The sequence below is a fragment of the Enterocloster clostridioformis genome (assembly GCF_020297485.1).
Lineage (GTDB): Bacteria > Bacillota > Clostridia > Lachnospirales > Lachnospiraceae > Enterocloster > Enterocloster clostridioformis.
This window is the reverse complement of the sequence record NZ_JAIWZC010000001.1, coordinates 2534162-2591832: the sequence shown is the minus strand read 5'-3', so window position 1 is coordinate 2591832 and position 57671 is coordinate 2534162. Positions and strand designations below refer to the sequence as shown.

Genomic DNA, 57671 nt, shown 5'->3' with positions numbered 1-57671 from the left:
GGCCCGGCGCCGCGGAGGAAGGATGGGAGGCAGAAATCCTCTGTAAAAAGCAGTAATTCCCTATAAAAAACAGACATAAAAGACGTGGGCAGGGCGCATATTTTTGGACCCTGCCCATGTTGTATTCCGGCTTCCTCCCGGCCTGTTTGCACAAAAAAATTTGATTGGTACAAAAAAATTTAGCTTCCAAAGTCATTGCAAATTCATATGAAATACAGTATAATCTTTACAATTTGGGCTGAGGTCACATGGCCCTTAAGCAAACACATAAGAAAGGACAGGTACCCCCATATGAAAGCATACCTCATACTGGAAGATGGAACTGTATTCACCGGGACCAGCATTGGTTCTGAACGTGAAGTCATCAGTGAAATCGTGTTTAACACGTCAATGACCGGTTATCTGGAAGTGCTGACCGATCCGTCCTATGCAGGACAGGCCGTTGTCATGACATATCCCCTTATTGGCAATTATGGAATCTGCCATCAGGACATGGAGTCAGCAAAGCCCTGGCCGGATGGCTATATTGTAAGAGAATTATCAAGAATCCCCAGCAATTTCAGAAGCGAGGATACCATTCAGAACTTCTTAAAAGAACACGACATTCCCGGTATCTGCGGTGTCGATACAAGAGCCCTTACCAAAATATTAAGAGAAAAAGGCACCATGAACGGTATGATTACTACAAAGGAATATACCGATTTTAGCGAGCCCATAAAACGTATGAAGGAGTATGCCGTGACTGGCGTGGTGCTTAAAACCACCACAAAGGAGACCTACGTCCTTCCCGGAAACGGTAAGAAGGTTGCCCTCATGGATTACGGCGCTAAGAGAAACATTGCCCGTTCTCTGAACCAGAGGGGATGCGAGGTAACTGTTTATCCGGCTGACACACCCGCCAGGGAAGTACTGGCAGGAAAACCCGACGGTATCATGCTCAGCAACGGCCCCGGGGATCCGAAGGAAAATGCAGCCATTATCGAGGAAGTGAAAAAGCTTTATGAATCAGATGTGCCTATCTTTGCCATTTGTCTGGGACACCAGCTCATGGCCCTGGCCAACGGCATTGATACCCATAAATTAAAATACGGACACAGAGGCGGAAACCATCCCGTGAAGGATTTGGAGACAGGAAGGGTTTATATTTCTTCCCAGAACCATGGCTATGTGGTGGATACGGACAACCTGGACCCATCGGTGGCCGTACCTGCATTTGTCAATGTAAATGACAGCACCAACGAGGGATTAAAGTATGTGGGCAAGAATATCTTTACGGTGCAGTACCACCCGGAAGCATGCCCCGGACCCCTGGATTCCGGTTACCTCTTTGACCGTTTCCTTAAAATGATGGAGGTGAATGACTGATGCCAAAGAATCCTGATATCAAAAAAGTACTGGTGCTTGGATCCGGACCCATTGTCATCGGACAGGCGGCAGAATTCGATTATGCAGGCACCCAGGCCTGCCGTTCCCTGAAGGAAGAGGGAATTGAGGTTGTGCTTCTCAACTCCAACCCGGCAACCATCATGACAGACAAGGATATCGCGGACCGTGTCTACATTGAGCCCCTTACCGTGGAGGTGGTGGAACAGCTTATTTTAAAAGAGAAACCGGACAGCGTGCTGCCCACACTGGGCGGACAGGCAGGCCTTAACCTGGCCATGGAGCTGGAGGATGCAGGTTTCTTAAAAGAACACAATGTGCGCCTGATTGGCACCACGGCCCTGACCATCAAGAAGGCCGAGGACCGGGAGATGTTCAAGGAAACCATGGAGAAAATCGGCGAGCCTGTGGCTCCCTCTGATATTGTGGAGGATGTAAAGCATGGCCTGGAGATTGCCGAAAAAATCGGTTATCCCGTAGTGCTTCGTCCCGCATACACCCTGGGCGGTTCCGGCGGAGGCATTGCCGGCAATCCGGAGCAGTGCGCTGAAATCCTGGAAAACGGACTGCGTCTTTCCCGTGTGGGACAGGTGCTGGTGGAACGCTGCATCGCCGGATGGAAGGAAATCGAGTACGAGGTGATGCGCGACGGCGCAGGTAATGTAATCACGGTTTGTAATATGGAGAACATTGACCCTGTGGGTGTCCATACAGGAGACAGTATCGTGGTGGCTCCCTCCCAGACACTGGGGGACAAGGAGTACCAGATGCTCCGTACCTCTGCGCTCAACATCATCAGCGAGCTGGGAATCACGGGCGGCTGCAACGTTCAGTACGCCCTGAATCCGGACAGCTTTGAGTACTGTGTTATTGAGGTAAATCCCCGTGTAAGCCGTTCATCGGCCCTGGCAAGCAAGGCAACGGGATATCCCATTGCCAAGGTAGCTGCCAAGATCGCCCTGGGATATACCCTGGACGAAATCAGAAATGCGGTTACAAAGAAAACATATGCAAGCTTTGAGCCCATGCTGGATTACTGCGTGGTAAAGATGCCAAGGCTTCCGTTTGATAAATTCATCAGCGCAAAACGCACACTGGGAACCCAGATGAAGGCCACAGGAGAGGTCATGAGTATCTGCACCAATTTTGAAGGCGCTCTCATGAAGGCCATCCGATCCCTGGAGCAGCATGTAGACTGCCTGCTGTCCTATGATTTTACAGACCTTTCCTACGAAACACTGACAGAGGAATTATACAGGGTGGATGACATGCGCATCTGGAGAATTGCAGAGGCGCTGCGCCGCGGATTCACCTATGAGCAGATACATGACATTACTAAGATTGACTTCTGGTTCATTGACAAGCTGGCTATTCTGGTGGAGATGGAGGATGCCTTAAAGGCAGTGGGCTCAGGAGAAAAGAAGCTGACGGCAGAGCTTCTGGCAGAGGCCAAGAGAATCGAGTATCCCGACAATGTAATAGCAGTGCTTACGGGAACCTCCCGGGAAGAAATCAAGAAGCTGCGCCATGACAACGATATCCGCGCGGTTTACAAGATGGTGGACACCTGCGCGGCCGAGTTTGCGGCCGAGACACCATACTATTATTCCTGCTTCGGCGGTTTCAACGAGGCTGAGCAGACCAGCGGACGAAAGAAGGTGCTCGTTCTGGGGTCCGGCCCAATCCGTATAGGACAGGGAATTGAGTTTGACTTCTGTTCTGTCCACAGTACCTGGGCTTTCAGCAGGGAAGGCTATGAGACCATTATTGTAAACAATAATCCGGAAACCGTCAGCACGGACTTTGATATTGCGGATAAGCTGTATTTTGAACCCCTTACCCCGGAGGATGTGGAGAACATCGTGGATATTGAGAAGCCGGATGGCGCAGTGGTGCAGTTCGGCGGACAGACAGCCATCAAGCTGACAGAGGCCCTGATGAAGATGGGAGTTCCCATTCTGGGTACGGCGGCAGAGGATGTGGACGCGGCAGAGGACAGGGGGCGCTTCGACGCCATCCTGGAGCAGTGCAATATCCCAAGGCCCGCAGGACATACTGTATTTACGGCTGAGGAGGCAAAGGAAGCAGCCAATAAGCTGGGCTATCCTGTGCTGGTGAGGCCATCCTACGTGCTGGGCGGACAGGGGATGCAGATTGCCATAAGCGATGAGGATATCGACGAGTTCATCGGCATCATCAACCAGATAGCCCAGGAGCATCCGATTCTGGTTGACAAGTATATCATGGGCAAGGAAATCGAGGTGGATGCCATCTGTGACGGCACCGACATCCTGATTCCCGGTATCATGCAGCATATTGAGCGTACCGGTATCCACTCCGGCGACAGTATCTCCGTATATCCGGCCCAGGACATTACCCAGCACAATATCGATACCATTGTGGACTACACTGAGAAGCTGGCAAAGGCCCTTCATGTAAAGGGTATGATTAATATTCAGTTTATTGTGGATGGGGACGACGTATATATCATCGAGGTGAATCCCCGTTCCTCACGTACGGTTCCCTATATCAGCAAGGTAACCGGAATCCCCATTGTACCGCTGGCCACCCGGATTATCTGCGGTCATACCATCCGGGAGCTGGGTTATAAACCGGGATTACAGCCGGCTGCAGATTATATTGCCATCAAGATGCCTGTGTTCTCCTTTGAGAAGATTCGGGGCGCTGACATAAGCCTTGGACCTGAGATGAAGTCCACCGGCGAGTGCCTGGGCATTGCAAAGACGTTCAATGAAGCGCTTTATAAAGCGTTTGAGGGGGCGGGAATCCGTCTTCCAAAATACAAGAAAATGATTATGTCCGTTCGCCACAGCGACCAGGAGGAGGCGGTGGATATTGCCCGCAGGTTTGCCGCTGTGGGGTATCAGATATTTGCCACCAGAGGCACTGCGCGGACACTGAACAAGAACGGTGTAAAGGCTTACGAAATCCGCAAGCTGGAGCAGGAATCCCCCAATATCCTGGACCTGGTGCTGGGCCACCAGATTGATCTGATTATCGATATTCCGGCCCAGGGCGCAGAGCGCAGCCATGACGGTTTCATCATCCGCCGCAATGCCATCGAGACAGGCGTCAATGTCCTGACCTCCCTGGATACGGCCAACGCGCTGGCAACCAGTCTGGAGAACCGGGCCAAGGAACTGACGCTGATTGACATTGCCACGGTGAAGAACGCTTAAGAAGCGGGAATCGCGGCCGCAGGCTCAAAAGGAGTATGTACATGAAAAAGAGAGTTATTTTTTTGGCCATGCTGATGGGCGCAGTATTGGCATCCGGTTGTGGGAGTCAGGGAAAACAGGATAATACGCCAGCAAATACCGTTGAAGTGTTGAAAGAAAGCAGCGATGGCCACGAAAATGAAATTACAGGTGTGGTCAAGGAAATTTCGGATTCACAGATAACCCTGATTATTGGAGAAACTGACCGCAGTGGCGGCCGGCCCGGAGATGGCGACGCAGGCAATAGAGTGGATAAGGAAAATGCCGGACGCAGACCAAAGGAGACGGGAAACGGAAGCAAAACCGAGGGCGGGGACAGTAAGGCAGATGAAAGCAGCGGTTCAGATGGAGGAGATGCCAAGGAAGGAGCAGACAGCGGCCCGAACAGAGCGGGCAGAGATTAAAGCCGGAGACGTGGTTTGCGCAAAAACAGATGCCGCCAATTTTGCGCTCAGGATTATTATAAAATCCAGTCTATGAAAGAGGGGATGGGCACTCACCATTGCAGCAGGGACCTGAAAAGGAAAGTGAACTGGTTATTGTATACAAAAAAACAGGTGGCATCATGGTGTATTTTTTACAAAATTTGAGACACCGCCAAAAAACTTCTGACATCGACAACTTTTTAGTGATACAATATAAGTATTATAAAATAAGGGAAGTAGGCGGTAAAATTATGTATCAGAAAGGTCAGTATATCATATACGGTATCAGGGGCGTCTGCGAGGTGATGGATATTATCACAGTAGACAGACCTGACGGTCCTAAGGACCGGCTGTATTATGTACTCCGTCCCTATTATCAGCAAGACAGCAAGATTGTGGCGCCTGTGGATTCGGAGAAAACCATAACCAGGCCGCTTCTTTCCAAAGAAGAGGCCCTTGAACTGATTGACAAAATCTCTGATGTGAAGGAGATGGAGGTGACCAATGATAAACAGCGGGAGGAACGGTATAAGGAAGCCCTTAAGACCTGTGACTGCCGGGTGTGGATCAGCATGATAAAAGCATTATACCTGCGCCGGAAGGACCGCTTGGAGCAGGGAAAGAAGATGACGGATCTGGACGAGCGGTATTTTAAGACTGCGGAGGATAATCTGTATTCCGAGCTGGCCCTGTCTCTGGGGATGCGAAAGGATGAGATGGTCAGCTATATTACGGAGCGGGTACTGACAGAGGTATGATAACATTGTAATGGCTTATAGCTTTGCGCGGCTGCCTGCATATCTGACAGATTAAGATCATATTAAAATGCGTACAAAAAAGAATCCATTAACCGTTTGGGAAATACTGGCGGTTAATGGATTTTTACTGTTATATCTTGGAAAATCAAGGTGCTTATTCAATTACCGTGCCTGCATGGCCTTTCAGGCTGTCCTTTGCCTTATCCAGGGTGGTGATGATGGCCTTCCTGCCTTTTCCGCTCTCCAGGAAATCAATGGAGGCAGATACCTTTGGCAGCATGGAGGCAAATTCAAACTGGCCCTGGCTGATATAATCCCTGGCCTGGTCTATGGTCATGTGGCTGATGGGCTGTTCCTGGGGAGTGCCGTAGTTTAAGGTCACATTATCCACGCTGGTGAGTATCATCATCACATCTGCATCGATCTCCTTGGCCAGCAGTCCGGTGGCAAGGTCCTTCTCAATGATGGCGCTGGCGCCCCTTAAGTTATAGCCCTGTTCCATGACAGGAATGCCTCCGCCTCCGCAGGCAATGACAATCTGGTCCGCGTCCATAAGGGCTTTGATGGCGTCGATCTCCACAATGGCAACAGGATGGGGGGAGGCGACGATTCTGCGGTAACCGCCTTCCACTTCTGTCACATGGTTGCCCTTGGCTTCCTCAATGTCTGCTTCCTCCTTGGTCATCACACGTCCGATGACTTTGACGGGGGTATAGAAGGCCTCATCGTACGGGTCCACTGTCACCTGGGTCAATACAGTGCTTACTGGTTTGTAGATGCCTCTCTTAATGAGTTCAGCCCGGATTCCGTTCTGAAGATCGTATCCAATATAACCCTGGCTCATGGCGGAGCAGACAGACATGGGAGCCTGGCTATAGCCATCATGCTGTTTGCCGAATTCATTCATGGCCGTGTGAATCATGCCTACCTGGGGAGCGTTGCTGTGTACAATGGCTACCTGCCACCCCTCCTGGATGAAATCAGCGATGATTTTGGCGGTTCCCGCCACAGCTGCCTTTTGTTCAGGAAGATTGGTTCCCATATCTTTGTGGCCAATGGCCATTACGATGCGTTTTTTCGCCATAATCCATACCTCGCTTGTCTTAAAATTGTCATATAAATTAAGTTTATTATAGGGTAATATGGGAGAAAATGCAATGGAAAGAGAAAAAAGATGGTGGCAAAACCCGGGGAGCCATGCTATACTGTCAACAGAATAAGACTGGAAGGACAGGAAGTGTATGAGGGATAGAAAACAGGCCCTGCCCCCAGGGTGGCAGAAGCGTATACTGGCGGCAGCGTTGGCGGCGCTGGCAGGCAATCTGCTGGTGAAGGTTATACCATGGCCTGAAAGTCTCCTGTCTTCTTACGAGGAAGCCATGGAGCCTGCCCTATCCCGTGGAGCGGGATTTTTGTGGATGACATTGGTCCTGGCGCCCGTTCTGGAGGAAGGAGCTTTCCGCCTGGTTCTGTACGGATGGCTGAGGCGTTTCATGGCCCTTTTTCCGGCGGCGGTCATATCCTCCCTGGCCTTTGGAATGTATCATGGAAATTGGATTCAAGGCACATACGCATTTTTTTTAGGAATGGTGCTGGCATGGGGCTATGAAGGTAGTGAATACCGTAGATATCCTATGGCAGTATTGATGCATGGGGCCGCCAATCTGGCAGTCCTGGCAGCGTTTGGTTAAATACTCATAACGAGGAGGTAGAAACGTGAAGTTATTGACTGTGGCAATCCCCTGCTACAACTCGGAAAGCTATATGGAGCACTGTATCAACACCCTGCTTACAGGCGGGGAGGAAGTGGAAATCATCATTGTGGATGACGGATCCGCCAAAGACAGGACAGGAGAGATTGCTGACCGGTATGCCCGGGAATATCCCACCATCTGCCGCGCGATTCATCAGGAAAACGGCGGGCATGGAGAAGCCGTGAATACAGGGCTTAAAAATGCCACGGGCATATTCTTCAAGGTGGTGGACAGTGACGACTGGGTCAATGAGGAAGCATATGAGCAGGTTCTTGCAACCCTGAGGCGGTTTGTATATGGGGGAGAGACACTGGACATGCTGGTTACCAACTTTGTCTATGAGAAGGAAGGGGCCAGAAGGAAAAAGGTGATGAAATACCACACGGCATTTCCCAAGGACAAGGTATTCGGATGGAATGATGTGAAGTTTTTCATGACAGGGCAGTATATACTGATGCACTCTGTTATTTACAGGACAGGGCTGCTTATCCGGTGCGGTCTGGAGCTTCCCAAACACACCTTTTATGTGGACAATATTTTTGTGTACCAGCCCCTGCCTCATGTGAAGCATATTTATTACCTGGATGTGAATTTCTACCGCTATTACATCGGAAGGCAGGACCAGTCCGTCAACGAAGAGGTGATGATTGGCCGCATTGACCAGCAGATTCGGGTCACCAAGCTGATGCTGGGGTATTATGACGCCATGAAGATAAGCAGCAGGAAGCTGCGCCACTACATGATACAGTACCTGGAAATCATGATGACCATTTGTTCTGTCCTGGCCATCAAATCCGGGACAGAGGAAAACCTGGAGAAAAAGAAGGAGCTGTGGCAGTATCTGAAAAAACAGAACCTGCCCCTTTTCCTGCGGCTCAGGATGGGCTTTTTGGGACAGGGATGCAACCTCCCCGGCAAGGGTGGAAGGGAGCTTTTGATTCTGGGTTATAAAATAACGCAGAAATTTTACGGTTTTAATTGACATCATTTTAACGAAGTAGTATAGTATAGCCGGTATCAAGAAATTTCCATATGCATGGAGGTCTTAGAAAATGGTAAAAGAATTTCTGAAGTGTAATTCAATCAGGGAGCGGATTCAGTTTCTTGCAGACACAGTTCTTAAGGACTGGGATGCCAGTGAGCTGGATACGGTCATGGACATCATGGGACTATCTAGGGAAGGTATGGAGGCGCCTGAGGACAAAATCAGCGCCATCGAAAAATACCTGGCTGACTATAAGCATGAAGTAGAGATGAGGGGCGGCGTTGACGGCTCCAAGGTGGACAGCATACCTGCCAAGGACCAGGCAAGCACCCTGTTTGAAGGCCCGTCTGAGGCGGAAGTGGTGAGCAAGATGCTGAATCCTTTTTCCAAGGAGCGGTAAGCCCAATCGAATTTTCAAATAATCAGGCTGGTTTTCCAACACATTGCGGCGATGATAGTGGGATGTGTTGCCCCTGCCATCATCATTGCGGGCGTGGCGGGTTTATGCGGGGAAAATAAGGTCATCATTGTCCAGGCGGCTCTTGTGGTATCTGCTTTGGCCACCCTTTTGCGGGTATTCTCTGTCGGATTCAGGAAAGGCAGCCTTCAGTTTGGAGCTGGACTGCCGTTGATTGTCGGGGGTGGATTCATTATCCTGTGTGGTAATTGGGCTGCTGGCCGCCATCAATTCCCTGCAGGCCATGGGGGATGTGACCGCCGCCATGGGCGGGATGGACCGGGAAGCCACGGATAAGGAACTGCGGGGAGGTATCCTGGGATTCGGGTTAAGCAATATCATAGGAGCCTTCTTTGGCGGCCTTCCCAATGTGGCTTTCAGCCAGAATGCGGGAATCGTTACCGCCACCAAAATAGTGAACCGCTGTATGCCGGTAGGTAGTGACTGGCGTACAGCGGTTTTAAATTCCGAACATTTAGTTTCCGTTTGTTTGATTTTTGTCCATCTAACTGAGCGCCTTCTGGGTGACCTTCTTGTCCTCGGCGGACCAGTTGTATCCGTAGACGATTCCGTAAATCACATAAGCCATGATGGCGGCTCCCACCATATCAATGACCGAGTGCTGTTTTAAGAACACGGTAGACAGGCAGATGGAAACCATAAGGATGGCTGAACCGGCCCGCACCCAGGGATATTTCTTAAGGGACTCACTCTTCATGATGGCGATGTGGGTGCCGATGGAGTTGTACACATGGATGCTGGGGAATACATTGGTAGGCGTGTCCGTCTGGTACAGGGCGGCAACCATGCCGGAAAATACGTTCTTACCCGGGTCAATGACCGGTCTGAAATCCGTGCCGTTGTGGAAAAAGGTACAGATAATCAGGCTGATGGTCATACCTGAGAACAGGAAGGTACAAATCCTGTAATAATCTTCCTTATTTCGGAAAAGGAAGAAAACAATGGTTCCCGCCACGTATAAAAACCACATCATGTAGGGAATAATAAAATATTCGTTGAAGGGTATAAAGTCATCCAGTGCAACATGCATTACATGGTAATGACGGGTGACCGTCTTTTCCAGGTAACAGAACCATGGAAGATAAATGAAGCCGTAACACAGCAGCCATGCATGTTTGTACTTGGAAAGAAATGTTTTAATATTTTTCATGATACCAGCCTCTTTCTCACATTTGAAGACCTGATAATATGCGGCTAAATGTAAACAAATTGTTAATAATATGTTAACGTTTAGAGATTATAGCACAGTAAAAAAGGAAAAACAAGGGGAGTAACGAAAAGTTAATAAAGTTTCATAAAGCATTATAATATATGACGAAAAACAGCTTTTATTTTTAAATTTTGTGTGCTATATTTAAAGCATGAAATGAATTTACATGAGACAGGCGGAATATGATATGGGAGAGACACGAAGCGCGTTGGGAGTTATCTGCTCCTCCTATGACGAACTTTTTGAAGCAGAGAAAAAGATAGCGGATTACATGATGGAGCATAAGGCGGAGGTAGTGGATATGACAGTAGGCGAGCTGGCCAGGGCCAGCGGGACCAGTGACGCCACCGTATCCCGTTTTTGCAGGCGGTGCGGCTTCAAAGGGTTCCACAGCCTGAAGCTGGCATTGGCCAGGGAGGTGCTGGAAGAAGAACAAATGGACAGAAATGTGTCCAATGACATTGACCGCGGCGATCTGCGGCAGTCCCTTCAGAATATATTGGCCAACAAGGTGGCCGAGCTGACAGAGACCGTGAACATGATGGACCCGGCTAATCTGGAACATATCCTGGACAAGCTGGAGCATGCCCGAATGGTGCAGCTGGCAGCCGTGGGCAATACCATTCCCGTTGCTCTGGACGGCGCCTTTAAATTCAACCAGCTGGGAATACCGGCTGTGGCGGGGGATATATGGGAAACACAGACAGCCTATACCTTTAACCTGGGACATGAGGATGTGGTTATGGTCATATCCAATTCAGGAAGCTCCAAGCGTCTCCAGACACTGGCGGAGGGGGCAAGGGATAATGGATGCACGGTCATTCTCATTACCAACAATGGAAATTCACCTTTGGCCGGGATTTGCGATTACAAGATTGTCACTGCCACCAGGGAAAAGCTGCTGACAGAGGAGTTCTGGTTTTCCAGGGTGACGGCTACGGCAGTTATGGAGATACTGTATCTTCTGCTGCGGGCCGGTATGGAAGACTCTGTGGAGCATATACGGCGTCATGAAAAAGCCATATCACCGGATAAGAAATGATGAGACAGTAGCTGCAAGGCAGTACTAATGATAAAATAGAAAATAATGCACAAAAAACAGGCGGCTTTTTATGGAAACAGGCCGTCTGTTTGTATATTGTGACGAAAAATATGTGAAATAAATTTTCTTATAAAATACTATTGACGAAAATATGGTATCGTATTATGATAGAGACAAGATAAGAAATAAATTTTCATGGAAAGGCGATGCAGAGATATATGATTTACACAGTAACATTTAATCCGGCACTGGACTATGTGGTGGCAGTAGAACATTTCACATTGGGAAGTGTAAACCGGACCATCCGGGAAAACATCTTCTACGGAGGCAAGGGCATCAATGTTTCGGCGCTTTTGGCAAACCTGGGATACAGGAGCACGGCTCTGGGTTTCATAGCCGGGTTCACGGGCCGGGAGATTGAGCGGGGAGTCAGGAGCCTGGGTTTTGACTCTGATTTCATCCAGGTGGAGAAGGGCATGTCCCGCATCAACGTAAAGCTGAAGTCCGACCAGGAAAGCGAGATTAACGGCATGGGACCGGAAATTACGGCCGGCGATGTGGAGCAGCTTTTTCAGAAGCTTTCCTATTTAAAGGAAGGGGATGTGCTGGTCCTTTCGGGAAGCATACCGGCTGCCATTGACAATGACATCTACCAGAGAATCATGGAACACCTGGACGGCAGGGGAATCCGCATGGCAGTGGATGCGGAGAAGGATTTGCTCCAAAAGGTCTTACAGTACCATCCGTTCCTCATTAAACCTAACAACCATGAATTGGGACAGATGTTCGGTCAGGAACTTAAGACAGAAGAGGAAATCGTTCTCCATGCCAGGAAGCTTAAGGAACAGGGAGCGGTGAATGTGCTGGTATCCATGGCAGGAGACGGAGCCATACTGGTAGCGGAGGACGGCAGTGTACACCGCCAGGGAGTTGCCAGGGGAACCGTCAAGAATTCCGTTGGAGCAGGGGATTCCATGGTGGCAGGATTCATAGCCGGATATCTGGAAAAAGGGGATTATGCATACGCTCTGAAGCTGGGAACAGCCTGCGGCGGCGCTACTGCATTTTCCGACGGCATTGGAACAAAAGATGAAATTATGAGACTATTAAACACACTTTAATCGGTCAGGAGGGGCGCATTTATGCGGATTACAGAGTTATTAAAAAAAGAGAGCATTGAGCTGGGCGTAAAGGTTTCAGATAAGGAGGAGGCCATTGACAGGCTGGTATCCCTGATGGATGCAGGCGGAAGGCTTAAGGACACCGCCGGATACAAGGAGGGCATACTGGCAAGGGAAGCTTTGGGCAGCACGGCCATTGGTGAGGGGATCGCCATTCCCCACGCAAAGGTAGAGGCGGTAAAGGAGCCCGGACTGGCAGCCATGGTGGTTCCTGAGGGCGTTGATTACGACGCCTTTGACGGTTCCCTGGCAAACCTTCTGTTCATGATCGCGGCGCCTGCTGAGGGAGCAGACGTGCACCTGGAGGCATTATCCCGCCTGTCCACCCTGCTTATGAATCCTGGATTCAAGGAAGGGCTTATCGGGGCGGAGGATAAGGATGAATTTTTACGCATCATTGATGAAGCGGAGGTTGAGCGTTTTGGAGCGCCTGAGGGAGAGGCGGGCCAGAATGCAAAGGAGGATGCTGAGACGGGTGCCAAGGCAGGCGCGAAGGCACAGGCGGGTGCCGAAGCAGACACTTCCTCCGGTTACCGGGTTTTGGCTGTTACGGCCTGCCCCACCGGTATTGCCCATACCTATATGGCAGCTGAGAACCTGGAGAATACGGGAAAGAAGCTGGGGATTGCCTTAAAGGCTGAGACCGACGGCTCCGGCGGAGCCCAGAATGTGCTCACAAGGGAAGAAATCGCAGCGGCGGATGCCATTATCATTGCCGCAGACAAGAACGTGGAGATGGCCAGGTTTGACGGAAAGCCTGTTATCATGGTCCCTGTAGCCGACGGTATCCACAAGGCTGAAGAGCTGATCAAACGGGCAGTGGACGGCACGGTGCCGGTGTACCACCATACGGGAGCTGCGGGTGGAGAGTCTGTGCCGGAAGGCAGTGACAGCATTGGGCGGACCATCTATAAGCACCTGATGAACGGCGTATCCCACATGCTTCCCTTTGTTATCGGCGGAGGTATCCTGATTGCCCTGGCGTTCCTGTTTGACGATTATTCCATTAACCCGGCCAACTTCGGAAAGAATACGCCTCTGGCAGCCTATCTTAAGACCGTGGGTGAGCAGGCATTCGGAATGATGCTTCCTATCCTGGCCGGCTTCATCGCCATGAGTATCGCGGACCGTCCCGGCCTGGCAGTGGGCCTGGTGGCAGGACTGATTGCCAAAACGGGAGCCACCTTTGCCAATCCGGCAGGGGGCGATGTGAACGCAGGGTTCCTGGGCGCTCTGTTTGCGGGTTTTGTAGGCGGATATATCGTGGCGGGCTTAAGAAAGCTTTTCTCCAGACTTCCAAAGTCACTGGAGGGCATCAAGCCGGTGCTTCTCTATCCGGTTATCGGTATCTTCCTGGCAGCAGTGGTAACCACATTTGTCAACCCGTATATGGGTATGATTAACGACGGTCTGACCCACTTCCTGAACGGAATGGGCGGCGTCAGCCGGATCGTGCTGGGCATGGTATTAGGCGGCATGATGTCCATTGACATGGGCGGTCCGTTTAACAAGGCAGCTTATGTGTTTGGAACCGCACAGCTGGCGGAAGGCAACTTTGAGGTCATGGCAGCCGTTATGGCAGGCGGTATGGTGCCTCCGATTGCCATTGCCCTGTGCACATCCTTCTTTAAGAAGAAATTCACGGCAAAGGAGCGTCAGTCCGGTATTGTCAACTATGTGATGGGCCTGTCCTTTATCACAGAGGGAGCCATCCCCTTTGCGGCCCAGGACCCGCTGCGCGTGATTCCTTCCTGTATCATCGGTTCCGCTATTGCGGGAGGACTTTCCATGGCGTTTGGCTGTACCCTCAGGGCGCCCCATGGAGGTATCTTCGTCCTTCCCACCATTGGAAATCCCTTTATGTATTTGGCTGCGGTGGTTGTGGGAGCAGCGGCCGGATGCGTGATTCTGGGGATGCTTAAGAAGAACGCGGAGGAATAGAGGAAGATAAGATATGCGGTGCTGCGTCTGACAGGGGAGTATTTGGTTATAAAAATATAAGAGTATGTGAGAGGAATTGGGAAGGGCCGCATTATCTTGGTGTTATCTTGATATGCGGCCCTTTGTCTGAGTGTTAATATAAGAAAGAGTCACCTGGAGAAGTTCTTCTTTTTGTGGTATAATAATCTAGCATAAAAAATAATACCAGAGATTATTATAGCCCAAAGCAGGGGAGATTGCCACTGTTTATTACAGATTTTTTGGATATCTGTGCTCCGGTATTAACATTTGACAGAATCATGGAGGAGATTGGAATAGAAAAGTATCTGCACCCCGAACCTTTTTGTAAGTTCGGACGGCCCGGATATAATCGTGTCAACATATTAAAGACAATTCTGTTCGGCTTTATGGACACAGAGTATGCATCCTTAAGGGAATTAGAAGACCGCTGCAGGACAAATATACGCTACATGTATCTGACGGATTACGAAATACCCAGTTATCGTTCTTTCATTAATTTTAACAATGAAGAACTCCGGGATTCCGTCCAGGATATTTTCAAAGATGTTATGTGACTTACATCGGAGAGAAAGACGGTGTGGATTTCCAGCATCTGTATATCGACGGCTCAAAATTTGAGGCAAACGCGAACAAATACACATGGGTGTGGAAAAGGCGACAGAGAAATCCAGATATCGGCTTTTTGCAAAGATTACAGACCTGTTGACCGATATGAACGAAACCCTGTCATATACAGGGCTGAAAATCGAGACAAACACCGAGTATACGCCAGCCGGTCTGGAGGCCATTTTGTCTAAATACGCCTTCTTCTGCCATATATGAGAAGAAATTCATTTCCGGACGGGGACACAGAAAGAGCCAGGAGCAGCGTTATTATGAGAAACTGAAGGAATACAGCGATAAACTTTTCATTTTGCGTATAGGAAGCCGGTAAAGGGGAACCGGTATGGGCGGCAGGAAGAGTACTACACATGTGAAGACTGCGGAGGTTGTCCATATGCGGAAAAATGTAAAAAGACAGACAAAAACCGGACAGTCAGGATCAATGAGGAATTAAGTTCCATGCATAAAGAGTAACCTTGAGAGCATACAGGGAGCCCTGCTGCGGATGAACCATTCCATCCAGGCGGAGTATAAAAGGAGCGTGAGAAAAGGACTGAACTCGGTGAAATTGGAGCTTTTTCTGGTTTCTATCGGGCATAATCTCTATAAATTTCACAACAAACAGATGAGACTCCAGAAGGCTGCTTAAGAGTGAATAGGTGCAGATTTTATGGGGAAAGAGGTATTATACACGTTTAAGAGTCAGATGCGGGTAAAGTGACGGCATAAACAGGGGGCTGTGGAAAGTGGAGCATTTCAACTCCACTTTTTTCATGGCCCCGTTAACCTTGGTGTAGCTGTCATGATGTAATACCTCCTCTTGTGTGGTTAAATTTTCCAATAAATAATATAGTAATGGATATCTTCGGAAAATGTAAGAGGTGGGGGCACTGTATACAACACTATATAACACGCTATACTTTTTTCAGTAAAGTAGATTATAATGAGAGAAGCAGTAACAGTTCAGGCAGAGGAAAGCAATTAACAAGACCAGGGAGGGAATGACAGGATGAAGGTTTTAGTTGTCGATGATGAAAAAGATATTGTGAAACTCATACGGCGCAGCTTTGAGATGGAAGGATATGATACCATAGGCGCCTACAACGGCACGGAAGCGATTCAAAAAGTGAAGTGCCAGGCCCCGGATATTGTGCTCCTTGATATTATGCTGCCGGATATGGATGGTTACGAGGTATTGCAGGCAGTACAGGAATACGATGAGACGCTGCCGGTTATCTTTATCACGGCCCAGGACAAGACATACAGCAAAATTCTGGGACTGGAGCTGGGGGCAGATGATTTTATTACCAAACCCCTCAATATTAAGGAGCTGGTGCTTAAGGTAAAGGTTTTGTGGAGGCGTATGAATTATATCCAGATGCGTCAGACGGATAACCAAAAGACCCTTTGTTATGGAAACCTGGAGCTTCATCCGGGTATGAGGAAGGTATTCATTGAAGGAGATACCAGGGAACTGACTTACAAAGAATTTGATACAGTATATTTTTTGGCCAGGCATTATGCCCATGTATTTACCAGGGAACAGCTTATCAATGAGATATGGGGGTTTGATTATGTGGGAAATACCAGGGCAGTGGATATACTTATTAAGCGGCTGAGGGCTAAGATAGAGCCCTATGGAAATTACATACATACAATTTACGGAGTAGGTTATAAGTTCGAGGTGCCGGACAGTGGAGAAAAAGAAGATAAAGAGTAAGCTGAAAGTGCGCATGGTGAAGATGAACCTGTGCATCATAATCCCTTTTATTGTTGTGTTTAACATAATATCCCTGATTGTATTGTCCAGGCAGCTGAATGCGTCTGCAGTGGAGCGGCTCACAAGCCGCAGCTATACGGGGCAGGTATATACCATGAAATATTTCCGGGCCTCCACTGAAGATGATCGGCAGGGGTATTTAAAAAAGATAGCATCCCATTTTGCAGGTTATCTCTCGGAGATGGCGGATGTCAGGGTGCAAATCTATTCCCGGGAAGGACTGCTGTCTGATTCAGATGTAAGAGGAGTCAGGGTACTTGCCAGCGCGGATGTGGAAAAGGCGTTCAGCCAGAAAGCATACAGCTTTCTGAAGGTGGATAACCAAAAGGTCTTATCCTTTTCAAGCCCTATTTACGATACCCATACAGATACGGCCACAACAGTGGGGGTGATTCGTTACATATATCCCATGGTACAGGAATACAAGGATATGATGTCCATTGCAGCCATATTGCTGACCATGTCGGGTATTGCGGTGGTGGCGCTTTCATTTCTTCTGTGGTTTCTGTTTGGCAGGCTGGTTGCATCTGTGAATGAACTTCGCCAGAAGGTTTCCTCTATCCAGAAGGGGAACCTGAACCAAAGGGTGGTCCTTAACAGCAATGATGAGATACAGGAGCTGGGAGAGGCGTTTAATCACATGTGCGAGAGGCTGAATGAGTACATAACACGTTTGGACGAACAAAAAGAACAGCTTCATCAGTTTTTTAATAATACCACGCATCAGTTGAAAACGCCTCTGACCTCCATTATCGGGTATTCCCAGATGATTCAGCTGCGCAGTGATAACAATGAGGTTTGCGAGGACGCTTTTATTATAGAGGAGGCAGGAGAGACTCTGTTGCATTCCATTGAGATGATGCTGGAGGAATCCCATATCAAGGCGGATTGGGGACCTCTTCATATCAGCTCCTTTGGTCTGGAAGAAGTGGTAGAGGAATGCGCCAGGCTGCTGAGGCCAAGATTCCACCGGTGGAACATCCGGCTGGAAAACCGGTGCAGCAGCGGGTCTGTACTGAGGACTGATAGACAGATGTGTAAGGAGGTAATCCTCACCATACTGGATAATGCCATAAACCACAGCGGCTGTGATGAGATTTATATATGGGAGGAACGTACTGAAGGAAACATCAGCCTGCACATAAGGGACAATGGCTGCGGCATCAGCCGTGAAAACGCCCAACTTATATTCAAACCTTTTTACCAGGTTCAGGGAGGCACAGGACGTGGAAACGGCCTGGGGCTTGCAGTGTGCGCCTCCATTATGGACCGGCTTAAGGGAAGTATCTGTCTGTGGGATGGGGATGAGTCAGGGGCAGAATTTGTGGTCACTTTTTCAAAGTTACATTTATGAAACAATTAGGGAATTATTATGAATAAATTACAGAATATACTAAAGTCACAACAAAAAAATGTGCAAAAAATGCAAAACAAAAGCGCTGCGCGGGCAGATGTAGTAGCAATATGCTGTATAGCTGTGTCTGTATGCATGTTCTGGGTGTATATGCAGCTTCCATATGGCAAGGTCCATACCATTGATGATGAGAATTATGTATATACCCTGATGAACCGGTCCGTGCCCATATCACTGGACCTAAGCGACGATTTGTGGGGGGCGGTTAAAATTGAGTCCATTGAAGAAATCCTGGAGTATTATGAAATGCTGTACAAGCTTCCTGTTACAACAGAAGCAGGAAAAAAGTCCGGTTCCCCGAGGAGGACCGTAAGCGGGGTCATCCATTTCCTGGAGAGTCCCAGTATTTACTTTACAGCGGATAGTTATATTGTGCGGGATGGAATCATGTACGGCAATGAATTCACGGAGCATCAGGTCTCTTCCATGACAGACAGGATTTGCGACCATTTCTATACCACCGACAATCTGGGTGAACTTATAGGTTCCTACAACAGGGTGGTGCTGCGCAGACAGTCGGAACGGTCCAACCTGACGGTAAATGAAAAAAGCCGGTTAAAAGAGATTGTCATGCAGGGTAAGAAGCTGGAAGGAAGCAAAGACTTTTCCGAAATGGCCCGGAGCAAGGGGGAGGCGGTATGTCAGATTGAGATATATTCCTCCGACATCCAGAAGGATATTCCGCAGATTTACATTGTGGTGTTTGAGAATGGCTTCTGCCAGGTATATGATGTGGACAACACAGTGGGAAGTATCATGTTCTTTGCGGCGGACACGCCGGCATTTTTGGCGGATTTTGCACAGAATCCACAGTAAAAGGAGAGGGTGGCTTATGAAACGGAATCTATTAGCACTTGCGGTATCAGCAGCAATGACGGCATCCCTGTTGGGAGGCTGCGGCGGCAGTAACCAGAAGACGGCGGAAAGCACGGTAAAGCAGGAAGAGACAACAAAGGCCCCGGAGAGCGATGGGAAGTCGGAAGAAGCGGAACCGGCGGAGGCCGGCCAGCTGGACCTGTCCGGTCAGGAAATCAGTATTCTGGGTTCTTACCATGAGGACATGGTAAAAAGACTGGCGGAAATGTTTGAAGAGAGGACCGGATGTAAGGTGTCATATCTGCGTATGCCTACTGGGGAAGCTGTTGCTAAGATGACGGCAGAAAAAGATAATCCATCCGTTAACGTATATCTTGGAGGAACTGTGGACGGTCATGAGAATCTGGTGCAGCAGGGACTTCTGGTACCTTATAAGTCCTCTACAGAGGCAGAAATTCCGTCTGAGTACCTGGACCCCAACGGTGTCTGGAAATCCCAGTACATTGAAACGCTTTCCATTGGCGTTAACACAGAGCGCTGGAAGAAGGAATTCGCAGACAGCGGACTTGAGATGCCGACAACTCTGGAAGAGCTTATAAACCCTGCTTTTAAAGGGGAAATCATCACACCGGACCCGTCCTCTTCCGGAACAGGCTATACCTTTATTTCCTCTGTGCTGGAATACATGGGTGAGGAAAAGGGCTGGGAATACCTGGAACAGTTTAACGAGCAGGTGGGACAGTATACCTCCAGTGGCTATACACCGGCTGAAAAGACCGGTCTGGGAGAGTATCTTATCTGCGTGAACTTTCTTGCCGACCAATTGATAGTAAAGACATCAGGCTATCCTATGTCAAGTACGGTATACGAGGGAGCCGGATGGACAATGGTTCCGGTTTCCATGGTGGCAGGTTCTGAGGATAATCAGGCTGCTCAGGCCTTTGTGGATTTCTGTCTAACAAAGGATGCGCTGGATGCATTGGTAGAGCTGGCCAACTGTGTGGCTGTAAGGGATGACTGTATCGCGCCGGAGGGCGGAAGCAAATTATCAGAACTGAATTTCAACCGGGAGTATGACCCGATTGCGGCGGCGTCTGTAAAGAGTGAGACGGTAGATAAATTTGCAGCTATGATGCCGTAACATAGAACACACCTGTGTACTTGTGTATGGGGGCGCTCCATATTTTCCAGACGGAAAAGGGAGCGCCCCCAAAATATACACCAAATTCAATGAAAGAGGTGATAATGAATGGAAAGTTCACAAAAGGTACGTGAAAAAAAGGGACTGCTGACAGACATGAAGGATATGATAGCAGACCCAGGACTGACACTTTTTGTATTACTTATTTTCCTTGTCTTTATTCTGTTTATTGTATATCCATTCTTAAAGCTGGCATTACTGCCCGGGGCAGAGGACTGGACAAAGGCATTTACCTCATCCAAGGTAATGACTGCCTTCCGGCATACTATGGTTTCTTCTGTACTGGCTACCACGACTGCCATAGTAATCGGGTTTATTTTCGCCTATGCCATGAATTACGCCAGGCTGCCCGGAAGCAGGGTGTTCCGTGTCATAGCCCTTCTGCCCAATATGGCGCCGTCCGTTATGACAGGCCTTGCGTTCCTGCTGCTGTTTGGTCGCCGGGGTGTCATAACATACAGGCTTCTGGGGCTGATCACTGACCCCTATGGGTGGTTCGGTCTGTGGATTGTACAGAGCCTTGCCTTTTTTCCTTTGGCCTATATTACCATTTCCGGCGTGTTAAGGGCCATCAGCCCCAATGTGGAGCTGTCGGCACAGAACCTGGGAGCGTCGGGATTCAGGCTGTTCTGCACGGTGACGGTTCCCCTGGCAACTCCTGGAATAGCCAGCGCATACCTGCTGGTATTCATCAATACACTGGCGGATTTTGGAAATCCCAAACTTATAGGAGGAAACTATAATACATTGGCCACATTGGCCTATACCACAGTGACCGGAAATTATGATATGCCTCTAGCAGCAGCCTTAAGCCTGTTTCTTGTGGTTCCCTCCCTGCTCATGTTTTTTATCCAGAAGTTTTATCTGGACCGGAAATCATATGTAACGGTAACCGGAAAGCCCACAGGAGGCCTTACAAGAGAGTTTGTTTCAATGCCGGTCAAAGTGTTCCTGTTTTCCGTATGCTCCTTTGTGTGCCTGATTATCTGTATCCTGATTGGGGGGGTGGTGGGATTCTCCTTTACGGAAACACTTGGCGTGGACAATACCTTTACATTCAGTCATTTTTACAGCAATGTACTGAATTCAAAGACCATGGCAAACAGCTGGAAATTGTCTGTTGTGGCTGCGATTGCAACTGCCTGCCTGGGCATACTTCTGGGTTATCTGGTCACCAGGAAACGGTTTCCGGGGCGTCAGACCGCTGATTTTCTTGCAATGCTTCCGGCATCCCTGCCGGGAACATTTATCGGTATATCGCTGATTATTGTATTCAATAAGAAGCCGTTGATGCTGACAGGAACCGGCGCAATCATCGTTATAGGTATGGTAATCCGCCAGATACCGGTAGGGTACCGGAATGCTGTGGCCGGATTTAAACAGATTGACAAGTCCATTGAGGAGGCAGCAGCCAATCTGGGCAGTTCCAGTGTAAAAACATTCAGGACCATTGTCATGCCCATGCTTAAGAATCCAATGTCTATCTGCCTTGTATACAGTTTTATGAAATGTATGAACACCCTGAGTACAGTCATATTCCTTGTTTCCGCAAAGTGGAATGTGGCATCCAATACCATTCTGAATCTGGCTGACTGGGGGGCTTATGGAGATGCTGCAGCAACAGCCCTTGGCATGATGCTGATTATTCTGCTGACCTTTGGCATAGCGAAGCTTTTGCTTCGTGATAAAATCAACATATTTGACCTATAGAACAGAGAGGAGACGCATCATGAGTGAAAAGGATGTTTTATTACAAATGAAGGATATAGTAAAGGTGTTTGGGAAAAACGTGATTATTAATCATATTTCCCTGGATATAGAAAGAGGGAAGTTCATCACCTTCCTGGGCCCGTCCGGATGCGGAAAAACCACCCTGTTAAGAATGATTGCCGGTTTCTACCATCTGGATGGGGGTAGCATCATCTTAAACGGGCGGAGCATTGAGAGACTGCCTCCGCAGAAGAGGAACACTCCCATGGTGTTCCAGGAGTATGCGCTGTTCCCGCATATGACAGTGGAGGAAAATGTATCATACGGGCTTAAGAACCAGAAAATCCCCAAAGAGGAAATCAGCCGTAAGGTTAAAGAGGTGCTGGAACTGGTAAATCTTACAGGATTAGAGAAAAGATACCCCAACCAGATGTCCGGGGGACAGCAGCAAAGGGTGGCGATTGCAAGAGCTCTGGTAAACAGCGCTGACCTGCTGCTGCTGGATGAGCCGCTTTCTAATCTGGATGCAAAGTTAAGGGAGTCCGTGCGGGTGGAGCTCCGCCTGATTCAGAGAAAACTGGGGATTACAATGATATATGTTACCCACGACCAGCAGGAGGCGCTGTCCATGTCTGATAAGATACTAGTTCTGGAGCACGGCAATATCCAGCAGTATGGAGAGCCCAGGGAGATTTATTTCAAGCCAAAAACCAAATTCGTGGCAGATTTCATAGGAGTGGCCAATTTCATTGAGGGCATGAACGAGGATACCGGCCATCACGCAGTGCTGACCTACTGCGGACAGAAGATAGAGGCAGATGAAAGCTGCAGGGAAAAACAGAATATCACGGTCAGCATCCGTCCGGAGTCCATCCGTCTTGTCATAAAGCCTGAGAATGAGGGATGCATTTACATAAAGGGCAGGGTGAGGCATTCCATGTTTCTGGGGGAAAAGGTACGCTATTTTATTGTGGACCAGCAGGATAAGGAGTGGGTTGCAGATGCGTTCGACACTGGCATGCAGGTCCATGAAGGGGATATATATATGGAAATACAGCAGGGAAAGCCCCACCTGATATCAGAGTAAAAGCTTTTGGGGGCAGTTGGGAATAAAGGAGAGCAGATGAGCTGTGACATTTATTTTGTAAGGCATGGGGAGACATACTGGAATGTAGAACGGAGAATGCAGGGGCAGGTAAATATTCCGTTAAATGAGCGTGGGAGAGAACAGGCGCGGGCTGCCGCCCGTAAATTAAGGGACGTGCCGCGGGAGGTATGTTATACCAGTCCGCTGGACAGGGCCGTGGAGACGGCCCGGATTATACTGGGACAGAGGCGTATACCAATCATAGATGAATCGCTGCTGATAGAACAGGGGTATGGACTGTCGAAAGGCACTTATCAGGACCATGGATATCACGATTTGGTAGCACCTATCTATAGATATGAGGATGCTCCGGAGACTTACAGGCCGGATATTGGAGCTGAGAGCTTTGAGGATATCATGAACCGGGCAGCCACGGTGGTGGAGAAGTTACTGGTCCCCATGGAAAAGAAGTACCGCAATGTGCTGATTACGGCCCATGGAGCCATTATATGTGGTATTTTGAATACAATGCTTGGCAGGCTGGTCAGAAAGTTTTGGGATACAAAATTGGATAACTGCGGAATAGCGCAGGTGACCTTCCATGGGAGGACTGTGGATATGAATCTTTCGGAATGCATTGGTGTATCAAGGGGGAAGATGGATGGAACATTTAAAGGCATTGTCATTTGAATTAAGAAAAGATGCAGTCAATATGATTATGGAAGCAGGGACCGGACACATTGGCGGAGACATGAGCGTTATGGATATCCTGGTGGCATTATACTTTAAACATATGAATATCAGCCCGGATAACATGGACTCTCCTGAACGGGACCGCTTTGTGCTCAGCAAAGGCCATTCAATGGAAGCCTATTATGCAGTCCTTGCCGCCAAGGGGTTTCTGGATATAAAGGATGTAAGAGCTAATTTCTCGAAATTTGGTTCCAAGTATATCGGACATCCCAATAATAAACTGCCCGGAATTGAGATGAATTCCGGTTCCCTGGGCCACGGACTTCCGGTCTGCGTGGGCATGGCCCTGGCAGGCAGAATGGATGGGAGAAGCTACCGGGTGTATACGGTAATGGGTGACGGGGAACTTGCTGAGGGAAGCGTCTGGGAGGGCGCTATGGCAGCCGGACATTATGGACTGGATAACCTGTGCGCGGTGGTGGACAGAAATCATCTCCAGATTTCCGGGAATACAGAAGTAGTAATGAGACAGGAGTGTCAGAAGGAGCGCTGGGAAAGCTTTGGATGGCATGCCATTCAGGCGGATGGAAATGACATTGACAGTCTGGATCGTGCATTCAGGGAGGCAAAGTCGGTGAAGGGGAAGCCGTCTGTTGTGATTGCAGACACGGTCAAGGGGTATGGTTCAGCGCTCATGGAGAATAAGGCTGAATGGCATCATAAGGTGCCAAGCCGTGAAGAATACGAACAAATTATAAAGGACCTGGAGGAGAGGAAGGAGGAGGCGCTGCATGAATAAAACAGCAAACAGACAGGTTATCTGTGAGGTGCTGATGGAGCAGGCAGAGACAGACAAGGACATTGTGGTATTGTGTAGCGATTCGCGGGGCAGTGCATCCCTGACAAATTTTGCCAGGGAGTATCCGAATCAGTTTGTGGAGACCGGGATAGCTGAGCAGAATCTGGTCAGCATAGCGGCAGGGCTGGCAAAGTGTGGGAAACGGGTATTTGCGGCCTCTCCGGCAAGCTTTATTTCCGCCAGGAGTTATGAGCAGATTAAGGTGGATGTGGCATATTCGGACACAAATGTAACCTTGATTGGTATCAGCGGGGGAATCAGCTATGGCGCCCTGGGAATGAGCCACCATTCTGCACAGGATATAGCCGCTTTATCGGCCATTCCCAACATGAGGGTTTATCTGCCCTGCGACAGGCATGAAACCCGGTGCCTGATGGAGGCGCTGGTAAAGGATGACAGACCGGCTTATCTGAGGGTGGGACGAAATCCGGTGGAGGATGTGTATGAAGATGGAGGGGGCCCCTTTGTCATGGACCAGGCGGTAACTTTGATGGACGGAAGCGATGTACTGCTTGTGGCCTGCGGTGAGATGGTGCGTCCTGTACTGGATGCGGCCCGTATGCTTCGCGGGGATGGGATAGAAGCAGCCGTGCTTGACATGTACTGCCTTAAGCCTATGGACAGAAAAACATTGGTGGAAAAGGCGTCAGGGGTAAAGGCGGTCATGACGGTTGAAGAACACTCGCCCTTCGGGGGGCTGGGAGCCATGGTCAGTCAGGCAATAGGCGAAGAGTGTCCCAGAACAGTGGTGCATCTGGCTCTTCCCGATGAGCCGGTTATCTCAGGCACCTCCGGCCAGGTATTTGAATACTATGGCTTGGATGCGGAAGGAATCAGAAAAAGGGCTGTGGATTTAATGAAGCAGGTTGAATCATGCAGGCAAAATTAGAAATTAAAAGTCCGGAAAAAAGGGGCTGTGAAAAAAGTGGAGTTGAAATGCTCCACTTTCCACAGCCCCCCCTGTTTATGCCGTCACTTTACCTGCATCTGACTCTTAAACGTGTATAATACCTCTTTCCCCATAAAATCTGCACCTTTTCACTCTTAAGCAGCCTTCTGGAGTCTCATCTGTTTGTTGTGAAATTTATAGAGATTATGCCCGATAGAAACCAGAAAAGCTCCAATTTCGCCGAGTTCAGTCCTTTTCTCACGCTCCTTTAATACTCCGCCTGGATGGAATGGTTCATCCGCAGCAGGGCTCCCTGTATGCTCTCAAGGTTACTCTTTATGCATGGAACTTAATTCCTCATTGATCCTGACTGTCCGGTTTTTGTCTGTCTTTTTACATTTTTCCGCATATGGACAACCTCCGCAGTCTTCACATGTGTAGTACTCTTCCTGCCGCCCATACCGGTTCCCCTTTACCGGCTTCCTATACGCAAAATGAAAAGTTTATCGCTGTATTCCTTCAGTTTCTCATAATAACGCTGCTCCTGGCTCTTTCTGTGTCCCCGTCCGGAAATGAATTTCTTCTCATATATGGCAGAAGAAGGCGTATTTAGACAAAATGGCCTCCAGACCGGCTGGCGTATACTCGGTGTTTGTCTCGATTTTCAGCCCTGTATATGACAGGGTTTCGTTCATATCGGTCAACAGGTCTGTAATCTTTGCAAAAAGCCGATATCTGGATTTCTCTGTCGCCTTTTCCACACCCATGTGTATTTGTTCGCGTTTGCCTCAAATTTTGAGCCGTCGATATACAGATGCTGGAAATCCACACCGTCTTTCTCTCCGATGTAAGTCACATAACATCTTTGAAAATATCCTGGACGGAATCCCGGAGTTCTAGGGCATCGCTTATCTGCTTTGAGAGTGTATCCTCAGGTATCCTTTCTGCGATTTTATCAATGACGAATTGTTTGCTCTTTTCCTTATATTTGGCATTTCATTCAGTTCCTGGATATGGGCCAGCTCCGGCAGGACCATGACGATATCCGCTCTGGATTTTCCTATCTGTTTTTCTTCCAGAATACGTATTTTTCCGTACATTTCCTCCAGGAAATCAAAGAGAGGCTCCCGTATGTCCTTATCGCGGAGCATGGATTTACAGCTCCTATTCTTTCAACCGTTTTACAGCTACACTGAATAACAGCATGCCTGCGCAGGGAATGATATTGGAAGCCATTCCGATTTCAATGCCAGCATATTCAGACACCATGCCGATTATCCAGGGCATGATGATGGCGCCGCTGCTGGCAGCCGGAAGCATAATTCCCATGCTGGCCGCGCTGGTCATACGGCCCGCGCTGGCCACGGCAGTGGGATTCATGCCGGCCATGGCAAAGGCAAAGGCGAACAGCAGGAGAATGGCAGTGGTCTGGGTACTGGCCATCATCAGGCCCATGTAGAAGATGATGCAGCCAATGCCCATTTTAATCATGGCGGAATAGCTGTTTTTGATAGGGATTACAAATGCTATGAGCAGGCGGGCAATCAGCGTGGCTCCCCACATCACGGTTACGGTGTAGGGGCTGAGAGATCCTGATATGATGCCGTTTCCCTTAAAATATGTAACCATCCAGCCGGTTACGCTGGTTTCCGCCGCGTTCTGGCAGAACAGAAGACCGGTGAGCATCCAGAATTTTCTGCTTTTAAGGAAGCTTTTATTTATATTCCTGTCCTTTTTCATGGCCTTTGTTTCGGCGGGAGTCACACAGAAGGTCAGCCACAGCAGGAAACCGCAGGCTGCTAACACCAGCATGGGGACGGTATTTCCTGCCTTCATGGCGGCGGCGATGAAGAATGGACACAAAAGCGCGCCCAGGGCGTAGCAGCCGTGCATGATGTTCATGCCCTTTGTACGATCGCCGGAGTTATCGGCCACCAGTATGGTACAGGTATTGATGGTGCTTCCTTTAGCAACGCCGACCATGAAAAATCCCAGCATGAGAACCAGCATCCATCCGGAAAAACCCATGATCAGATATCCGGCCCCATAGCCTGCTGTCAGGAGCACCACTGTTTTCTTGGTGCCGATTTTTGCGGGCAGCATGCCTGAGGCAAAGCCGGCCAGCAGATTGCCTATGCTCATAAGGGACAGCAGTGTCCCTGTCATGCCATATGCAAAGCCGTAGATTTCCTGCAGAATGCTTACGACCACACCGCTGCTGATAGCACATATGCCGCTTAGAAAAAATGCGAAAAATCCCGCGTTTCTCTGAAAAATTTGTTCCTTTTCCATGATGCTCATGTCCTCCCTGACAGATTTCAGACGGGTAAAACGCCCTGGCGGGCAAAACCCGGCGACAAAATAAAAGAAGCTTTGACAATCCAAAGCTTCTCGAGTAGCGGAAGGGAGATTTGAACTCTCGACACCACGGGTATGAACCGTGTGCTCTAGCCAACTGAGCTATTCCGCCATATTAAGTTTGGTAGATAGTGGGGCCTACAGGGCTCGAACCTGTGACCCTCTGCTTGTAAGGCAGATGCTCTCCCAGCTGAGCTAAGACCCCGTACCCTGCCGCCGTTTGTGTCTCACTCGCGACTGCCTGTACAGTATATGATAAATTGTGGTAATTGTCAAGACTTTTTTTACAACTTTTTTTATAGAAATTTTCTTAGTGTTTTATAGGGTATTATGCTATAATTTAAGGCAGAGTAAAATATTAGAAAGGACGACCTGAATCCTTCATGTATAACTTCATTGTAAATCCCAAAGCAGGCTCCGGCAAGGGTCTCAGAATCTGGAAAGCCATAGCCCGTTATATGGACAGTCATAATATTGAATACGAAGTTTTCCTGACAGAAGGCATTGGGGACGCAAGAACCGCGGCAAGGCGGCTGACAGACAGTCATGGTGAGCCCAGATATATCATCGCCGTGGGCGGGGAGGGGACCATGAACGAGGTTCTGGACGGTGTGTCTTTCCATGGGCCTTTAAGTCTGGGTTATATCCCGGCCGGTTCCGGCAGCGACCTGGCCAGGAGTCTCCGCATGCCCGGACGCACCATAAAGTGTCTTAAGAAACAGCTGGCCCCCCGGCATTTCACCATGATTGATTACGGAGTCCTTACCTATGGAAATCAGGAGGTATCCCACCGACGGTTCCTGGTCAGCGCCGGAATCGGATTTGATGCGGCCGTCTGTCAGGATGCCCTGTCTTCCAGATGCCGTCAGCGTTTAAATCGTTTCGGTATGGGGAAACTTTCTTATATACTCATAGGCATACACCAGTTTTTTAAATGTAAATCCAGCAAAGGATATATTTTATTGGACGGGATAAAAAAGGTAGAGTTCAACAACATTCTTTTCATATCCTGTCACATACAGCCCTCAGAGGGCGGCGGCTTCCTCTTTGCCCCCAGGGCAGACGGAAGCGACGGAAAATTAAACATCTGCGTCATGAGCCACAGCACCAGGATAAAGCTGATACCCGTTCTGCTGTCAGCCCTCATAGGAAGGCGGCGGCCCAAAGGTGTCAGAACCTACGAATGCAGGGAAGTATCCATCCACACAGAAGCAGCGCTGCCCGTCCATGCAGACGGCGAGAGCTGCGGCTTCCAGACAGACATACAAGCCAGCTGCATAGCCAGGAAGGTAAGGATGATGATATGACGCAGGCAATGAGCCATGCAAAATAAGACAGAAGGAAATCTTCGTTGTGCTCGCACAAAAGAAGATTTCCTTATGGCTTATTTTATAGGGCGAAGCCCGACACCGTGATGGAGCGCAGCGCAATCACGGTGTGCATGGCGGAGTAATGTAATCACGGTGCACATGGCGGAGTAACATAATCACGGTGTGCATGGCGGGGGTAACGGTATCGCGATGAACACGGAAGGAGACACTATGAGAATCGGACAAGGATACGATGTTCACAAATTAGTACAAGGCCGCGATCTAATCTTAGGCGGCGTCAATATCCCATATGAAAAGGGCCTTCTGGGCCATTCCGACGCGGATGTTCTGGTCCACGCGGTGATGGATGCCCTGTTGGGGGCTGCTGCCCTGGGAGACATCGGACAGCATTTCCCGGACACGGACCCGGCATATAAAGGTATTTCCAGCATAGAACTGTTAAGGAAGGTAGGAGAACTTCTGGACGGGAAAGGCTACGTGGTTGAGAATATAGACGCCACCATCATAGCCCAGCGTCCCAAGCTGGCCCCATACAGGCCCCGGATGGCGGCTAACATAGCAGACGCCCTCCGCCTGGATGTGTCCAGGGTAAGCGTCAAGGCCACTACAGAGGAAGGACTTGGATTTACGGGAACCGGGGAAGGAATCTCTTCTCAGGCAATTACCTTATTGACGGAAACAGCAGATTACTGCTATGATAGTAAGATAATGGAAGGCGGCTGTGGAGGCTGCCCTGGCTGCAGCCGGGCGAATGAAGAATAAAACAGGATAAAACACATTCTGACACAGCTGACCTGGCATGCTCCAGACATGCCGCAGGAGATTCATTTGAGGAGAATAAGAGTATGAAGATATTTAACACACTGAGCAGAAGAAAAGAGGAATTTGTTCCCCTGACCCCGGGAGAGGTCAAGATGTACGTCTGCGGCCCCACGGTGTATAATTTCATCCATATAGGAAACGCCAGGCCCATGATTGTATTTGACACGGTTCGCAGGTATTTTGAGTATAAGGGGTACGACGTGCGCTACGTGTCCAACTTCACGGATGTGGATGACAAAATCATCAAAAAGGCAATCGAGGAGGGTGTGGACGCGGATACAGTGTCACGCCGGTACATTGAGGAGTGCAAAAAGGACATGGCAGCCATGAATGTAAAGCCTGCTACCGTCCATCCCCAGGCAACCCAGGAAATCTGCGGCATGCTGGAGATGATACAGACCCTTATCGACAAAAATCACGCCTATGTGGCAGGGGACGGGACCGTGTACTTCAGGACCGGTTCTTTTAAGGAATACGGAAAGCTGTCCCATAAGAACCTGGATGAGCTTCAGTCCGGGTTCCGTGAAATCAAGGTCACCGGCGAGGAGGGCAAGGAAGACCCCAATGATTTCGTGCTCTGGAAGCCTAAGAAGGAAGGAGAACCTTTCTGGGAGTCGCCGTGGTGCGACGGACGTCCGGGCTGGCATATTGAGTGCTCCGTTATGTCCAAACGCTACCTGGGCGAGCAGATTGATATTCACGCCGGCGGCGAGGATTTGATATTCCCACATCATGAGAACGAGATTGCCCAGAGTGAGTGCGCCAACGACAAGAACTTTGCAACATACTGGATGCACAACGGGTTCCTGAATATTGACAATAAGAAAATGTCCAAATCCCTGGGGAATTTCTTTACAGTAAGGGAAATCAGTGAAAAATACGACTTGCAGGTGCTGCGTTTCTTCATGCTCAGCGCCCATTACCGCAGTCCCCTTAACTTCAGCGCAGACCTGATGGAGGCTTCCAAGAATGGTCTGGAGCGTATACTGACCTGTGTGGAGAAGTTAAGGGACCTGGAGGCAAAGGCATCAGACGGCCCCAGGACAGCCGGGGAGCAGGGAAATATGGAAGAGGCAGATAAGCTTCGGGGCAAGTACGAGGAGGCCATGGACGATGACTTCAACACCGCGGACGCCATTTCAGCCATATTTGAACTGGTGAAGCTGGCTAATACCACGGCAGATGAATCCAGTACCAGGGAATTCGTATCTTATATGGAGACAATGATAGAAGAACTTTGCGATGTACTGGGCATTATCACGGAGAAGAAGGAAGAAGTGCTGGACAGCGAGATCGAAGAGATGATTGAAGCCAGACAGCAGGCCAGGAAAGAGAAGAACTTTGCGCTGGCGGATGAAATCCGCGGAAAGCTTCTGGATATGGGAATTATATTAGAGGATACCAGAGAGGGCGTAAAGTGGAAGAGAGCGTAACCATTCAGGAATTTCTCACATATTATAGACAGTGCATGAGGCTTGAACCAGTGGATGAGAATTCTTACTCGCCACTGGTTCTGGCCTATATTGGAGATTCGGTGTATGAGGTCATCATACGCACCAAGGTGATAAACCGGGGAAGCATGCAGGTAAATAAAATGCACAGGCAGAGCTCGGAGCTTGTAAAGGCCGGTACGCAGGCAGAGCTCATAAAGGCCATTGAGGACATGCTTACCCGGGAGGAGCACGCTGTGTTCAAGCGGGGACGCAACGCAAAATCAGCCACATCAGCCAAGAACGCGTCTGTCATTGATTACCGCATGGCCACAGGGATGGAAGCCCTGGTAGGGTGGCTGTTCCTGAGACAGGAATACAACAGGCTGGTATATCTGATAAGCCAGGGACTTGAGAAGCTGGGCAGGATGCCGGACCCGGAAGGAGATAAGACATGAGATACGAAGAACTGACCATAGAGGGGCGCAATGCCGTGCTGGAGGCATTCCGGTCCGGCAGGACCATCGACAAGCTGTTCGTCCTGGACGGCTGTCAGGACGGTCCGGTGCGCACCATCCTGAGGGAAGCCAGGAAATACGATACCATCATTAACTACGTGCCAAGGGAGAGGCTGGACCAGATATCCGAGACAGGAAAGCATCAGGGTGTTATTGCCTATGCTGCGGCCTATGAGTACGCCGAGGTGGAAGATATGCTGAAGGCGGCAGAGGAAAAGGGAGAGCCGCCCTTCCTCATACTGCTGGACGGCATAGAGGATCCCCACAATCTGGGAGCCATCATCCGTACGGCCAACCTGGCAGGGGCCCATGGCGTCATTATTCCCAAACGCCGCGCCGCGGGGCTGACAGCCACCGTGGCAAAGACATCGGCAGGAGCCTTAAACTACACGCCGGTGGCAAAGGTCACAAATCTGACGGCTACCATGGAAGATTTGAAGAAAAAGGGTATGTGGTTTGTCTGTGCCGACATGGGCGGAGAACTTATGTATAAGATGAACCTGAAAGGTTCCATCGGACTTGTGGTGGGAAATGAAGGGGAGGGGGTCGGAAAGCTTGTGCGCGAGCACTGCGATATGGTTGCTTCCATTCCCATGAAGGGAGATATTGATTCCCTGAACGCATCAGTTGCGGCAGGCGTGCTGGCCTATGAGATTGTAAGGCAGCGCCTGGAGATGTAGTCCTTTTAGAGATAAAGGAGTGATAATGTTATGAAGACAGCATATAAACCTGTTGGAAAGTTTGCGGCGGCAGCGGCAGCGGCTTTTTTTGCCGTCAGCAGCATCCAGGCACCGGCGACGGCCCTGGCTTACACAAAGCCTGCCGGAAGCCATGTACTGACTCCCATTGCTTCCGGGGTCACTGCATACAGCAACGAGAAGGCCACTCTGGATGCATCCAATGTGTCAGAGGGCTATATCATGGTAAAGTATACGGGTAGCGTTGGCAAGATTAAGGTTCAGATTACAAAAAGCGGTTCCGAGACATATACATATGATTTAAGCAGCAGCGGCGTATACGAGGTGTTCCCTCTGTCTGAGGGCAGCGGCAGCTATTCGGTGAAGGTGTTTGAAAATATCCAGGGAAACCAGTATTCCCAGGCGTTCAGCCAGAATGTAAATGCCAGCATAACCAATCAGTTCGGACCCTTCCTTTACCCCAACCAGTATGTGAATTTTAATGCGGCCAGCGCCGCGGTGCAGACAGGCGCGTCCGTGGCTGCCAGCGCAACGGACCAGCTGGGCGTGGTGTCAAATGTTTATAATTATGTAATCAACAACGTTACCTATGATACGGCCAAGGCAAGTTCGGTCCAGTCCGGCTATCTGCCCAATGTGGATGTGGTTTTGGCGCAGAAAAAGGGTATCTGTTTTGACTATGCGGCTCTCATGACAGCCATGCTCAGGTCCCAGGACATTCCCACCAAGCTGGTAGTGGGTTATACGGGGAATCTGTATCACGCGTGGATTAATGTATATCTGGAAGGCCAGGGATGGGTTGATAATATCATCTATTTTGATGGCAACAGCTGGAAGCTGATGGACCCCACGTTTGCGTCCTCCAGCGGACAGAGCCAGGAAATCATGCAGTACATTGGAAACGGCTCTAACTACCGGGCAAAATACAGCTATTAAGGGGAGGCAAAAGAGATGGCGAAAAAGGGAGAGTCTTATTACCGGTATTCCTATGAGGAGCTGTCGGCCTTCTGTCTGCAGATATCCCTGCTGTTGGAAGCGGCTGTTCCGCTGGAGGAAGGGCTGGCCATTATGGCTGAGGACGCGGCCGCGCAGAGCGAGAAGGATATGCTTTTGTACATGGCAGAGGGCGTGGAGCTGGGGGACCCCTTCTTCAAGGTTATGGAGGATACGGGCGTTTTCCCGGCTTATGTGGTGCATATGGCCAAGCTGGGCCAGCAGACAGGAACCATGGACCAGATGATGAAATCGCTGTCCGATTATTATGAGAAGGAATACCGGCTCCTGCGGGCCATAAAGAATGCGGTCACATATCCTGTGATGATGGTGGTAATGCTTTTGGTGGTCCTCTTTGTGCTGTTTTCCAAGGTCATGCCTGTGTTCAACAAGGTATATGAGCAGCTGGGGGCGCGGATGCCTCCTGTGGCAGCCTCGGCCATGAGGCTGGGAGGCTGGTTAAGCGGCGGCGCCCTTATTGTGGGGGCTGTGCTGGCCCTGGTGTTATGCGGGATCTGGACAGCCTCCAAATTCGGCAAACGTTTTGCTTTGGTGGAGCGTTTTGTGAGTTTCGTGAAGGGCCGCAGCAAGATTGCCCTGGCAGTGGCTAACCGCCGGTTTACCTCAGTACTGGCCCTGACCTTAAAGAGCGGTATGGAGCTGGAAAAGGGCATGGACCTGGCAAAGGAGCTGGTTGAGAACGAAAGCGTGGCGGTCCGCATCGGAAAATGCTCGGAGCAGCTTCAGACGGGTGAGAGCTATTACCAGGCCATGAAGGATACCGGCCTGTTTTCCGGTTTTTATGTGCAGATGATTAAAGTAGGAACCAGAAGCGGCCATCTGGACAGCGTTATGGACGAGATATCCCAGGATTATGAGGAGATGGCCGATACCGCCATCGACGATATGATTGCCAGGTTTGAACCGACTATAGTGGCAGTTCTGGCCATATCAGTGGGACTTGTCCTTCTGTCCGTCATGCTTCCACTGGTGGGCGTATTGTCCGCTATCGGATAACAGTTAGGAGGCAGCAGATGAAGGTTAAGTCTCAGAAAAAAGAGAAGAACCAGGCGCTGGGTTACATTCTGTCCCTGGCAGCCATGGCGGCCGTGGTGGCGGTATTTGCGGCGGCTGTGCTGAATTTTTCAGGGAGGACAGGCGCAAGGGAGGAGGAGACTCTCAGGAAGGCAGTGGCAAGGGCTTCGGTCCAGTGCTATGCCATTGAGGGCCGTTATCCTCCCAGCGTGGGATATCTGGAGGAGAATTATGCGATCCAGATTAACAGGAAGAAATACAATGTGTTTTACGATGGTTTTGCATCCAATGTGATGCCGGAAATCACCATCATACCCATAGACGAGTAGGGGGCATACAGTTATGAATCGGAAGACAGACAAGAAGGGAAATGCCGTTAGCGTGCTTTTTACCATGCTGTTATTTCTGGTATTTGTGCTGTGTGCCCTTTTCACAGTGCTGATTGGCAGCCGGGTATATGAAAATATCAATGTGCGCAGCGACGCCAATTATACAGGCAGCACAGCTCTGAGCTACATTGCCAACAAGGTGCGCCAGGGTGACCGGGCCGGGATGGTAAATGTGGTGGATGTGGATGGAACCCAGGTGCTGGAGATGAAACAGGAAATCGGGGAATCAGAATACGTCACATGGATTTACTGGGACGATGGGAGCATCCGGGAATTGTTCACAGACACATCCAGCGGTTTGGGGTTTGCGGACGGTCTGGAGATTCTGGAATGCCGGGGCCTGAAGCTTTCCAGGAAAGGCAGGCTGCTGCATATAGAGACCGTGGGAGAGGGCGGCGGAAGCCTGGAGCTTTCCCTGCGGAGCGGAGGACTTGAGACGGATGAATAGGAAAAGCGGGTCCGGTTCAGGGCCATTTTTAATGGAAATGCTGGTGGTGGTGGGTTTCTTTATCATCTGCGCCAGTATCTGTGTTCTGGTGTTCGTGAAGGCTGACAACATAAGCAGGGATGCCCGGGACATAAATCAGGCGGTGTTAAAGGCGCAGAGCCTGGCAGAAGAGCTGAAGGCGGGGCAGTCTCTTAGGTGGCCGGAGATGCTTCCGGACCGTAATATATGGGAACACCTGGCAGATGCTGACGGGAAAAACCGGGAACAGGCTGAATGGAACCAGGAGCTGGTACAGAGTGAAGGCTACGTAGGTATACATACCATGTACTGGAACAACAGCTGGGAGGAGACCGAACCTGACAATGAACCGTCCTTTTTGGGCGTCATATACACCGGAACTGTGGATAAAATGAAGCGGGCGGACATACTTATCATGCGCTATGCCAGAGGAACTGACAAGGGAAAGCTGCTGTACCGTTTGCAGACAGAGACCTATGCGCAGCCCTAAGAGCATGCAGGCCCCGCTGCGCGCAGTTTTACATGCAGCCGGCGGCAGGGCTTAAGATTCAGGAATATTCAGCCGCCGGCAAGGTTCGGGAAAATGAAACACGGAAAGGAAAGGCAGATGGCAGGAGAGGCATCCAGGAATAAAGTGAATATAGGGGCGTCGTCCCTGATTCTTATTTTCATCGTTCTGTGCATGGCTACCTTTGGACTGCTGTCCTTAAGCAGCGCCCAGGGCGATTTAAAGCTGGCCGGGCGAAACGGGGAGGCGGTCCGGGCATATTATGAGGCGGACAGCAGGGGGCAGCAGTGGCTTAAGGAAGTGGACCAGGTCCTGACAGAGGAAATGGGGGAGGAAAAGGATTCCACCCAGTGCAGCCTGGATATCAAGGACAGGCTGGGAGAGCTTTATGACAGGGAGAGCGGTCTTATTTCCACGGACATCCCCATGGACAGGGGACAGTCCCTGCGCATTGAGCTGGTTCTCATGTGCGGTGAAAAACATTACGATATAAAATCATGGTATGTATATGCCAGTGATGAGTATGAAATAGATAATTCAATGCCTGTGTGGGGCGGAGCAGCCCCATTCCAGGAATAAAACAGAGGCAAAAGGAGCAAAACAGATGAATGTGATGGAATTGCTTACATCGGCCGTGGAGCAGAATGCGGCTGACATATTTCTTATTCCAGGCATGCCCTTCTCCTATAAGATTGGCGGCCGGATTATCTATCAGGGTGATAACCGGATCATGCCCGACGAGATGGATAAGATGATTACCGAGATATACGGCCTGGCAAAGAACCGGGGCATGGATAAGGTCCAGTCCCACGGAGATGATGATTTCTCCTTTGCCATCCCTGGGGTGTCGCGTTTCAGGGCCAGTGTGTTCCGCCAGAGAGGATCCTTGGCGGGAATCATCCGCGTGGTGCGTTTTGAACTGCCGGATGCCGGACAGCTTCATCTGCCGGACAGTATCATCGGCGTATCCAGGCTTACCAAGGGAATGGTACTGGTGACCGGACCGGCAGGCAGCGGCAAAAGCACGACCCTGGCTTGTATTATTGATGAAATCAACAGCACCAGAAATGCCCATGTCATCACACTGGAGGACCCCATTGAATACCTGCACAGGCATAAACAGAGCGTGGTGACCCAGAGAGAGATTGTTACGGATACGGACAGCTACGTTACTGGCCTGAGGGCATCCCTGCGCCAGGCGCCGGATGTCATCCTGTTAGGAGAAATGAGAGATTATGAGACTATCAGCATAGCCATGACAGCAGCGGAGACAGGCCATCTGATTCTCTCCACCCTTCACACCGTGGGGGCGGCCAATACCATCGACCGTGTCATTGATGCATTTCCGCCAAATCAGCAGCAGCAGATAAGGACCCAGCTGGCCATGGTGCTGGATGCGGTCATATCCCAGCAGCTCATACCCACTGTGGACGGCGGGGTGCAGCCGGCATTTGAAATCATGTTTTTAAACAATGCAATCCGCAATATGATACGTGAATCCAAGATTCACCAGATAGACGGAGTCATTGCCACCTCCCAGGAGGAAGGTATGGTATCCATGGATAACAGCCTTATTAAACTATACCGTGACGGAGTGATTTCCCGTGAAAATGCGGCGGCTTACAGCAGCAACAGTGAGCTCATGGAAAAGAAACTGGCCAGATAACCGCAAAAACCGCCGCAGGTCCCGGAAAGACCAGCTGTAAATCCTGCCGGAATAAGACGCGGGTTTTCCAGTTATACTAAGGATATGAACAGCAGACCGGGACGGCAGGAAAGGAGCAGAACATGAGAGCAGATAAGAGAAAAGTGGTAATCGTAGGAACTGGAATGGTGGGCATGAGCTATGCCTACTGTCTTCTGAATCAGTCGGTGTGCGATGAGCTGGTGCTCATTGATGTGAACAAGAAGAGGGCCGAGGGGGAGGCAATGGATTTAAACCATGGCCTGGCATTTGCCAATTCCAGCATGACAATATACGCAGGGGAGTACGATGACTGCAGGGATGCGGATATCGTGGTCATCTGTGCCGGCGTGGCGCAGAAACAGGGTGAAACCCGTCTGGACCTTCTGAAAAGGAATGCCGAGGTGTTCCGATCCATCATTGAGCCGGTTACCTCATCGGGATTCAATGGCCTGTTTCTGGTGGCAACCAATCCGGTTGACATCATGACCAGGATAACCTGTACCCTGTCGGGCTTTAATCCAAGACGGGTGATGGGAACAGGAACAGCCCTGGACACAGCCAGACTCAGGTACCTGTTAGGCGATTATCTGAAGGCGGACCCGAGAAATGTCCACGCCTATGTCATGGGAGAGCATGGGGACAGCGAGTTCGTGCCGTGGAGCCAGGCGCTGCTGGCCACCAAGCCCATTCTGGAGCTGTGCGGGGAAAACGGGGAAGCGTTGTGCAGGCAGCGGTTTGATGACATTGAGGAGGAGGTCCGCACTGCCGCCTACAAAATCATAGAGGCCAAGAATGCCACCTATTATGGTATTGGAATGGCCCTTACCAGAATAACCAAGGCCATCCTGGGGGATGAGCACAGCGTACTTACCGTATCCGCCATGCTGCGGGGAGAGTACGGCCAGATGGACGTGTTTGCAGGCGTTCCCTGCATCATAAACCAGAACGGAGTACAGAGAGTCCTGCCGCTGTCCCTGACACCGGAGGAGCTGGAGAAGCTGGGGCGTTCCTGTGATACGCTGCGGGAAGGGTATGACGGGATTTTCTGATATTTGGAATAGGATTGATTTTAGGATTCTTATTTTCAGATGCTTTGAGAAAGCCGGCTCACATACCGCTGCTCACAATTGCCTGGGAGGCTTGAGGGGGCAGCGGTTTGAATGAGCGGGGATAGAATGGAAGAAAAAATTGAAAATTATTGTTGACAAAACCATGTGGTCATGATAATATATACAAGGCCCGCGAGAGCGTACCAAAACAGAATAAGCTGCTGTGGCTCAGTCGGTAGAGCGTCGCATTGGTAGTGCGGAGGTCACGGGTCCGATTCCCGTCAGCAGCTTGTGGATAGCCTGGTATTTACCGGGCTTTTTTCTTTTTGTTCCGCATTGGTGAATACGTATGAAACTGTAAACGGGGCAGAGGAGCCAGTGGCTCGTGTCACTTGCCCATATTGCGGCAGGGAATTTACAACGGATATGGATTTTAAGGGATAGCCTGGACTGTCCCTTTTTTTCTGCCATGGCCACATGAGAATTGACGGCTCAATTCTTTGTACCCTTGTAAATATCTGGATTAATAATCTTCCCGGCCGGAGTATCCTTAAACAGGCGAGGGGAGGATAATTGTACCTAAAAAACAATAAATTTAATATGATTACAAAATAACCTAATTATTTATAAGAAAGAATAAATAATATCCGGGTAAATCCCTTCCTTTTTCGACATATTTATGATAGAATTTATACTATTCGGCAAATAGTTAATATTTACATGGTACTTTACATAATTTCCCAAGGTTGAGAACAGATGGGAGGATTTATTTTGGATATGGTTGGGGGTCTGGAGTCATAAAGAGAGCGGGCTCCCTTTTATATATTGGGCAGGGGGGATATAGATGTTGGACTGGGGCTTTGGATTAGGGGCTTTTGGGATGTTTTTCCTATATGACTGGAATCGGGTTTTTTTGAAAAAAAATGGCTTCGCCCCGCTTTTTGCGGCAGGCAACCTGCTGCTGGCTGTGGTGGGAGGAAGAATGGTGTATTCTTGTGTTTCCTCAGGGGTTAAGGGACAGTCAGTCTGGCTCCTTCCGGGCGCGTTTTTTCTGGCGATGCTGATTTATACGCTGTATTTTGCGCTGCCCTTTGACAGTACTTATTGCCAGGAGGCGGACCGGCACAAGGTCTGCCGCTCAGGTATGTATGGCTGGTGCCGTCATCCGGGCATATGGTGGTTTTTTGGCTGTTTTTTCTGTATGGGCCTGTCCACAGGGAATCCGAACCGGGTGATGCTCGGTCTGTGTCTTTCTTTTCTGAACCTTCTGTATGCCTGGTATCAGGACAGGCTTATATTTGTAGAGGAATTTTGCGACTACAGGGATTACCAGGAACAAGTACCATTTTTACTACCCAGACTGTGGAAAAGGCGGTGAACTGGAATGACATTTGAGGAAAAGCTGACCAATCAGGAATATGACAGGATATGGCAGGAATACTGCGGTTTTCTGGACCTGGACCTGGAATCCTATATGAAAATCCAGAGAAGGCTTTTGGAGGAGCAGATTGGACTCTGGTGCGCAAGTCCTCTTGGAAAGAAGATTCTAAAGGATAGGAGGCCGGAGAGCATAGATGAGTTCCGGTCCATGGTGCCGCTGACCACCTACGAAGATTATGCGGATGTCCTTCTTTTGAAAAAGGAGGACATGCTTCCTGATAAACCGATCATATGGATTCAGACCACATGGGAGGGCGGAAAGCATCCTATCAAGGTGGCGCCCTACACCAGCGGTATGCTGAAAACCTACAAGAATAATATCCTGACCTGCCTGATGATGGCTACCAGCAAGGGCAGGGGAAGCTTTGACATCGGAATCGGCGATACATTTTTGTATGGACTGGCGCCTTTGCCCTATATCACTGGCCTGATTCCACTGGGATTGTCGGACGAACTCCACATAGAGTTCCTTCCTCCGGTGGACGAGGCCGTGAATATGACCTTTTCCGAGCGGAATAAGAAGGGATTTAAGATGGGGCTGGGAAAGGGGATTGATTTCTTCTTCGGCATGGGCAGCGTGGCTTATTATGTGAGTATGAGCATTGCCAGCCTGTCTGAGGGCGGTAAGAAGGGCGGATCCTTCCTGAAAAAAATGTTTACCATGCCTCCTTCCATGACACTGCGGTATCTTAAGGCGAAAAAACAGTGTGAGAAGGAAGGACGGGGACTGATGCCTAAGGACCTGTTCAAACTGAAGGGATTTTTGTGCGCTGGAACAGATAACCGCTGCTATAAAGATGACCTGGAGGAGTTGTGGGGTATCAGGCCGGTGGAAGTGTTTGCGGGGACAGAACCCAGTTTTATCGGGACAGAGACATGGAACCGCAACGGACTTTACTTTTTCCCGGATGCATGCTTTTATGAATTCATACCGGAAACGGAAATGTACAAAAATCTGGATGATCCCTCCTATGTTCCCAGGGCCATATGTATGGATGAGGTGGCAGCCGGAGAAGTATATGAAATTGTCCTTACTGTGTTGAAAGGCGGGGCATTTGCCCGGTACCGGGTGGGGGATGTCTACCGCTGTCTGGGACTTGCCAGCAAGGAGGATGAGACGCGGATTCCCAGGTTTGAGTACATTGACCGGGTGCCGGATATTATTGATATTGCCGGGTTTACAAGGATTTCGGAAAATTCCATTAAGAATGTTATCAGCCTTTCGGGAATTGATGTGACGGACTGGGCGGCTCTGAAGGAGTTTACCGAGGACAGGGGAAGGCCCTATCTCCATATGTACGTGGAGCTGGCGCCCGGCTGTGTGGTGAACCGGGCCGTCAGCCGGGAACTTCTGAAGGAACACCTGACCATTTATTTTAAATACGTGGACCAGGATTACCATGATTTGAAACGGATACTGGGCATGGACCCGCTGGAGATAACCATTCTTCGGTGCGGCACCTTTGCATCCTACCGGGAAAAGACCGGAAAGACACTGAGGCATATCAACCCATCCATCCATGATATTCAGGAAATGATAAAGATGCAGGCAGCTTTTGACGGGCACAGGAGATACTAGGAGACACTGATTGTATGAGAAGCTATGTTTTTATATCCATAACAGCTTTATATTTCTATACCTTTCTTATGCTGGCTTTTATGTCGGCTAAGAAATCACGGCTGATTCGTGATTTTATCGCTGTGCTGGGCGCCATGATTCTGTGGACCGGCGGCTCTCTTTTGATGAGGCTCCGGGCCTGGCCGTCCTATGAGCTGTGGTTCCATCTTTCGCTGGCAGGAATCAGCCTGGTGCCATGTGCGTTTTTCTGCTTCATCAGGGATTTCTGCGGCCATAAGGCCAAAGGCTCCCACAAAATGTGGCTGGTGCTTATCCTTCTGGTGAATCTCTATAACATATGGACAGGAAGCCTGGTCCAGCCGCCCGCCATCGAGTGGAACGGGGCCAGCGCCGTGTTTGTCTATCATATGGACTGGCGTGCCAGCATTATGTACGGACTCTGCTTCCTGGTAATCATACATACAGCCGCCATCATATGGAGCAGCCGGAAAAACAGGGCCCTTAAGGCCAAAGTGGTTCCGCTGCTTTTAGGCATATTTCTGCTTTTTGCGGGAAATATGGCTGTGCCGCTGTTCAATGGTTTCCCCATAGATATCCTGTCAGGGATTCTGAATGCAGGGGTGATGTTCTATACCCTTTATTCCAGGCACGTGTTCCGCATGACACTGCTGGTATCCAGAGGCAACTGCTATATCATTGCCATGGCAGTAAGCGCCCTGGCCTTTTATAATGTGGCTCAGACTCTGGACGGCATCATCCGCAGGGATGTGCCAATGCTGGCGCCCTTCAGCGTTATGATTGTGGCTACTATGACCATGATGGTCACCCTGTTGATTTACATTGTGGCCAAGGGATTTTTTGACCGGATTTTCATTAAGGAAGAGATGAGCCAGACAGAACGGCTCAGCGAATACACGGCCATTGTGTCCCAGTCACTCAGACTGACGGAAATCCTCAATGCCCTGGTGAACGTCATAGGAAGTACCCTGCACACAAGGAAAATTTATATTTGCATCAAGGATTCACAGGGAAATTATCCTGCGGTGTTCAGCAGCAGTCCCCTGGATGACAAGAATTTTTCTCTGGCAGGCAGCGCGCCGCTCATCAACTGGCTTAAAAGCCATGACTCCTGTCTGCTGCTTAAGGATTTCCGAAGGACCGTGGAATACAAGTCCATGTGGGAGGAAGAAAAATACCAGATGGAGGTCCTTAAGATTGAGTGTATCCTGCCTCTTAAGGGCGGGGACGACCTGGCCGGACTGGTGCTTATGGGGGGCAAGGAGAAGCGGGGAAAGATGCGTGCCGGGGGGTATTCCGAGGAGGACATCATATTCCTTAACTCCATTGAATCCGTCAGCTCCATTGCGGTAAAGAACTCCAGGCTCTACGAAAAGGCATATGAGGAAGCCAGGACAGATGAGCTTACCGGACTTTTGAACCGGAAATATTTCTGCGAGACACTGGAGGAAAATTACGTAAAATGCAAGCGCACTTCCCTGGCCCTTGTCATCTTCAACGTGGATGATTTTAAGCTGTACAACCAGCTTTACGGCAATCATGAGGGAGATAAGGCACTGGTGCATATTGCGCGTATCATACAGGGGACCGTGGGGGATAACGGTTACTGCGGACGTTACAGCGGCAAGGAATTTGCCGTTATCCTGCCTGACTATGATATCTATTCAGCGCAGAATCTGGCTGAGAATATTTCACGGCAGATTCAGAACATGAATCTGGACTGTACGGATACTTACTTAAAGCCGCTGACTGTCAGCTGCGGAATCTGCGCTGCTCCGTACGCGGCAGCGTCCATGAATGAGCTCATATCCAATGCGGACTGCGCGGTATACCATGTGAAGCGTTCCGGAAAGAACGGAATCCGGGTATACTCAGACGGAATCATCGGTGTGAGGGATACGGATGAGGGACTGGCAAAGAAGCACCGAAGCATGTATTCCGAATATGCTCCAACCATCTACGCCCTGACGGCTGCTATCGACGCAAAAGACCACTATACATTCCAGCATTCCAAGAATGTGGCTTATTATGCCCATGCCATGGGGCAGGCCCTGAAAACCAGCGAGGAGTACCAGGAGATTCTTAAGGAGTCAGCCCTGCTTCACGATATCGGGAAAATCGGGATACCGGAAAATATTCTGAACAAAACCGGCAAACTGACGGACGAGGAGTACAGCACCATGAAGCGCCACGTGGAGGCATCCGTGGAAATCATACGCCATCTTCCCTCCATGGATTATGTGATTCCCGCTGTCCTGGGACACCATGAGCGGTATGACGGAAGGGGATACCCCAGGCGCATCGCAGGGAAGGATATTCCTCTGGCGGCCAGAATCCTGTGCATTGCAGATTCCTTTGACGCCATGGTATCCAAGCGCAGCTATAAGCCCAGCATGTCGGTGGAATTCGCGGTCAATGAGCTGGAACGGGGCGCGGGAACACAGTTTGATCCGGAGCTGGTGCCGGTATTTATCGGCCTGGTGAAGGATGGAATTATCAGGCCGGTTCTGAATGAAGGGAACGGCGTCTGCGGCAGGGAGCTGGAAGGGACGGATGCATGACGGTGATATGGGGAATGCAGCTGGAAAGGTATAAGTAAAAGGCCGTGGGGAAAATCTATATAGAAAAGCCTGTTCACACCATCATGCGGCGTGAACAGGCTTTTTGTATGGGACTTTATTGCGATGCAGATATTCAAACTGCCGGAGGCCGCCCCTGGAGTTCGGCCAGAATATTGACAGGATACGGCCAGAATATTGGCTGAGTATAGCCAGAACATGGTCAGAGCAACATCAGAATACCATCTGCACAAGCAGCATGTAGCATACCGTTCCCAGCGCGATGCTGGCAAGGGTATTGCCCTTCCAGAGGTGGAGCCCCACCACCACGGCAACGGATATGAGCTCCGGCAGGCCATAGGGGCAGGCTAAAGGTGTGATTCCCTTCAGGCAGTAGACCACCAGCACGGCCATGATGGCGGCCGGGAGGCTGGTCCCCAGGTAGCGGACCAGCCCGGGGACTTCCTTTTTACCGCCGAAGAGGAGGAAGGGAAGCCACCGGGTAATCTGGGTGCACAGAGCGCAAATCAGTATGGTAATTAGTACATAATTTGAGTGGGTCATGGTTTAATCCTCCTCCATTTTCTGTTCCACGGTCCTGCGCAGGAACAGCAGCATGGCTACGGCAGCTGCCAGGGCAGGAAGGATAAAGTTGGAAGAGCGGATGAGCACCAGAAACAGTGCGCCGCATATAAAACCGGTGACAGCCGGTATGTGGGTCTTTGCCGCCTTCCACTGGTCCACACATATGACCACGAACAGGGCGGTCATGGCAAAATCAATACCTGTGGTGTCAAAGGTAATCAGCTCACCCATAAGGGCGCCAAGCACCGACCCGGCTATCCAGTAGCACTGGTCAAAAAACGCTGTAAAGAAAGTGGCTGCCTTCCATTCTTTGTCCGTAAATGCGGACGGACGTGCCATGGAACATAACAGGGAATAAGTTTCATCCGTCAGGGAAAATACCATGTAAGGATAGGCTTTTCTCATTTCCTTGAAACGCTCAATGAAGGTGAGTCCGTAGAAGGCATGGCGGCTGTTGATAAACAGGGTCATGACAGCTGTGGTCACATAGCTTAAGCCGCCGGTGAGAATGCCCACCAGAGCAAACTGCATGGAACCCGCATAGACAAGGGTACTGATGAGAAAGGCCCAGAACACACTTAAACCGGATTTCTGTAACAGGAGTCCAAAGGCGATTCCTAAGAATATGTAGCCCAGAAATATGGGGATGGTCTTTATCAGAGCGAATTTTGCTGCTTTTTTCATGGTTTGGTAAATCTCCTCATAATTGTACATAATTTAGCACATTAATATAGTATAGCAGACATGGGATAAGATTTCCACTGCAAAACGTATTTTCCCCTTTCACTGATAAAAGAATTGTGTTATGATTAATAATTATATTTACCACAATAGCAACGTAACGGAGGAACAATTATGGCAGACAGGGATACCGTAATGGAAACTGAGGAAAAGGAGGTGGTCTCCAGGAATTTCATAGAACAGGAGATTGACAAGGACCTGGCAGAGGGCGTTTATAACCATGTCCAGACCCGTTTTCCGCCGGAGCCCAACGGTTATTTGCATATCGGACATGCCAAGTCCATCTTACTGAACTACGGCCTGGCACAGAAGTACGGCGGCAAGTTCAACCTGCGTTTTGACGATACAAACCCCACAAAGGAAAAGACTGAATTCGTGGAGTCCATCATGGATGACGTGAAGTGGCTGGGCGCTGATTTTGAGGACAGGCTTTTCTTTGCGTCTAATTATTTTGACCAGATGTACCAGTGCGCCGTGTTCCTGATTAAGAAGGGAAAGGCCTTTGTCTGTGACCTGACAGCGGACCAGATCAGGGAGTACAGGGGAGATTTTACCACACCCGGCAAGGAGAGTCCTTACAGGAACCGTTCCGTGGAGGAGAATCTTGCCCTGTTTGAGGAGATGAAGGAAGGAAAGTACCGGGACGGGGAGAAGGTGCTGAGAGCCAAAATCGATATGGCTTCCCCTAATATCAACATGAGGGACCCGGTTATCTACCGTGTTGCCCGCATGTCCCACCACAACACAGGCGATAAGTGGTGCATTTATCCCATGTATGATTTCGCCCATCCCATTGAGGATGCCATTGAACACATCACCCATTCCATCTGCACCCTGGAATTTGAGGACCACAGGCCGCTCTATGACTGGGTGGTAAAGGAGTGTGAGTTTGAGAATCCGCCCCGCCAGATTGAGTTTGCCAAACTGTATCTGACCAATGTGATAACCGGCAAACGCTATATCAAGAAGCTGGTGGAGGATAAAATCGTGGACGGCTGGGACGACCCGCGTCTGGTGTCCATCGCGGCTCTGAGAAGAAGGGGATATACACCGGAGGCCATCAAGATGTTCGTGGAGATGGTCGGCGTATCCAAGGCCAACAGCTCCGTGGACTACGCCATGCTGGAATACTGTATCCGCGAGGACTTAAAGCTTAAGAAGCCGCGTATGATGGCTATTCTGAATCCGGTGAAGCTGGTCATTGACAATTATCCGGAAGGCCAGGCGGAGATGCTGGATGTTCCCAATAATCTGGAGAATCCGGGGTTGGGAGACAGGAAGGTTCCATTTGGGCGGGAGCTTTATATTGAGCGGGAGGATTTCATGGAAGAGCCTCCGAAAAAGTATTTCCGCATGTTCCCCGGCAATGAGGTTCGCCTGATGGGAGCATATTTCGTGAAATGTACAGGATGTGAGAAGGATGCCGACGGCAATATTACAGTGGTTCACGGTACCTATGACCCGGAGACGAAGAGCGGTTCCGGTTTTGAGGGACGCAAAGTAAAGGGAACCATTCACTGGGTGGCTGTTCCCACCGCGAGGCAGGTGGAATGCCGCCTGTATGAGAACATTGTGGACGAGGAGAAGGGCAAGCTGAATGAGGACGGCAGCCTGAATTTAAATCCCCATTCCCTGGTTGTGTTAAAGGAGTGCTACGTGGAGCCGGCCCTGGCAGAGGGAAAAGCCTATGACAGCTATCAGTTCGTGCGCAACGGATTCTTCTGTGTGGACTGCAAGGACAGCACGCCTGAGAATCCGGTGTTTAACCGGATTGTATCCTTAAAGAGCTCATTCAAGCTTCCTAAATAGGATAAAACATAAGGGAACAGAACAGATAAAACAGGACAATCATCAATGAGATAAAGAAAATGCCGGGTACCTGATGAAAAAGGTCCCCGGCATTTATTATGCCTGCGGCTCCTGCATCACACTGTGATGAAACACCTTATCATATGTCCTTTAATAATACCGGCAGGATATAAAGTGGAACTTGAAAAGCTCGTAGAGAAAACGTATGCCGATGATAATATAAATGGCCGTGCCTGCTGCAAACAAAGCCATGAAGAATACATAGAGCCCCACATACATGCTGATTCTGGAGGCTGCGATAAGGCCGAGGCAGAGATAGGTGAACTTGAAAACCTTGCGCTCCAGACGGTGCACCGGTATGCGGAATACCCGCTTGATGATGGATACCAGGGACACTATGAACAGCGGGTAAAGCGCATCCACAGACAGGGCTGCAAGGAGCTGGTACCATTCCGGAAAGTCCCTTACCGCGCTGTGTCTCTCTATGGCTGTGAATACCAGGATGTGCACAGACACGGTCAGCAGCACAATGGCCGCAGCTCCTATGAAACAGCGGAAAGCCAGTGAATGTTCTTTTTTGGGAGATAGTTTCTTTAACATATTCAGAGTCTGTTCGCTCATGTCCATCCATCCTTTCTCAACTGATTTTATTGGGTTCTCTTTCTACTTTTATTATAATTCCATACCGCGATGATTACAATGTACAAATCAGAAAAAAGAGTATATTATCGTGAAATAATCTTTGTATTTTGCGAAAAGAGTATTAGTTAACTGAACAAATGTGAGAAAATATTGACATATCCCTGTGGGACTGGTATGATTAAAATGTTTGTTTCAAATATGAATGGTAATGCCAGCTTGCGGCAGGAAGGGGCGGAAAATGGAACTGATAATACCTTTTGACAGCCAGTCGGACAGTCCTCTCTATGAACAGATTTACCAGTACATAAAAAATGAAATCCGCCGGGGAAAGCTGGAGGCGGGAAGCCGTCTGCCCTCCACCCGCATACTGGCCAGGAACCTGAGGCTGAGCCGCAGTACCACCCAGATGGCCTATGACCAGCTGCTGTCCGAAGGATATATCGAGGCACTGCCATGCAAAGGCTATTTTGTCTGTAAGATAGAGGAACTGGTGGAGGTACGGCAAAAGGGCGGAGGCTCCTTTGTAGAGCCGGGAGATACCGGGAAAGACCGTTACGAGGTGGATTTTTCTCCCAGAGGAATTGATTTGGACAGCTTTCCCTTTAATACGTGGAGGAAAATCAGCAGGAATACACTGGTAGATGATAACAAGGAGATGTTTGCGGCAGGGGACCCTCAGGGAGAGAGAGCTCTCAGAACTGCCATAGGAGCTTACCTCCATTCTGCCAGGGGGGTGGACTGCAGGCCGGAACAGATTCTCATTGGCGCGGGAAGCGAGTACCTGCTGATGCTTCTGCCCCAGATTTTGGGAAATGGAAGGAAAATTGCCATGGAAAACCCCACATACAAGCAGGCATACAGAGTGCTTAGGGGGGAGGGATACCCTGTGATTCCCGTGGATATGGACCGGTACGGAATGGATGTGGAGCGCCTTGCCTGTAGCGGCGCGGATGTGGCATATGTGATGCCTTCCCATCAGTATCCCACAGGGATCGTCATGCCTGTGAAGCGGCGGCAGGAGCTGCTGGCCTGGGCCTACAGCGGTGCGGACAGGTATCTGATTGAAGATGACTATGACAGTGAATTCCGATATAAGGGGAAACCCATTCCCGCGCTGCAGGGCATGGACCGGGGAGGCCGTGTGATTTATATGGGAACATTATCCAAATCTATAGCTCCGGCTATCCGTGTGGGCTTCATGGTGCTGCCGGAGCATTTGCTGGAGGCATACCGGGAAAGGGCCGGTTTCTATCTCTCCACGGTGTCCAGGATTGACCAGAACATTCTCTATCAGTTTATAACCCAGGGATATTATGAGAGACATTTAAACCGCATGAGGGCCCTGTATAAGGGAAAACATGATGCGCTGATGACCGGGCTTAAGGAACTGGAGGACCGGTTCTTAATCAGGGGAGAATATGCGGGACTGCATGTGCTGCTGACCCACAGGCAGGGGGAGGCGGAGGAACGCCTGGTGGCCCGTGCGGCTGCCCTGGGAGTGAAGGTCTATGGAATATCGGGATGTTTCATACAGCCGGAGGCGAACCTGCTGGGGTCAACCGTTATGCTGGGATATGCAAGTCTCAGCGAGGAGGAAATCCGGAAAGGCACTAAACTTCTGGCAAAGGCCTGGACATTCTAAGACGCTGTTGGGATGCTAAAGGCATAAAGGGTGTGTCTGACGGAAAATATGTTTTATTGGCTGCAGAAGATAAGATAGCGAAGATAATGAGCAGGTCAACATGAAAGGAATGGTATACCATGAAGGGCAGGAATGACACACGGACAGATATGGCTGCTGCCGCCGCGTTTGCGGTGGTACTGGGAATCAGCGCCTTTTGGGGGCAGCATGACAGGGCCTATGACCAGGCCCATGGCCGGACGGGCAGCGCCTATGGCCGGATGTATGAACAGGCAGGTCCGGAGGATGAAAATGGAAATCCCGTGAGCAAGGCTGACGCTTATCCGGATACCGCGGGAGCTGTACAGGCGGCGGAGGGCCCAGGGGAGAACCCGGCCCGGCCCGGAGGGGAAGACGCAGAGATACTTCCGGACGTGACAGAATCCCAGAAGGCGGTTCTGGACGAAATCTTGGAGGCATTAGAGGCGCAGGATCTGGAGTCTGCCGCGCGGGTCATGGACCGCGGTGAGGAGGAGCTTCTTACGCTGTTTTATGAGGTCATGGACGGAACGCGGTATCTCTATGACGGCCAGTCATTCAGCCTGTCCATAGAGGGTAAGGGGCTGGTGCTCACCATGCCTAAGACACTGTATTACGGCGCCTTTAAGGCCGGCAGGCCGGAAGGAGATTGTACGGCCCTTCAGGTGGTTGAACTGGATGCCCCCAGGTATGATTACTCCCAGGGATTGTGGAAGGATGGTAAAATGGAGGGCGATGGCCATACAGGATACTGCTATTATGAGAACAGCCCCCAGGGGGAAGCCAGGGATGTGTGCAAGACCGGGAGATTTACCGGTGACAGGCTGGAGGGGGAGGTGACCTATACCACCCTGAACCAGGAGGGAGAGACATCCACCTGGAAGCTGGAAGTAAAGGACGGTACGGTACAGCTGGATGACCGTTGGATTCATATAGAGGAGCGTGGGGAGTATCAGCTCATGTCCCAGGAGGATGACAGCCACGCCTATATCATGGACGAGAAGCTGGCCGGACAGCCTGTGTGGATTAACCTTCTGGCCTGGGAGGAATAAAAGGATGAATGAAATACAGAATAAAATATAAAAAGCAGAAAGGCTCCGGGAATACGAAATCCTTATGTTCCCCAAGCCTTTCCGCTTTTTACACTGTTTTGGATAGTTCGCCTGGTATTAAGCCGCTGTGTTATTCCAGTGTATCTTCCTCGATGATGGCGGTAGAGGGGCCTGCTTCCTGTTTCTCAGGCTCCTCACTGCTGTCATCGTAATCATCTTCTGTAAGATCTCCAGAATCATAGGAGGAACTGCCGTCCATACGGCGGTAATCATAGAGGTCGTCCTCGTCCACATAGTCGTCGTCCAGGAAGCCCTCATCTTCGAACAAATCAGAATCATCAGCCTTATCCCTGGAGTGCTCATCCATGAAATCCGCTTTCTTTGTCTTCACGGTCTGCAGTGCAATCTGAGCCGTGTCCACGGCAGCGGAAACAGCCTCGTGGGCAGTGTCCGACAACAGGCTTCCGGCATCCTTAAGGACATTCTTCGTTGCCTGGGCCATATCTTTGGCAGCTACCTTGAATTCGTCCTTGCTGGAGGAAAGAGAGATGTAATTGCGGTCCAGGCTGCGTGCATCAATGGTGCGCTCCGTGCCGTCCTCGTCGGTTCTGTCCTCGCCGCCATCCTCGAATTCCCGGAAATCCTTTTCCAGCTCCCTGTGGTATGTCTTATACTGAAGTACGTAGGAAACGCCGGCAGCCACAGCACCGGTTACTGCTGCAAATGCTACGAATTTACCCCAACCTTTCTTTGCCATGCCAAAAACCCCTTTCTTGTAATGGTGATGCATAAAAGCTCCCCTATGGGTCATATTATGCCTTATTGTTATTATTGTAATACGAATGGAAAAAAAAAGAAACAGCTAATTGTAAAAAAACAATAAATTTAAAAGAAATTAGCACTCAACTCTTGACAGTGCTAATAACTGGTGATATAACATATCATGTGAGCAAAAGAAAGCAGTAAGAAAATGAAAACAAGAAAGAAAAATCAGAATATCGCGCAAGGAGGAATTCAATCATGAAGTTAGTACCATTGTTTGACAAGGTAGTGTTAAAGCAGTTAGTTGCAGAAGAGACAACGAAGTCCGGCATCGTCCTTCCGGGGGCTGCCAAGGAGAAGCCACAGCAGGCAGAGGTTATTGCAGTGGGACCAGGCGGAGTTATTGACGGCAAGGAAGTAACCATGCAGGTTAAGGCCGGCGACAAGGTAATCTATTCCAAGTACTCAGGAACAGAAGTAGAGATTGAGGATGAGAAGTACGTTATCGTAAAGCAAAACGATATCCTGGCAGTTGTTGAATAATAAATAAAACAGTAGAACATAGAATATTGGAGGTTGATGAAAGATGGCAAAGCAGATTAAGTATGGCGTAGAAGCCCGCAAGGCGCTGGAAGCAGGCGTTAACCAGTTGGCAGATACAGTGCGTGTTACACTTGGACCGAAGGGACGCAACGTTGTCCTGGATAAGTCCTTTGGCGCTCCGTTAATTACAAACGACGGCGTTACCATTGCAAAGGAAATCGAGCTGCAGGATCCATATGAGAACATGGGCGCGCAGCTGATCAAGGAAGTTGCTTCCAAGACCAACGATGTGGCCGGCGACGGCACCACCACAGCAACTGTTCTGGCTCAGGCCATGGTAAACGAAGGCATGAAGAACCTGGCAGCCGGCGCAAACCCAATCGTCCTGAGAAAGGGCATGAAGAAGGCTACAGACGCGGCTGTGGAAGCTATCAAGAAGATGAGCAAGCCAATCAACGGCAAGGATCAGATCGCAAGGGTAGCAGCCATCTCTGCTTCCGACGATGAAGTAGGAACCATGGTAGCGGACGCTATGGAGAAGGTTTCCAAGGACGGCGTCATCACCATTGAAGAATCCAAGACAATGAAGACAGAGCTTGACCTGGTTGAAGGTATGCAGTTCGACAGAGGTTACCTGTCCGCTTATATGTGCACGGATATGGATAAGATGGAAGCTAACTTAGACGATCCATACGTGCTGATTACCGATAAGAAGATTTCCAATATCCAGGATCTGCTTCCTCTGCTGGAGCAGGTAGTTAAGATGGGCGCAAGACTTCTCATCATCGCTGAGGATGTGGAAGGCGAAGCACTGACCACCCTGATTGTAAACAAGCTGAGAGGCACATTCAACGTAGTGGCTGTAAAGGCTCCCGGCTACGGCGACAGAAGGAAAGAGATGCTGCAGGATATCGCTATCCTGACAGGCGGTACTGTTATTTCCGAGGAACTGGGTCTGGATTTGAAGGATGCAACCATGGAGCAGCTGGGACGTGCAAAATCCGTTAAGGTTCAGAAAGAGAACACCATCATCGTTGACGGCATGGGCGACAAGGATGCCATTTCCGCAAGGGTATCCCAGATTCGCAAGCAGATTGAGGAAACCACCTCTGACTTTGACAGGGAGAAGCTGCAGGAGCGTCTGGCTAAGCTGGCAGGCGGCGTAGCCGTTATCCGTGTTGGAGCTGCAACCGAGACAGAGATGAAGGAAGCTAAGCTTCGTATGGAAGATGCTCTGAACGCTACAAGAGCAGCTGTTGAGGAAGGCATCATCGCAGGCGGCGGTTCTGCTTATGTACACGCAGCTGAGGAAGTAAAGAGCGTTGTTGAAGGACTGGAAGGCGATGAGAAGACCGGCGCCAGAATCATCTTAAAGGCACTGGAAGCTCCTCTGTTCCACATCGTAGCCAACGCAGGACTGGAAGGATCCGTTATTGTAAATAAGGTAAAAGAGTCCTCTGTAGGCCACGGCTTTGACGCTTACAAGGAAGAGTATGTGGATATGATTGAAGCAGGCATCCTGGATCCCGTAAAAGTTACAAGAAGCGCACTTCAGAACGCGACCAGCGTTGCTTCCACACTGCTGACAACCGAGACAGTTGTTGCCAACATCAAGGAGCCGGCTCCGGCAGGCCCCGCAGCACCTGACATGGGCGGAATGTACTAATCCGCAGGATACGGTATTTGATTGACGAAGCATAATAAGGATGGGGCACAGCACAGGAATATGTGTGCTGCTGTCCCATCCTTTTTGCTCTCCTGCCGTACATGCCGGGTAGTTCTTCCTTATACAAACATCCGGGCCACTGTTGCAAAGGCAAAGCACAGTACGACCGCGCAGACCGTAGGCACCAGGAAGGACATGACAGTCCATTTAAGGCTGCCTGATTCCTTGCGGATGGTAAGAAGAGTGGTGGTGCAGGGCCAGTGCATCAGGGAGAAGAGCATGGTGCTGACAGCGGTAATCCAGGTCCAGCCGTTATTCACCAGTAAATCCCTAAGCTGCGCCAGGCTGTCAAACTCCAAAAGGCTTCCCTGTGCCATATAGGCCATGATGATGATGGGAATTACGATCTCATTGGCAGGCAGCCCCAGGATAAATGCCATAAGAATCACGCCGTCCATTCCAAGAAGCCTTGCAAAGGGATCCAGAAAGCCGGAAAAGTGGGCCAACAGGGTGATGCCGTCCAGCTGCACATTTGCCATAATCCAGATTAAAAGGCCGGCAGGGGCGGCCACCGCAATGGCCCTTCCCAGAACGAACAGGGTCCGGTCAAAGATGGAACGGACAATCACCTTTCCAATCTGCGGACGCCGGTAAGGAGGCAGCTCCAGAGTGAAGGAGGAAGGGATTCCCTTTAACACGGTCATGGAAAGAACTTTGGAGACCGCGAAAGTCATGCATACGCCCAGGACAATGAACAGGGTCAGGAGCAGGGCTGACAGCATGGAGTCAAAGGCACCTCCGGATACGCCCACAAAAAACATGGAGATAATGGCGATGAGGGTGGGAAACCTTCCGTTGCAGGGCACAAAGTTGTTGGTTATCATGGCAATGAGCCGCTCCCTGGGAGAATCAATGATGCGGCAGCCCACGATGCCCGCTGCGTTGCATCCGAATCCCATACACATGGTTAAAGCCTGTTTGCCGCAGGCATGGCAGCTCTTAAAGGGTTTATCCAGATTATAGGCAATCCTGGGAAGATAACCCGAGTCCTCCAGCAGGGTAAACAGAGGAAAGAAAATAGCCATGGGCGGCAGCATCACCGAGACAACCCAGGCCAGGACCCGGTAGACTCCCAAAATCAGCAGACCGTGAAGCCATGGGGGAGCGCCCACAGCCAGGAAGGCTTTTGTGAGCTGGTCCTGGAGGCGGAACAGGGCGTCCGCCAGCATCTGGGAGGGGTAATTGGCGCCTGTGATGGTCAGCCAGAATACCACGGCCAGCATTCCGATCATGACGGGATAACCTGTGAAACGGCTGGTCAGAATCTTATCCAGCTTCCGGTCACCTTCATTGTATCCGGTTTTGTGGAACTGGACCGTATCACGGCATATTTTCTCTGCCGATGCCACCAGGGCAGCCACGATGCGGTCCTTTAGGATTTCATTGGTAATGCCGTATTTGGCCAGATGCTCCCTGGCCTGTGACAGGGCAAGGCTTATCTCAGGCATTTCCAGTATGTCCTCATCCAGATATTCCCTTAATTCCTTCATTAGGGACGGGTCGCTGTCCAGAAGCTTTAAGGTGAGCCAGCGGGAATTGACCTTTCCCTCCACCCTGCCCTTTACGGCAGGCTCTGCCATGGCGATGGCCTGTTCAATAATGGGGGAATACTCCACCTGGTAGGGGGAGGCTGTTTGGGTACCTTCCACCAGGTCATCCAACTGTTTCATCAGCTGGTCAAGGCTTTGCTTTTTTCTGGCAATGGTGCCGGCCACGGGTACTCCCAGCTTTTCCGACAGACCTTTAAGGTCAATGGTAATATTCTTGCGTGCGGCTTCGTCCATCAGGTTCACACATACCAGGACGCGGTCCGATATTTCCATGGTCTGAAGCACCAGGTTCAGGTTGCGCTCCAGACAGGTGGCATCGCAAACCACCACAATCCCGTCGCTTCCGCCAAAGCAGATGAAGTTGCGGGCCACTTCCTCCTCCGTGGAGTGGGCCATGAGGGAGTAGGTGCCGGGGATATCTACCAGCACGTAGCTGTGTTCTCTTGTCTTACAGTAGCCCTGGGCATTGGTCACGGTTTTTCCCGGCCAGTTTCCTGTATGCTGGTTCATCCCCGTGAGATTGTTGAAAAGGGTGCTTTTACCTACGTTGGGGTTGCCTGCTATGGCGATTATTTTATCATCAGGTGTCTGTTTTTTTATCTCCAGTCCGGAATCCACAGCCCCCATTCCGACGGATTGTTTGGTCAGACCCATTTTAATACTCCTTTTTTCTTGATTTTATATTAGGCAATTCTGCATCTGACCGGAATCAGATGATGTTTCTTAAGACAGATGTTTTGTGGGAGATACCTCACAGGCTGGTGCAGCCCTCCATTACCTTCTGTTCGTTGAAACCAGTGCAGGGCTGGACCAGAATCCCGCGGCAGTCCTCTGAGCGTATGGCGATGACAGCGCCGCGGATCAGGTAGGCGCAGGGGTCTCCCAGAGGGCTTTGCCCAAGGCACTCTACCTCCGTATTTTCAACCAGACCGATATCCAGAAGACGCCTGCGGATGCTGCCTATGGAAGTAAGCTCTTTTACCCGCGCCCTCTTTCCTGGTTTTATATCATTTAAACATAGAAATTCTTTCATAATTACAATACCTCGCAATAGATTTAGGATAGGGAAACTTTTTCTTACTCTTATAGTATTACAGGAGGGACACTTTGGTTACTGATAAAGATGGATTCTATACCATGAAAGGATATGAACGCTCTGCCTCCGATGAGATGACCTCGTCCATGGAGGATTATCTGGAGATGGTATGCAGAATGGAGGAAGAGGGGGAACCCATCCGTGTCAGCTCCCTGGCTGCCAGCCTTCACGTGAGGCCCTCATCCGCCTCTAAAATGTTAGATAATCTGAAAAAAGCCGGGTACATTGATTTTAAGAAGTACGGTTCCATCATGGTCACGGAAAAGGGGTACGAGGAGGGCAGATACCTGCTGCACAGACACCAGGTGCTCCAGGATTTTTTCTGTACTCTCAATCATACGGAGGATGAACTGGAGCTGGTGGAAAAGATTGAACATTTTATCAATCACAGGACGGTGGCAAATATGGAGCAGGCGCTCTCTTTCCTTCGGCCTAAGAATGATATTACTGGAAAAATGGGATAAAGTATTGTATAATGTGTAATATGCAAAATGATAAAAGGAGAGACATTATGAACGATGATAACTATGTGGAGTGGCTTGTGAAGAGAAAAGATCCGGCATATGCCGTTCCTGTAAAGATACTCATGATTGTGGTCTGTATATTTTCCGTCCTTTCGGCGCTGCAGACCGTGTTTGGAGTAATTGTCATGACCATAGCGGGTGTGGCCACCTATTTCGTGTTCCTGAACCTGAGCGTGGAGTTTGAATATCTGTTTGCAGAGGGCGGTCTTTCGGTGGACCGCATTCTGGGAAGGGCAAAGAGAAAGAAGATATTTGACTGCGAGAAGGACGACATCCAGATCGTGGCGCCGGCTGATTCCTTTGTGCTTAAGGATTATGAGAAGCAGGGCATGAAGGTAAAGGATTTTTCGTCGGGCAAAAAGGAAGCCAAGGTGTACGCCCTCATATACCAGAAGGGGACGGACCATTTTAAGGTGTTGATTGAACCCAATGAGAGAATGATAGGAGCTATGCGCAGGACCTTTCCGCGGAAGCTTGTGATGTAATGCAATCGGCATATGGGACCGGCCGGGAGAGAACGGGCCGTCGGGGACAGTGGAATGTAGGCTGCCCTGGCGGCCCGTATTACATTCTAATCTATTTCGGGTTTTCACCGCTTAACATGAATTCAATCAGCCGGTCCATGTCCTCTTT

The 57671-nt window shown here is 50.0% G+C and carries 55 protein-coding genes, 3 tRNA genes and 4 pseudogenes (1 of these 62 cut by a window edge); 47 read left to right on the top strand and 15 right to left on the bottom strand.

The genetic code is table 11. The features are described from left to right. The first annotated feature begins 291 nt into the window (after nucleotides 1–291). From LA360_RS13025 to LA360_RS13010, 4 genes are all read left to right on the top strand, one after another. Nucleotides 292–1365 (top strand): carbamoyl phosphate synthase small subunit, encoded by a 1074-nt coding sequence (locus tag LA360_RS13025; RefSeq protein WP_057572086.1) that lies wholly within the window; start codon nucleotides 292–294, stop codon nucleotides 1363–1365. Beyond that, a complete protein-coding gene (gene carB / locus LA360_RS13020) occupies nucleotides 1365–4583 on the top strand; it encodes a carbamoyl-phosphate synthase large subunit (RefSeq protein WP_112482056.1) in 3219 nt (1072 codons plus the stop codon). Before LA360_RS13025 ends, carB begins: the two co-directional genes overlap by 1 nt. A 41-nt stretch (nucleotides 4584–4624) precedes the next feature. Then, the gene (locus LA360_RS13015; protein WP_022200659.1) at nucleotides 4625–5026 is read left to right on the top strand and encodes a hypothetical protein; all 402 of its coding nucleotides are present in this window, start codon (nucleotides 4625–4627) and stop codon (nucleotides 5024–5026) included. A gap of 161 nt (nucleotides 5027–5187) precedes the next feature. Next, nucleotides 5188–5805 carry a CarD family transcriptional regulator gene (locus tag LA360_RS13010; protein ID WP_002586299.1) on the top strand — a complete coding sequence of 206 codons (618 nt, stop codon included), beginning with the start codon at nucleotides 5188–5190 and terminating at the stop codon, nucleotides 5803–5805. A gap of 154 nt (nucleotides 5806–5959) precedes the next feature. Here the strand turns inward: LA360_RS13010 and arcC are convergent, their stop codons facing one another. Next, complete coding sequence (arcC, locus tag LA360_RS13005) at nucleotides 5960–6889, bottom strand: carbamate kinase (RefSeq protein WP_022200661.1); 930 nt, start codon at nucleotides 6887–6889, stop codon at nucleotides 5960–5962. Nucleotides 6890–7046: 157 nt separating this feature from the next. Between arcC and LA360_RS13000 the strand changes: the two genes are divergently transcribed. The 4 genes and pseudogenes from LA360_RS13000 to LA360_RS31300 all read left to right on the top strand — a co-directional run. After that, nucleotides 7047–7496, top strand: a complete 450-nt coding sequence (locus tag LA360_RS13000; RefSeq protein WP_022200662.1) for a CPBP family intramembrane glutamic endopeptidase — start codon at nucleotides 7047–7049, stop codon at nucleotides 7494–7496. A 25-nt stretch (nucleotides 7497–7521) separates the two neighbouring features. After that, nucleotides 7522–8541: a glycosyltransferase family 2 protein gene (locus tag LA360_RS12995; RefSeq protein ID WP_022200663.1), complete on the top strand. Its 1020-nt coding sequence runs from the start codon at nucleotides 7522–7524 to the stop codon at nucleotides 8539–8541. 70 nt (nucleotides 8542–8611) lie between these two features. Continuing rightward, the gene (locus tag LA360_RS12990) at nucleotides 8612–8944 is read left to right on the top strand and encodes a hypothetical protein (protein WP_002586303.1); all 333 of its coding nucleotides are present in this window, start codon (nucleotides 8612–8614) and stop codon (nucleotides 8942–8944) included. 51 nt (nucleotides 8945–8995) lie between these two features. Next, nucleotides 8996–9425 (top strand): annotated as a pseudogene (locus LA360_RS31300) (solute carrier family 23 protein); the annotation flags it as partial. An 81-nt stretch (nucleotides 9426–9506) separates the two neighbouring features. On the opposite strand, the gene LA360_RS12975 reads toward LA360_RS31300, so the two are convergent. After that, on the bottom strand, nucleotides 9507–10172 hold the full coding sequence (locus LA360_RS12975) for a phosphatase PAP2 family protein (RefSeq protein WP_022200665.1): 666 nt from the start codon (nucleotides 10170–10172) through the stop codon (nucleotides 9507–9509). A 247-nt stretch (nucleotides 10173–10419) separates the two neighbouring features. Here LA360_RS12975 and LA360_RS12970 point away from each other — a divergent pair, with 247 nt between their 5' ends. The 15 genes and pseudogenes from LA360_RS12970 (at nucleotide 10420) to LA360_RS12900 (ending at nucleotide 25469) form a co-directional block, all read left to right on the top strand. After that, nucleotides 10420–11274, top strand: a complete 855-nt coding sequence (locus tag LA360_RS12970) for a MurR/RpiR family transcriptional regulator (protein ID WP_022200666.1) — start codon at nucleotides 10420–10422, stop codon at nucleotides 11272–11274. Between the two features lie 218 nt (nucleotides 11275–11492). Beyond that, nucleotides 11493–12395 (top strand): 1-phosphofructokinase, encoded by a 903-nt coding sequence (pfkB, locus tag LA360_RS12965; RefSeq protein WP_057572084.1) that lies wholly within the window; start codon nucleotides 11493–11495, stop codon nucleotides 12393–12395. Nucleotides 12396–12416: 21 nt separating this feature from the next. Continuing rightward, a complete protein-coding gene (locus LA360_RS12960; protein ID WP_022200668.1) occupies nucleotides 12417–14396 on the top strand; it encodes a PTS fructose transporter subunit IIABC in 1980 nt (659 codons plus the stop codon). A 236-nt stretch (nucleotides 14397–14632) separates the two neighbouring features. Further along, on the top strand, nucleotides 14633–14971 hold the full coding sequence (locus tag LA360_RS12955) for a transposase (RefSeq protein WP_057572083.1): 339 nt from the start codon (nucleotides 14633–14635) through the stop codon (nucleotides 14969–14971). A gap of 85 nt (nucleotides 14972–15056) precedes the next feature. Then, the gene (locus LA360_RS12950; protein WP_057573052.1) at nucleotides 15057–15239 is read left to right on the top strand and encodes a hypothetical protein; all 183 of its coding nucleotides are present in this window, start codon (nucleotides 15057–15059) and stop codon (nucleotides 15237–15239) included. Nucleotides 15240–15386: 147 nt separating this feature from the next. Continuing rightward, nucleotides 15387–15494: pseudogene (locus LA360_RS31295) on the top strand (transposase); the annotation flags it as partial. A 535-nt stretch (nucleotides 15495–16029) separates the two neighbouring features. After that, on the top strand, nucleotides 16030–16740 hold the full coding sequence (locus LA360_RS12940) for a response regulator transcription factor (protein WP_057573051.1): 711 nt from the start codon (nucleotides 16030–16032) through the stop codon (nucleotides 16738–16740). Then, the gene (locus LA360_RS30005) at nucleotides 16715–18154 is read left to right on the top strand and encodes a HAMP domain-containing sensor histidine kinase (RefSeq protein WP_057573050.1); all 1440 of its coding nucleotides are present in this window, start codon (nucleotides 16715–16717) and stop codon (nucleotides 18152–18154) included. Before LA360_RS12940 ends, LA360_RS30005 begins: the two co-directional genes overlap by 26 nt. 123 nt (nucleotides 18155–18277) lie before the next feature. Further along, nucleotides 18278–19030 carry a DUF3919 family protein gene (locus tag LA360_RS12930; protein ID WP_160116334.1) on the top strand — a complete coding sequence of 251 codons (753 nt, stop codon included), beginning with the start codon at nucleotides 18278–18280 and terminating at the stop codon, nucleotides 19028–19030. 16 nt (nucleotides 19031–19046) lie between these two features. After that, on the top strand, nucleotides 19047–20171 hold the full coding sequence (locus tag LA360_RS12925) for an ABC transporter substrate-binding protein (RefSeq protein WP_057573048.1): 1125 nt from the start codon (nucleotides 19047–19049) through the stop codon (nucleotides 20169–20171). Nucleotides 20172–20279: 108 nt separating this feature from the next. Further along, nucleotides 20280–21941 carry an ABC transporter permease gene (locus tag LA360_RS12920; protein ID WP_057573047.1) on the top strand — a complete coding sequence of 554 codons (1662 nt, stop codon included), beginning with the start codon at nucleotides 20280–20282 and terminating at the stop codon, nucleotides 21939–21941. A 19-nt stretch (nucleotides 21942–21960) separates the two neighbouring features. Beyond that, nucleotides 21961–23028, top strand: coding sequence for an ABC transporter ATP-binding protein (locus LA360_RS12915; RefSeq protein WP_057573046.1), 1068 nt, complete (start codon nucleotides 21961–21963; stop codon nucleotides 23026–23028). 36 nt (nucleotides 23029–23064) lie between these two features. Continuing rightward, complete coding sequence (locus tag LA360_RS12910) at nucleotides 23065–23718, top strand: histidine phosphatase family protein (RefSeq protein ID WP_112482055.1); 654 nt, start codon at nucleotides 23065–23067, stop codon at nucleotides 23716–23718. After that, nucleotides 23690–24520 (top strand): transketolase, encoded by an 831-nt coding sequence (locus LA360_RS12905; RefSeq protein ID WP_057573044.1) that lies wholly within the window; start codon nucleotides 23690–23692, stop codon nucleotides 24518–24520. The genes LA360_RS12910 and LA360_RS12905 overlap by 29 nt, the downstream gene beginning before the upstream one ends. Further along, nucleotides 24513–25469 carry a transketolase family protein gene (locus LA360_RS12900; protein ID WP_057573043.1) on the top strand — a complete coding sequence of 319 codons (957 nt, stop codon included), beginning with the start codon at nucleotides 24513–24515 and terminating at the stop codon, nucleotides 25467–25469. Before LA360_RS12905 ends, LA360_RS12900 begins: the two co-directional genes overlap by 8 nt. A gap of 155 nt (nucleotides 25470–25624) precedes the next feature. On the opposite strand, the pseudogene LA360_RS32130 reads toward LA360_RS12900, so the two are convergent. The 6 genes and pseudogenes from LA360_RS32130 to LA360_RS12870 form a co-directional block, all read right to left on the bottom strand. After that, a pseudogene (locus tag LA360_RS32130) lies at nucleotides 25625–25969 on the bottom strand (transposase); the annotation flags it as partial. 84 nt (nucleotides 25970–26053) lie between these two features. Then, complete coding sequence (locus LA360_RS12890; protein WP_057573052.1) at nucleotides 26054–26236, bottom strand: hypothetical protein; 183 nt, start codon at nucleotides 26234–26236, stop codon at nucleotides 26054–26056. Between the two features lie 85 nt (nucleotides 26237–26321). Continuing rightward, nucleotides 26322–26620: pseudogene (locus tag LA360_RS12885) on the bottom strand (hypothetical protein). Nucleotides 26621–26633: 13 nt separating this feature from the next. Then, nucleotides 26634–27761 (bottom strand): MFS transporter, encoded by a 1128-nt coding sequence (locus tag LA360_RS12880; protein WP_112482238.1) that lies wholly within the window; start codon nucleotides 27759–27761, stop codon nucleotides 26634–26636. A 104-nt stretch (nucleotides 27762–27865) separates the two neighbouring features. Further along, a tRNA-Met gene (locus LA360_RS12875) sits at nucleotides 27866–27939 on the bottom strand. Between the two features lie 20 nt (nucleotides 27940–27959). Continuing rightward, nucleotides 27960–28032: transfer RNA gene (locus LA360_RS12870), tRNA-Val, on the bottom strand. 178 nt (nucleotides 28033–28210) lie between these two features. Here LA360_RS12870 and LA360_RS12865 point away from each other — a divergent pair. The 17 genes from LA360_RS12865 (at nucleotide 28211) to LA360_RS12785 (ending at nucleotide 44351) form a co-directional block, all read left to right on the top strand. Then, nucleotides 28211–29134: a diacylglycerol/lipid kinase family protein gene (locus LA360_RS12865; protein ID WP_022200677.1), complete on the top strand. Its 924-nt coding sequence runs from the start codon at nucleotides 28211–28213 to the stop codon at nucleotides 29132–29134. Nucleotides 29135–29368: 234 nt separating this feature from the next. Beyond that, nucleotides 29369–29920 carry a 2-C-methyl-D-erythritol 2,4-cyclodiphosphate synthase gene (gene ispF, locus LA360_RS12860; RefSeq protein WP_022200678.1) on the top strand — a complete coding sequence of 184 codons (552 nt, stop codon included), beginning with the start codon at nucleotides 29369–29371 and terminating at the stop codon, nucleotides 29918–29920. A gap of 83 nt (nucleotides 29921–30003) precedes the next feature. Then, the gene (gene cysS / locus LA360_RS12855) at nucleotides 30004–31413 is read left to right on the top strand and encodes a cysteine--tRNA ligase (protein WP_022200679.1); all 1410 of its coding nucleotides are present in this window, start codon (nucleotides 30004–30006) and stop codon (nucleotides 31411–31413) included. Then, nucleotides 31398–31868, top strand: coding sequence for a Mini-ribonuclease 3 (locus LA360_RS12850; protein WP_022200680.1), 471 nt, complete (start codon nucleotides 31398–31400; stop codon nucleotides 31866–31868). Before cysS ends, LA360_RS12850 begins: the two co-directional genes overlap by 16 nt. After that, nucleotides 31865–32608 (top strand): 23S rRNA (guanosine(2251)-2'-O)-methyltransferase RlmB, encoded by a 744-nt coding sequence (rlmB, locus tag LA360_RS12845; protein ID WP_002586323.1) that lies wholly within the window; start codon nucleotides 31865–31867, stop codon nucleotides 32606–32608. Before LA360_RS12850 ends, rlmB begins: the two co-directional genes overlap by 4 nt. Nucleotides 32609–32638: 30 nt before the next feature. Then, nucleotides 32639–33562 carry a transglutaminase-like domain-containing protein gene (locus LA360_RS12840; RefSeq protein WP_057572382.1) on the top strand — a complete coding sequence of 308 codons (924 nt, stop codon included), beginning with the start codon at nucleotides 32639–32641 and terminating at the stop codon, nucleotides 33560–33562. A gap of 15 nt (nucleotides 33563–33577) precedes the next feature. Then, the gene (locus tag LA360_RS12835; RefSeq protein WP_112482054.1) at nucleotides 33578–34636 is read left to right on the top strand and encodes a type II secretion system F family protein; all 1059 of its coding nucleotides are present in this window, start codon (nucleotides 33578–33580) and stop codon (nucleotides 34634–34636) included. A gap of 17 nt (nucleotides 34637–34653) precedes the next feature. Next, entirely contained in the window at nucleotides 34654–34983 is a 330-nt protein-coding gene (locus LA360_RS12830) for a hypothetical protein (protein ID WP_022200683.1), read from the top strand. 13 nt (nucleotides 34984–34996) lie between these two features. Further along, the gene (locus LA360_RS12825) at nucleotides 34997–35491 is read left to right on the top strand and encodes a DUF4860 domain-containing protein (protein WP_057572380.1); all 495 of its coding nucleotides are present in this window, start codon (nucleotides 34997–34999) and stop codon (nucleotides 35489–35491) included. After that, on the top strand, nucleotides 35484–35999 hold the full coding sequence (locus tag LA360_RS12820) for a hypothetical protein (protein WP_112482053.1): 516 nt from the start codon (nucleotides 35484–35486) through the stop codon (nucleotides 35997–35999). The genes LA360_RS12825 and LA360_RS12820 overlap by 8 nt, the downstream gene beginning before the upstream one ends. 117 nt (nucleotides 36000–36116) lie before the next feature. Next, nucleotides 36117–36596, top strand: a complete 480-nt coding sequence (locus tag LA360_RS12815; RefSeq protein ID WP_022200686.1) for a hypothetical protein — start codon at nucleotides 36117–36119, stop codon at nucleotides 36594–36596. A gap of 25 nt (nucleotides 36597–36621) precedes the next feature. Next, a complete protein-coding gene (locus tag LA360_RS12810) occupies nucleotides 36622–37683 on the top strand; it encodes a type IV pilus twitching motility protein PilT (protein WP_022200687.1) in 1062 nt (353 codons plus the stop codon). Between the two features lie 122 nt (nucleotides 37684–37805). Further along, entirely contained in the window at nucleotides 37806–38753 is a 948-nt protein-coding gene (locus tag LA360_RS12805; RefSeq protein ID WP_022200688.1) for an L-lactate dehydrogenase, read from the top strand. Between the two features lie 217 nt (nucleotides 38754–38970). Next, nucleotides 38971–39043 (top strand) — tRNA-Thr (locus LA360_RS12800). A 554-nt stretch (nucleotides 39044–39597) separates the two neighbouring features. Then, complete coding sequence (locus tag LA360_RS12795) at nucleotides 39598–40131, top strand: methyltransferase family protein (protein ID WP_022200340.1); 534 nt, start codon at nucleotides 39598–39600, stop codon at nucleotides 40129–40131. Between the two features lie 6 nt (nucleotides 40132–40137). Next, on the top strand, nucleotides 40138–41772 hold the full coding sequence (locus LA360_RS12790; protein ID WP_022200341.1) for a GH3 domain-containing protein: 1635 nt from the start codon (nucleotides 40138–40140) through the stop codon (nucleotides 41770–41772). 14 nt (nucleotides 41773–41786) lie between these two features. Further along, nucleotides 41787–44351: a histidine kinase N-terminal 7TM domain-containing diguanylate cyclase/phosphohydrolase gene (locus tag LA360_RS12785; RefSeq protein ID WP_022200342.1), complete on the top strand. Its 2565-nt coding sequence runs from the start codon at nucleotides 41787–41789 to the stop codon at nucleotides 44349–44351. A 231-nt stretch (nucleotides 44352–44582) separates the two neighbouring features. On the opposite strand, the gene LA360_RS12780 is transcribed toward LA360_RS12785, so the two are convergent. Both LA360_RS12780 and LA360_RS12775 read right to left on the bottom strand, forming a co-directional pair. After that, nucleotides 44583–44912, bottom strand: coding sequence for a branched-chain amino acid transporter permease (locus LA360_RS12780; protein ID WP_002586408.1), 330 nt, complete (start codon nucleotides 44910–44912; stop codon nucleotides 44583–44585). A 3-nt stretch (nucleotides 44913–44915) separates the two neighbouring features. Then, nucleotides 44916–45617 (bottom strand): AzlC family ABC transporter permease, encoded by a 702-nt coding sequence (locus tag LA360_RS12775; RefSeq protein WP_002586409.1) that lies wholly within the window; start codon nucleotides 45615–45617, stop codon nucleotides 44916–44918. 171 nt (nucleotides 45618–45788) lie between these two features. On the opposite strand from LA360_RS12775, the gene LA360_RS12770 reads away from it, so the two are divergent. Next, the gene (locus LA360_RS12770) at nucleotides 45789–47483 is read left to right on the top strand and encodes a glutamine--tRNA ligase/YqeY domain fusion protein (RefSeq protein ID WP_022200343.1); all 1695 of its coding nucleotides are present in this window, start codon (nucleotides 45789–45791) and stop codon (nucleotides 47481–47483) included. A gap of 150 nt (nucleotides 47484–47633) precedes the next feature. Here the strand turns inward: LA360_RS12770 and LA360_RS12765 are convergent, their stop codons facing one another. Next, a complete protein-coding gene (locus tag LA360_RS12765) occupies nucleotides 47634–48104 on the bottom strand; it encodes a hypothetical protein (protein WP_022200344.1) in 471 nt (156 codons plus the stop codon). 259 nt (nucleotides 48105–48363) lie between these two features. On the opposite strand from LA360_RS12765, the gene pdxR reads away from it, so the two are divergent. Together pdxR and LA360_RS12755 are read left to right on the top strand one after the other, a co-directional pair. Then, on the top strand, nucleotides 48364–49767 hold the full coding sequence (pdxR, locus tag LA360_RS12760; RefSeq protein ID WP_112482052.1) for a MocR-like pyridoxine biosynthesis transcription factor PdxR: 1404 nt from the start codon (nucleotides 48364–48366) through the stop codon (nucleotides 49765–49767). Nucleotides 49768–49886: 119 nt separating this feature from the next. Further along, the gene (locus tag LA360_RS12755) at nucleotides 49887–50837 is read left to right on the top strand and encodes a hypothetical protein (protein WP_022200346.1); all 951 of its coding nucleotides are present in this window, start codon (nucleotides 49887–49889) and stop codon (nucleotides 50835–50837) included. A 130-nt stretch (nucleotides 50838–50967) separates the two neighbouring features. On the opposite strand, the gene LA360_RS12750 is transcribed toward LA360_RS12755, so the two are convergent. Continuing rightward, on the bottom strand, nucleotides 50968–51627 hold the full coding sequence (locus tag LA360_RS12750) for a hypothetical protein (RefSeq protein WP_002586414.1): 660 nt from the start codon (nucleotides 51625–51627) through the stop codon (nucleotides 50968–50970). Nucleotides 51628–51857: 230 nt separating this feature from the next. On the opposite strand from LA360_RS12750, the gene LA360_RS12745 reads away from it, so the two are divergent. After that, nucleotides 51858–52142 carry a co-chaperone GroES gene (locus tag LA360_RS12745; protein ID WP_002565271.1) on the top strand — a complete coding sequence of 95 codons (285 nt, stop codon included), beginning with the start codon at nucleotides 51858–51860 and terminating at the stop codon, nucleotides 52140–52142. A 43-nt stretch (nucleotides 52143–52185) separates the two neighbouring features. Continuing rightward, nucleotides 52186–53808, top strand: coding sequence for a chaperonin GroEL (groL, locus tag LA360_RS12740; protein ID WP_022200348.1), 1623 nt, complete (start codon nucleotides 52186–52188; stop codon nucleotides 53806–53808). A 119-nt stretch (nucleotides 53809–53927) separates the two neighbouring features. Here the strand turns inward: groL and feoB are convergent, their stop codons facing one another. Further along, nucleotides 53928–56072, bottom strand: a complete 2145-nt coding sequence (feoB, locus tag LA360_RS12735) for a ferrous iron transport protein B (RefSeq protein WP_112482051.1) — start codon at nucleotides 56070–56072, stop codon at nucleotides 53928–53930. A gap of 97 nt (nucleotides 56073–56169) precedes the next feature. Then, a complete protein-coding gene (locus tag LA360_RS12730) occupies nucleotides 56170–56451 on the bottom strand; it encodes a FeoA family protein (RefSeq protein ID WP_022201402.1) in 282 nt (93 codons plus the stop codon). 74 nt (nucleotides 56452–56525) lie between these two features. Between LA360_RS12730 and LA360_RS12725 the strand changes: the two genes are divergently transcribed. Together LA360_RS12725 and LA360_RS12720 are read left to right on the top strand one after the other, a co-directional pair. Continuing rightward, nucleotides 56526–56978, top strand: a complete 453-nt coding sequence (locus tag LA360_RS12725; protein ID WP_022201403.1) for a metal-dependent transcriptional regulator — start codon at nucleotides 56526–56528, stop codon at nucleotides 56976–56978. Nucleotides 56979–57025: 47 nt separating this feature from the next. Beyond that, nucleotides 57026–57523 carry a DUF6106 family protein gene (locus tag LA360_RS12720; RefSeq protein ID WP_112482050.1) on the top strand — a complete coding sequence of 166 codons (498 nt, stop codon included), beginning with the start codon at nucleotides 57026–57028 and terminating at the stop codon, nucleotides 57521–57523. A 91-nt stretch (nucleotides 57524–57614) separates the two neighbouring features. Here LA360_RS12720 and LA360_RS12715 read toward each other — a convergent pair whose 3' ends face one another. Continuing rightward, nucleotides 57615–57671, bottom strand: the end of a protein-coding gene (locus LA360_RS12715) for a hypothetical protein (protein ID WP_022201405.1). It continues 99 nt past the right edge of the window; 57 of the gene's 156 nt are visible here — the last part of the coding sequence; its start codon lies off the right edge, out of view; the stop codon is at nucleotides 57615–57617.

Excerpts from the sequence above, each read along its gene's own strand:
- LA360_RS12795 (WP_022200340.1), top strand. The coding sequence starts at position 39,598 with ATGTTGGACTGGGGCTTTGGATTAGGGGCTTTTGGGATGTTTTTCCTA.
- LA360_RS12890 (WP_057573052.1), bottom strand. The coding sequence starts at position 26,236 with ATGGGTGTGGAAAAGGCGACAGAGAAATCCAGATATCGGCTTTTTGCA.
- LA360_RS12975 (WP_022200665.1), bottom strand. The coding sequence starts at position 10,172 with ATGAAAAATATTAAAACATTTCTTTCCAAGTACAAACATGCATGGCTG.
- groL (WP_022200348.1), top strand. The coding sequence starts at position 52,186 with ATGGCAAAGCAGATTAAGTATGGCGTAGAAGCCCGCAAGGCGCTGGAA.
- ispF (WP_022200678.1), top strand. The coding sequence starts at position 29,369 with ATGAGAATCGGACAAGGATACGATGTTCACAAATTAGTACAAGGCCGC.
- LA360_RS12755 (WP_022200346.1), top strand. The coding sequence starts at position 49,887 with ATGAAGGGCAGGAATGACACACGGACAGATATGGCTGCTGCCGCCGCG.
- LA360_RS12730 (WP_022201402.1), bottom strand. The coding sequence starts at position 56,451 with ATGAAAGAATTTCTATGTTTAAATGATATAAAACCAGGAAAGAGGGCG.
- LA360_RS12815 (WP_022200686.1), top strand. The coding sequence starts at position 36,117 with ATGGCAGGAGAGGCATCCAGGAATAAAGTGAATATAGGGGCGTCGTCC.
- LA360_RS13025 (WP_057572086.1), top strand. The coding sequence starts at position 292 with ATGAAAGCATACCTCATACTGGAAGATGGAACTGTATTCACCGGGACC.
- pfkB (WP_057572084.1), top strand. The coding sequence starts at position 11,493 with ATGATTTACACAGTAACATTTAATCCGGCACTGGACTATGTGGTGGCA.
- LA360_RS12830 (WP_022200683.1), top strand. The coding sequence starts at position 34,654 with ATGAAGGTTAAGTCTCAGAAAAAAGAGAAGAACCAGGCGCTGGGTTAC.
- LA360_RS12835 (WP_112482054.1), top strand. The coding sequence starts at position 33,578 with ATGGCGAAAAAGGGAGAGTCTTATTACCGGTATTCCTATGAGGAGCTG.
- feoB (WP_112482051.1), bottom strand. The coding sequence starts at position 56,072 with ATGGGTCTGACCAAACAATCCGTCGGAATGGGGGCTGTGGATTCCGGA.
- rlmB (WP_002586323.1), top strand. The coding sequence starts at position 31,865 with ATGAGATACGAAGAACTGACCATAGAGGGGCGCAATGCCGTGCTGGAG.
- LA360_RS12915 (WP_057573046.1), top strand. The coding sequence starts at position 21,961 with ATGAGTGAAAAGGATGTTTTATTACAAATGAAGGATATAGTAAAGGTG.
- LA360_RS12775 (WP_002586409.1), bottom strand. The coding sequence starts at position 45,617 with ATGAAAAAAGCAGCAAAATTCGCTCTGATAAAGACCATCCCCATATTT.
- LA360_RS12960 (WP_022200668.1), top strand. The coding sequence starts at position 12,417 with ATGCGGATTACAGAGTTATTAAAAAAAGAGAGCATTGAGCTGGGCGTA.
- LA360_RS12910 (WP_112482055.1), top strand. The coding sequence starts at position 23,065 with ATGAGCTGTGACATTTATTTTGTAAGGCATGGGGAGACATACTGGAAT.
- LA360_RS12745 (WP_002565271.1), top strand. The coding sequence starts at position 51,858 with ATGAAGTTAGTACCATTGTTTGACAAGGTAGTGTTAAAGCAGTTAGTT.
- carB (WP_112482056.1), top strand. The coding sequence starts at position 1,365 with ATGCCAAAGAATCCTGATATCAAAAAAGTACTGGTGCTTGGATCCGGA.
- LA360_RS12790 (WP_022200341.1), top strand. The coding sequence starts at position 40,138 with ATGACATTTGAGGAAAAGCTGACCAATCAGGAATATGACAGGATATGG.
- LA360_RS12925 (WP_057573048.1), top strand. The coding sequence starts at position 19,047 with ATGAAACGGAATCTATTAGCACTTGCGGTATCAGCAGCAATGACGGCA.
- pdxR (WP_112482052.1), top strand. The coding sequence starts at position 48,364 with ATGGAACTGATAATACCTTTTGACAGCCAGTCGGACAGTCCTCTCTAT.
- LA360_RS12720 (WP_112482050.1), top strand. The coding sequence starts at position 57,026 with ATGAACGATGATAACTATGTGGAGTGGCTTGTGAAGAGAAAAGATCCG.
- LA360_RS13010 (WP_002586299.1), top strand. The coding sequence starts at position 5,188 with ATGGTGTATTTTTTACAAAATTTGAGACACCGCCAAAAAACTTCTGAC.
- LA360_RS12820 (WP_112482053.1), top strand. The coding sequence starts at position 35,484 with ATGAATAGGAAAAGCGGGTCCGGTTCAGGGCCATTTTTAATGGAAATG.
- LA360_RS12970 (WP_022200666.1), top strand. The coding sequence starts at position 10,420 with ATGGGAGAGACACGAAGCGCGTTGGGAGTTATCTGCTCCTCCTATGAC.
- LA360_RS12780 (WP_002586408.1), bottom strand. The coding sequence starts at position 44,912 with ATGACCCACTCAAATTATGTACTAATTACCATACTGATTTGCGCTCTG.
- LA360_RS12840 (WP_057572382.1), top strand. The coding sequence starts at position 32,639 with ATGAAGACAGCATATAAACCTGTTGGAAAGTTTGCGGCGGCAGCGGCA.
- arcC (WP_022200661.1), bottom strand. The coding sequence starts at position 6,889 with ATGGCGAAAAAACGCATCGTAATGGCCATTGGCCACAAAGATATGGGA.
- LA360_RS12750 (WP_002586414.1), bottom strand. The coding sequence starts at position 51,627 with ATGCATCACCATTACAAGAAAGGGGTTTTTGGCATGGCAAAGAAAGGT.
- LA360_RS12765 (WP_022200344.1), bottom strand. The coding sequence starts at position 48,104 with ATGAGCGAACAGACTCTGAATATGTTAAAGAAACTATCTCCCAAAAAA.
- LA360_RS12825 (WP_057572380.1), top strand. The coding sequence starts at position 34,997 with ATGAATCGGAAGACAGACAAGAAGGGAAATGCCGTTAGCGTGCTTTTT.
- LA360_RS12920 (WP_057573047.1), top strand. The coding sequence starts at position 20,280 with ATGGAAAGTTCACAAAAGGTACGTGAAAAAAAGGGACTGCTGACAGAC.
- LA360_RS12770 (WP_022200343.1), top strand. The coding sequence starts at position 45,789 with ATGGCAGACAGGGATACCGTAATGGAAACTGAGGAAAAGGAGGTGGTC.
- LA360_RS12880 (WP_112482238.1), bottom strand. The coding sequence starts at position 27,761 with ATGGAAAAGGAACAAATTTTTCAGAGAAACGCGGGATTTTTCGCATTT.
- LA360_RS12900 (WP_057573043.1), top strand. The coding sequence starts at position 24,513 with ATGAATAAAACAGCAAACAGACAGGTTATCTGTGAGGTGCTGATGGAG.
- LA360_RS12990 (WP_002586303.1), top strand. The coding sequence starts at position 8,612 with ATGGTAAAAGAATTTCTGAAGTGTAATTCAATCAGGGAGCGGATTCAG.
- LA360_RS12785 (WP_022200342.1), top strand. The coding sequence starts at position 41,787 with ATGAGAAGCTATGTTTTTATATCCATAACAGCTTTATATTTCTATACC.
- LA360_RS12940 (WP_057573051.1), top strand. The coding sequence starts at position 16,030 with ATGAAGGTTTTAGTTGTCGATGATGAAAAAGATATTGTGAAACTCATA.
- LA360_RS12865 (WP_022200677.1), top strand. The coding sequence starts at position 28,211 with ATGTATAACTTCATTGTAAATCCCAAAGCAGGCTCCGGCAAGGGTCTC.
- LA360_RS12950 (WP_057573052.1), top strand. The coding sequence starts at position 15,057 with ATGGGTGTGGAAAAGGCGACAGAGAAATCCAGATATCGGCTTTTTGCA.
- LA360_RS12905 (WP_057573044.1), top strand. The coding sequence starts at position 23,690 with ATGGAACATTTAAAGGCATTGTCATTTGAATTAAGAAAAGATGCAGTC.
- cysS (WP_022200679.1), top strand. The coding sequence starts at position 30,004 with ATGAAGATATTTAACACACTGAGCAGAAGAAAAGAGGAATTTGTTCCC.
- LA360_RS12810 (WP_022200687.1), top strand. The coding sequence starts at position 36,622 with ATGAATGTGATGGAATTGCTTACATCGGCCGTGGAGCAGAATGCGGCT.
- LA360_RS13015 (WP_022200659.1), top strand. The coding sequence starts at position 4,625 with ATGAAAAAGAGAGTTATTTTTTTGGCCATGCTGATGGGCGCAGTATTG.
- LA360_RS13000 (WP_022200662.1), top strand. The coding sequence starts at position 7,047 with ATGAGGGATAGAAAACAGGCCCTGCCCCCAGGGTGGCAGAAGCGTATA.
- LA360_RS12805 (WP_022200688.1), top strand. The coding sequence starts at position 37,806 with ATGAGAGCAGATAAGAGAAAAGTGGTAATCGTAGGAACTGGAATGGTG.